Source organism: Stappia sp. P2PMeth1 (genome assembly GCF_900185735.1).
In the GTDB taxonomy this organism is placed as follows: Bacteria; Pseudomonadota; Alphaproteobacteria; order Rhizobiales; family Stappiaceae; genus Stappia.
Window position 1 is genome coordinate 506013 of sequence record NZ_FYAW01000022.1, and the last position, 56557, is coordinate 562569.

The following is a 56557-nucleotide window of genomic DNA, read 5'->3' on the forward strand; positions in this document are numbered from 1 at the left end:
CGGCCAGAAGGTCCAGCGGGCGGTGTCGTGGACAAAGCTGCCGAGCTCGTCGCGCGAGCCGCCGTGATAGAGACGGGAATAGCGGTGGGCGCTGGCCGAGCGCACGGCGAAATAGACGAAATGGGCGAGCGCCGGCGTCTTGGAGGCGGCGAAATAGATCGCCACCTGCTGCGGGCTCTCCCACAGGCTGACCATGACCACATCGGCGCTGGTGATCAGTTGGAAGAAACCCTCGACCAGCAGGATCGGCAGCGAGAGGCGCAGCCAGTCGCGATAGGTCCAGTCGCCGCGCGCCGGGCGGGCGCCGGGCTCGCGCGGCAGGGCGCGGGACAGCACCAGCATCTGGGCGAGCGTTACTCCCCAGGTGGCGAGGATGGTGACGATGCAGGCATTGGTCGCGGTCGCCGGGATGCCGGCGAAGGCGGCGGCGGCGAGGCCGACGAGGATAGCCAGCGGCCGCCAGATGAAGGTCGGCAGCATTGCCAGCAGCGGCCAGTCATGGGCGCGGGCGATGCCGTCCTGGATGCTGCCGATGGTGAACAGCGGCAGGCAGACGGCGCCGAGCGCCAGCGGCAGCACGTAATGCGAGGCGATCAGGTCGCCGGCCAGCCACACCGCAAGGATGCCGGCAAGGGCGATGCCGGTGGCGGCGAGCCCGCCGGCGAGCCGGCTGCCGACCAGCAGGGCGCTGAGCCGGCCGTGCCGGCCCTGTGCCCGGTATTCGGGGATAAGCCGCAGCACGGAGGACGAGAAGCCGAGCGGGGCGAAGACGCCGAGCACCACCACCAGCGTCCAGACCACGACATAGATGCCGTATTCGTATCCCCCCATCAGCCGGGCCAGGATCACCTGCATGGCATAGGCGAGAACGGCGCCGAGAACGCGGATCGCGAACACGGTGAGCGCCATGCGCTGGGCGCGGGAGGCGTCCGGTTCGCCCTTCAGGATCTCCTCGCAACGGGCGAGCAGCGGCTGCGCGCGCGAAAACAGGGCGGCGGGCAAGATCCTTTCGGCCCATGTCACTGGCGACAGGCGCAACGCCGGGAACTCCTCTGCGGTCGACCGGGAAACCCTACCCGGTGAGGCTTAATATTCCGTACGGGTTGTTGCGGGGACAGCCAGGGGCCGGCCACGCGTCCGGGGCCGGTCGATCGGGAGGGGAGAAGATCAGAAGCTGGTGATCCCGACAGGATTCGAACCTGTGACCCTCAGATTAGGAATCTGATGCTCTATCCTGCTGAGCTACGGGACCATGCTTGCCGGTGCGGCGGGGAAAACCACGTTTCCCGCCGCGCTTGATAGCAAACTGACGTCAAAAATCAATTTGATTGCGCGCCGGGGACAGGACGAGGGCACAGGAGCGCGCGGCCGCGGAACGCCGGGAAGCCGCAGGGGGACCCGGCGGGGACAAGCGGTTGCGGGATTTTGCGCGAATTTGCGCGGAATTTTGCGAAATTCCGTCTCAATCTCGCAAAATTTTGATTTTTCCGTCTCAATTCCGGCGCTCGCCGCGCGCCCGCTGCATGGGGATACGCGCGTTCCGGCGCTCAGGCGCCGACCGGGGACAAGCTCCGCCGCGCGCTCGGCGAGTGACCGAAGCGCTGCTTGTAGTCGCGCGAGAAGCGCCCGAGATGGGAGAATCCGCAGGAGAAGGCCGCCTCGGTGACGCTGGGCGCGTCGCGATGGGCGATGAGCTGGTAATGGGCGGTGTCGAGGCGGGCATTGCGCAGCACCTGCATGGGGGACAGGCCGAAGACCCGCTGGAAGCCCTTCTGCAGGGTGCGGACATTGATGCCGGCGGCGCGGGCGATGTCGGCGAGCGTGATCGGCTCGGCGAGATTGGCATGGATGTAGTCGAGCGCCAGGCGGATCGCGCGGGGGCGCGCCTGGCCGTCGGCGCGCTCGATGATATGGCTGATGTTGCTGCGCTGGAGCGTCAAGAGCGCATGGGCGAGGTCGTGCTCGGCGCGCAGGTCGCGGCCGCCGAGCGGGCGCTGGAACAGATGGCCTCCCTCCGCCGCCTCGAGGCAGGCGGCGACGACGCGGTGCAACTGGCGACCTTGCGGCGAGGCGAGGTCGACCGTCATGTCGAACCGCACCGGGCCGGGCAGCGGCGCCCCGACAAGGTCGCGCGCCACCTCCTCCAGATGCGCCCGGTCGATCTGCACCAGGATCTTGCTGGTGTCCTCGCCCCAGTGCAGCCGGGCGGGGCGGTCGGGATTGAGAACCGCCGCCGCCACCGCCGGCGTCGCCGTCATGTCCTCGCCGCGATGCTGGATGCGGGTGCGGCCCGACAGCGGGATGTGCAGGAGGTAGAAGGACTCCAGCAGGCCCGGCTCGACGGTGACCTCGGTGCCATAGGACAGATAGTTGAGCGACAGGTTGCGCCCCTGCACCGCGTTGTGGCGCACGCTGAGGCTGGCGCGGCGGTCGCCGAGCTCCAGCCGATGGTCGCAAAGCTTCTGGCTGACGCGGTGGCGCGCCTCGTCGAGGTCGCTGGTGCGCAGCAGCGGATGGCGCGCGAAATACTCCCGCGCCGGAAAAATGCGTTCGGCAGTCATGGTGTCCCCCGGGGGATCAGGGTCCCGACCGGGTGATGAACGCAAGTTCCCGGCGATATTTCAAGTCTAAAAGAGTTGCCGCAAGAGAGGTTCGTTTTCTGGATAAGGGTTTTTGCGGTTCCGGTGCAGGCTCGGCTGAACAAAACGCAAAAAACCCCTGTCCAGACGGAGCCTCGACAATGCAACCTGGCGTGACAAAGGCCGATACCGGCCTCAACGGACATTCCTGGACCGTGGTCGGGCACACTTATGTGCCCAAGCTGAAGAGCGAAGACGCCTTCATCTGGCATGCGACGATCCCGGACGGGACCTTCGTGCCGCCGCATATCCACCCGACCCAGGACGAATGGATCTACCTGATCGAGGGCAATCTGGAGGTCGAGTTCGGCGCGGAGGTGGTGCGGGCCGGGCCGGGCGACACGGTGCGCATGCCGATGGGCGTCGCCCACGGCATCTTCAACCGCTCGGGCAAGACGGCGCGCTGCGTCTTCGGCGTGTCGCCGACGCGCAAGCTCTACGAGTTGTTCATCGTGCTGGATGGGGTCACCGATCCGGCCGAGCTGGTGCGCCTGTCGGCTCTGCACGAGGTCGACTTCCTGCCGCCGCCGGAGGCCGCCTGACCACAGGCCCAACCGCTGGCGCGCCGGGCGAGAGAGCGGGCGGCGTGCTGCGCCACCTGATCGCCCGCCTGAAAGCCCGGCTTATCCGCCCGTCGGCGGGACGCCTGATCGGCCCGTCGCAGGCGGAGCCGCCGCGCCCGCCGCAGTGTTCCCCCGAGATCCAAGACCCGAGACCGATGCCCCTGCTGCCCCCCGCCCGAGACTGGGACGACGCCTTCGCCAACATGGCCCATGTGGCAAACTCGCACGAACTGCCCGGCTTCTGGTCGGGGCGTGCGGCCGAGTACCGCGCCGCCCTGCAGGCGGCCGGCCACCGGCTCGACCTCGATATTGCCTATGGCGCGCATTCGCGCGAGGCCCATGGCGCGCATCCGCGCGAGGTCTATGACATCGTCTGGCCGCAAGGGACGCCGCGCGGCCTCGCCGTCTTCGTGCATGGCGGCTACTGGATGCGGCTCGACAAGTCCTACTGGACCGACTTTGCCGAAGGGGCGCGGGCGCGCGGCTGGGCGGTGTGCCTGCCGAGCTATACCTTGACCCCCGAGGCGCGCATCTCGCAGATCACCGGCCAGATCGCCCTCGCCATCGCCCATGCGGCGGCGCGGGTGGAGGGGCCGATCCGCCTGTCGGGCCATTCGGCCGGCGGCCATCTGGTGACCCGCATGATCTGCGCCGACAGCCCGCTGGAGGCGGGGGTGCGCAACCGCATCGAACACACGCTGTCGATCAGCGGCCTGCACGACCTGCGGCCGCTGCTGCACACGGGGATGAACGACACGCTGCATCTCGACCTTGCCGAGGCGCGGGCCGAAAGCGCCGTGCTCGCCGAGCCGGGCCTTGCCGCTCCCCTGACCTGCTGGGTCGGCGGCGGCGAGCGGCCCGAATTCATCCGCCAGGCGAAGCTGCTCGCCGATATCTGGGGCGGGCTCGACGTGCCGACGCGCGCCCATGTCGATGGCGACCACAATCATTTCACGGTGCTGGAGGGGCTCAAGGACCCGGCCTCGCCGATCACCGACGCCTTTGTCGGCTCCCCGGCGGGAGCAGCAAGCGCGCGCCAGACAGAACGGAGAACGAGTGCGATGGAGCCCGGTATCGTCAAGTCCCGCGAGAGCCTGGACCAGATCCGCTGGAACATCCTGGGCCAGACCTATGTGCCCAAGCAGATGACCGAGGAGTGCTTCTCCTGGCACGCGACGCTGCCGCCCGGCACTTTCGTGCCGCCGCATATCCACCCGGACCAGGACGAGTTCCTCTATATCCTGGAAGGGCGCTTCACCTTCCTGCTGGACGGCAAGGAGGTGATCGGCGAGCCGGGCGACCTGGTCAAGCTGCCGCGCGGTATCCCGCACGGGATCTTCAACAAGTCGGACAGCACCATCAAGACGCTGTTCTGGGTGACGCCGACCCTGCAGCTCTACGACCTGTTCTGGGCGCTGCACACGATGGGCGAGGGCGCGGATCCGGCCGAGATCGTCGCGGTCTCCGCCGCCCATGCCATCGACTTCCTGCCGCCGGAAGACAGCGGAGCGGGACAATGACCGTCCTCATCGCGGGCGCCGGCATCGGCGGGCTGACCACCGCGTTGATGCTGCATCAGCGCGGCATCAAGGTGCAGGTGGTGGAACAGGCGCCGCAGGTGCGCGAGGTCGGCGTCGGTATCAACACGCTGCCGCATTCGATCGAGGAGCTGGCCGGGCTGGACCTGCTGGACCGGCTGGACGAGGTGGGCCTCAGGACCCGCGAGCTGCGCTACCTGACCCGGCAGGGGCAGGAAGTGTGGCGCGAATTGCGCGGCCTGCATGCCGGCCACAAGTTCCCGCAATTCTCGATCCATCGCGGCCGGCTGCAGAAGGTGCTCTACGACGCGGCGCGCGAGCGGATGGGCGAGGGCGCGGTGCTGACCGGGCTGCGGCTCTCCGGCTTCGTGCAGGACGAGGCCGGCGTCACGGCGCATTTCACCGATGCGGCGGAGGGCCTCGCCTCGCGCACCCTGCGCGGCGAGGTGCTGATCTGCGCCGACGGCATCCACAGCGTCGGGCGCAAGCGGTTCTACCCCAACGAGGGGCCGCCGAGCTGGGCCGGCGTCGTGATGTGGCGCGGGGCGGCCGAATGGCCCGTCTGGGAAGACGGCGAGACCATGGCGATCGCCGGCGGGCTCGGGGCCAAGCTGGTGCTCTACCCGATCGCCCCGGCGAGCGATGGCCGGCAGTTGATGAACTGGGTGGTCAATGTGCGCGTTGCCGACGGCTCGGTGTCGCCGCCGCCGCCCGAGAGCTGGTCGCGCCAGGCGCCGCTGTCGCGGGTGCTGCCCTATGCGCGGCGCTTCACGGTCCCCGGTTTCGACGTGGAGGCCCTGGTGCGGGCCAGCGGCACGGTCTTCGAATATCCGATGGCGGACCGCGACCCGCTGCCGCGCTGGACCCATGGCCGGGTGACGCTGCTCGGCGATGCGGCGCACCCGATGTATCCGGTCGGCTCCAACGGGGCGGCGCAGGCGATCCTCGATGCCAGGTGCCTGGCCGACCACATGGCGGCGGCCGAGCATCCGCGCGAGGCGCTGTACCGCTACGAAGAGGAGCGGCTGCCGAAAACGGCGGAGGTGGTGCGCACCAACCGGCGCGGCGGGCCGGAGCGGGTGATCGACGAGGTGGAGCGGCTGAGCCCGCGCCGCTTCGACCATATCGACGATGTGCTGTCCTACGAGGACCGCAAGGCGATCGTCGAGGGCTACGCCAGGATGGCGGGCTTTGCCGCGCGCAAGGCCGGCTGAGGGCCGCGGCGCAGAACAACAAGACCGGTGGACGGGAGACCGGCAGGACTGTCGGCGGGCAAGGGCGCTGCGCGCCCTGAGGCCGCCAGAGGCACATCGACCCCGACACGGGGCGAGAAGAGGGGAATGATCATGACTTGCACGTGGACACGCAAACTGACCGGACTTGCCGCCGGCGTCGCGCTGGGCGCCTTGATGTCCTCGGCGGCCTGGGCGCAGGACATCAAGATCGGCATGGTGGTGACGCTGTCGGGCCCGCCGGCCGCGCTCGGCCAGCAGATCGTCGACGGTTTCCGGCTGGCGCTGGAGCAGAACGGCGGCCAGCTCGGCGGCCAGCCGGTCAACCTGATCGTCGAGGACGACGAGCTGAAGCCGGACGTGGCGCTGCTCAAGGCACGCTCGCTGCTGGAGCGCGAGAAGGTCGACTTCGTCGTCGGCACCGTGTTCTCCAACATGCTGCAGGCGATCTTCAAGCCGGTGGTGGAGGCGCAGACCTTCCTGATCAGCCCGAATGCCGGTCCCTCGACCTTTGCCGGGCGCAACTGCAACCCGTATTTCTTCGTCACCTCCTACCAGAACAACCAGCCGGCCGAAGTCAGCGGCATGATCGCCGTCGAGGAGGGGTTCCAGAACGTCTTCGCCATGGTGCCGAACTACCAGGCCGGCAAGGACAATGTCGAAGGCTTCAAGCAGGGCTTTTCCGGCACGCTGGCGGACGAGGTCTATACCCCGCTCGGCCATCAGGACTTTTCGGCCGAGATCGCCCGCATTTCCACATCGGGCGCCGACGCGCTGTTCGCCTTCATGCCGGGCGGCATGGGCGTGCGGCTGGTCAAGCAGTTCGACGCAGCCGGTCTTTCGGACAAGATGAAGTTCCTGTCGGTCTTCACCACGGACGAGTCCACGCTGCCGGGCCAGCAGGACGCCGCGGTCGGCTTCCTGTCGGCCGGATCCTGGGCGCCGGATCTCGACAACGAGACCAACACGGCGTTCGTCGCCGCCTTCGAGGAGAAATACGGCTATGTGCCGGGCTCTTACGCTGCCCAGTCCTATGACGCGGCGCTGCTGATCGCCAGCGCGCTGGAGAAGACCGGCGGCAAGACGGACGACAAGGCGGCGATGCGCGCGGCGCTGGAGGCGGCGGAGTTTTCCTCGGTGCGCGGCAAGTTCTCCTTCAACACCAACCACTATCCGATCCAGGACTTCCACATGCTGACGGTGGTGAAGCGGGACGACGGCAAATACGCCACGTCCTTCGTGCGCAAGGTGGTGGAGGACTACAAGGACAGCCTGGCCCAGGACTGCAAGATGTAAGCAGCGTCCGCCGGCCCTTCCGGCGGGGATGGCGACTGGCGCGCGCAGGCTGGCAGTCATCCGAATCTGAAGTTCGTCACCTTTCGCGGCATGCGCCGTACGAACTTCAGATTCGATAAGATGACTGGCAAGCATGTGTTTCCAGTGTGGTTTTCGAATTTGACATACGCTCTGTGGGTGCTGCCTGACTGAGGCGCCCGACTGAGGCGTATGTCAAATTCACCACACTGGGGTTCGCGCGCGTTTTTTGGGGGGCACCGCCGCCCGAGCGGCGCAGTCTCAATCCAAGACGACCGGACAACGGACGAGGAGCCAGTCCCTCGACAGGCGTCGCTGATCGAGGGCGCGCTTCAGCCGGTCGCTGATGAAGAAGTCATCTACAATGAGTTTGTCCCACCACAGATCGGGGCCTCCGAGCGCGGCTCTTGAGAAAACAGCCAGGGGTTTGTCGCGACGTGCCCTTGGCACTCGCCAGCGACCCAACGCAACTTGATCCAGGTTCGCGCTCTTCTCCAGCAGGAGGGCGTCCTTCTTGTTGCCCTGGCTGAGATAAAAGAACTCACCCGGCATGGGCGTCTTGCCGTCCGGATGCCACAGGCGCACGGGATAGAGCGCGCCCTTGCCCATGTCGAAGCTCCGCACCACCTCGGCGCTTTCGCCCGCCAGGAAGATAAAGCCGTTGGAAAAGATCTGCGGCACGCGTTGTTTGTGCGCCGACGGATGGCTGTTCGGGAGCGGATAATTGTCCGTGGGAAACCGGTCCTGCGGCAGGAACCAGCCGATCTTGGTCTGTCCCATCGCTTCCAGGATCGGCTCCGGCGTTCTTCCGCCATTCTCGAATTCTTCGCGCGGTACCCAACCACGCGAGTTCAATATGCCGTGGCCTTGCACCAACCAGATGCAGGGCTCATGTGGGTGTCCGCCGTCCGCGCCCAATGGGTCTCTCCCCTTACCGTTGTCCGCTAGATTTCCCGTCTTCATATACGAGGGGGTGTCGGTGCAACCAGCCGGAATTTTCCCGGTCGGGGTACATCGGCCCTCGTGACACGGTAGCGATCGCCGGCGCCATCCTGCCGCCGGCCGCGTGAGGGGCGGGAACTGCCGAAAGACCAAAGGGATAGGGCGGCGCACGGAAGGGGCGGGCTGCGAAAAACATGCCCCGCCCCCTGACGAATCCCGAGCGTGTCATATATGATGTGCGGTGCCACCTGGGGGGCGGCGAGAATCAGGACGCCGATGGACGTATATCTCATCGCTCCATTGCCGGATTTCGGCAGTGAGGCGCTCGTGGCCGACAAGGTGCTGAACATCGACGAGCGCTATGCCCTGCTGGCCTCGGCGGGGATCACCACCGTCGCGGCGCTGCTGGACGGCGATTTCAACATCCGGCTGTGCGACGAGATGATCGAGGAGGTCGATTTCGACGACCCGTCCGACGTCGTCGCCATCAGCATGAACGTCTCCCAGGCCGCCCGCGGCATCGAGATCGCCCGCCGGTTCCGCGCCATGGGGCGGCGCGTGATCATGGGCGGCCCGCATGTGTCGCTGGCGCCCGGCGAGTTCGACGGCGAGGCGGACAGCCTGATCATCGGCGAGTTCGAGACCGTCGCGAGCGAGGTGAGCCGCGACCTTCTCGCCGGCGCCCTGAAGCCGCGTTACCTGTGCGGCCAGGCCGATCTCGGACGCTCGCCGGTGCCGCGCTGGGATCTCTACCGCAACGACCGGGCGATCAGCGGCGTGATCCAGACCAGCCGCGGCTGCCCGTTCGAATGCAGCTTCTGCGACGTGATCCAGTATCTCGGCCGGGTGCAGCGGCACAAGCCGATCGCGAACGTGCTTGCCGAAGCGCAGGTGCTCTACGATCTCGGCTATCGCAGCATCAACCTGTCGGACGACAATTTCACGGTCAACCGCAAGAAATCCCGCGTCCTGCTGGAAGGGCTTGCCGGCTGGAACGGGCGCGACGGCCGCCAGCCGGTCCAGTTCGCCACCCAGGCCTCGATCGACCTGTCGCGCGATGCGGAACTGATCGAGCTGTGCAACATGGCCGGGCTGCGCGACATCTTCGTCGGCATCGAGACCAGCAACGAGGAGGCGCTGAAGGAGGTCAAGAAGCGCCAGAACCTGCGCCGGGACCTCGTCGCCGAGATCAGCCGCATCGTCGCCGGCGGGCTGACGGTGACCGGCGGCATGATGGTCGGCTTCGACCACGACGACCTGGGGTGCTTCGAGCGGCAGTTCGAATTCGGCATGGCCCTGCCGGTCGTCAACCTGCGGGTGTCGGTGCTGGTCGCCCCGATCGCCACGCCGCTCTACGAGAAGATGGCGGCCGAAGGCCGGCTCTTCCGCGACAACACCAATTTTCCAGGCGGCGACCTGTGGACCAATATCGAGCCGCGGCAGATGACCCGCCGCCAACTGGCCGAGGGCGCCATCTGGCTGGTCGAGGCGCTGCACGAGCCGGACAACGCGATCAAGCGCTTCGAGCACCTTTCCGCGATCCTTGCCCCGCCGCCGGAGCATCTGCGCGCGAGCGATCACATCGTGACGCCCGGCAAGGGCGCCTCCGGCGTGCTGCGGCTGTTGCGGCAGGCGGCCAGGGACCCGCGGGCGCGCCGCGTCATCGATGCCGTCAACGACCTGTCGCACCAGCGCCCCGAGATTGCGCGCGACCTGTCGTCCGCGCTTGCCATCTTCCTCAATTCCTTCACCTCGCTGCACCGGCTGTCGCAGCAGGACAGCCGGCGGATCCGGCTGGACCGCGAAGCGCCGCTCGCGCAGCCGGCCTGACCCCCACGACCAGATCAAGCAATCCGATGGACAGGCGCGTGAGCGAAACAGGCCTTCAACGCGAGATCGCGGCGGTGCTCGAGCAGCGCCACGACGCGCCGCTGGTCACGGTGCTGGGACGGCGCGGCCGGCACTGCACGCTGAGCGGGGCGGCGCTGGCGGCGCGCGCCGTGGAGATGCAGGCGCTCTGGGATCGCTGCCTCGGCGCGGGGCCGCATGTGCTGATGGTGGCACTGCCGGCCGGCGAGGAGTTTCTGGTCGCGCTGGTGGCGACGCTGCTCGGCGGCGGCACCCTGGTGCCGGTCGCCCCGCCGCGCGCCGCCGACCCGCCGGGCAGGCTGGCGCGCATGGCGCGGACCTGCGGCGCGAGGGCGGTGCTGTGCACCACCAACAACCGCGCCATGGTGGAACAGCAACTGGCCGGCGGATCAGCAGAACGGAGCGGGGAGCCGGCCTGTCCGGTGCTGGCCGTCGACGATCCCGTCCCGGTCCGGGAGGCTTTTGCTGCCGGGGAGCCTTGCGCCTTCCCGGTGATCCAGCACACCTCCGGCTCGACCCGCTTTCCCAAGGCGGTGCCGGTGACGGCCGACCAGATCCGCCACAATTGCGGGCTGATCCGCTCGCTCTGGGGGATGAATGCCGACAGCGTCATGGTCAACTGGCTGCCGCACTATCACGACATGGGGCTGATGGGCTGCATCCTCTATCCGCTGCTGTCGGGCGCACATTCGGTGCAGATGAGCCCGTTCGACATGATCCGCCGCCCGGCCGCCTGGCTGGAGGCGATCTCCCACTGGCGCGGCACGATCAGTGGCGGCCCGACCTTCGCCTTTCTCGAATGCCTCAACCGGATCTCCGAGGAGGAGGCACACGGGCTCGACCTCAGCTCATGGGAGCGGGCGTTCTGCGGGGCCGAGCCGGTGCCGAGCGGCTTGCTGGCAAGGTTCCACCGGCGCTTTGCGGGGAACGGCCTTGCCCGGGAGGCGGTGTTCGCCTGCTACGGGATGGCGGAATGCACCCTGTTCGCGGCCGGCGAGGCGGGCCCCGTGCGCGGCCGGGACACGGTTCCCGAGCCTTGGGCGGGCTTCGAGGGCTGCCTGCTGTCCGGCGAGACGCGCGGGCATATCCGGATCGCCGATCCGCAGACGGGCCGGGCGCTGCCCGACGGGGCGACCGGCGAGATCTGGCTGACAGGACCCTCGGTCTGCGAGCGGTATCTTGGCCGCGACGCCGGGGAGACCGAGGATTTCGCCACGGACCCCGACGGCACAAGGTGGCTGAGGACGGGTGACCTTGGCGGCATTTCCGGCGCCTATCTCCACATCACCGGGCGCGCCAAGGACGTCATCATCGTCAACGGCCGCAATGTCGCCTCGGCGGAAGTCGAATGGCTTGCCGCGCGCGAACACGGCGACCTCAGCCCGTCCGGGGCGGCGGCCTTCGCCGGGGCCGGCTCCAAGCCCGGCCATGCCGAACTGCTGATCGAATTGCGGGCCGGCGCCGCGCCGATGGACGAGCCTGCATCGCTCGCCGCGCGCATCCGCAAGTCGGTTGCGGCGAGCTGCGGCGTCCGGCTGGATCGCATCGCCCTGCTTCCCCGCGGCACGCTGCCGCGCACCAGCAGCGGCAAGATCCGGCGCCAGCAGGTGGCGCGCGATCTGGCCTCCCTGCATGGCGCGGCCATCTGCCTCGACACGGCGGGCGTTGCGGAGGCCGTATCATGACCCGGCATGTCTGGTCCGATCCCGACAGTTTCGTGAAGACGCCGGCGATGGCCGTCGCGGTGCTGCGCGACCTGGAACTGCCGCGCATCGACCGCTATCTCGACCAGATCGCCGAGCGCGGCGGCGTCGACCTCGATGCCTTGCGCCGGCTGTCGGCCAACACGCTGGTGGCGATGAGCGGCGAGGCCCATCTCAAGGTGCGCCGGGTCATCGCCCCGTTCTTCAGCCAGTCGGGCCTGGCGCCGTGGCGGCCCTTGATGAAAGAGGCGTGCCACAGCGTCTGCGAGGAGCTCAAGACCGCGCGCGACCCGGACCTTGTCCGGGATGCGACGATCCCCCTGTTTCTCAAGGTCATGCCGCGGATCCTCGGCCTCGAGATGCCGCCGACGCGGGAGCATTTTCAAGCCGCCGAAACCGCGCAGCGGCTGACGGAACCCTATCTGTCGCTGCCGACGCTCAAGGCCCTGAACCTTGCGGCGCGCCTGCTGGTCTCGACCTGCCCGCAGACCGGGGACAGCGAGGGCGCGGGTCCCGAAAGCCTGCTGGCCTATCTGCGCCGCCGCAAGGGCGACCTGCCGGACGGGCTGGAGCCGGACTATTTCGTCATCGGCCTGCTGGTCGGCTCCAACTCGGCAACGCAATCGCTGGCTTTCGCGCTTTACGGATTGCTCAGCGGCCCGGCGCAGCTTTGGGCCGATGCGGGAGGGCCCGGCTGGGGAGCGCAGGAGACCCAGAGGCTGCTCGGCCTTTACCAGTCCACTCGCACCCTGGTCCGGGTGGCGACCGAGGCGAGGGACGTCGCCGGTTGCCCGTATCACCAGGGGCAGTCCGCCGTCGTCGACATCGTGGCGGCAAATGCCTGCCTGCGCGCGGACAGCCTGCGCGCGGACAGGGGGACGCGCCAGGGCCATATGAGCTTCGGCAGCGGCGCGCACAGATGCCCCGGGGTGTTCCTCAGCGAGATGCTGATCGAGACGGCGATCCCGATCCTGGCGCGGACCTTTCCCGACATCACCCTCAAGACCGACGAAGGCCGCTTCGTGGTGACGCCGATGATGCAGGCCCCCACGGCGCTGCCGTGCTCCATCGGCAAGACCTCGCAGCGGGTGAGCGCGCGCCTTTGCGACATCCGCGACATGGGCAGCGCCCACCGGATCCTGAAAGACAACGACGCCTTCGCGCCGCCGCCGATGGAAAGCCATCTGACGCTGCTGTCGCAGGCGAGCGGCGAGGACCTGGGCGAGGCGACACGGATCGCGCGAAACGCCCTGTTCTTCATGGACGGTGCGCGGCACGAGGCGCTCAAGCAGGTCCTGATGCGCTTCCTGGGCGCGGCGCAGCTTGCGCCGTGGCGCGGCGTCGTCGATGCGGCCCTGGACACGGCGCTGCAGGCGCTTTCGGCGACGACGCGGCCGGACCTGGTGTCGGGCTATTCCGATCCGCTCCGCAGGAGCATCATGACGCGCATTCTCGGGATCTCCTGCCGCGATCAGACAAGGTTCGATGCCATCGCGCCGCATCTGCAGGACGTGCTGGAGCCCTGGCTTTCGATGCGCAAGCTGCGGCGCGTGCAGGCGGTCTTCACCGAGGCGCTGTCCCTGATGCAGGTGCCTGCCGCATCCGACGGGCCGCCGTCGCTGCTGGAGCATCTGGTTGCCGACGCGCCGGCGGGCTTCGACGAGGCGGATCTCAAGGCGGTGGTGCTGGTGCTGTATGGGGCCAGCTTCAACCTGTCGCACACGCTGTCGAATGCCCTGCTGTCGATCCTGTCGCAGCCCGCCGAGGAACGCAGTGCGGCAAGCGGGGAGGCATGGGTCGAGGCGCATATCGACGAGCTGGTCGCGCGTTGCAGCGGCCCGAAGTTCATCTACCGCGTCGCCCGCACCGACCTGTCCGTTGGGGATCTGGCGATGAAGGCGGGCGACACGGCGCGGCTGAACGTGCATGTGTTGAACCGGCAGGCTCCCGCCGGCAAGGGACATGTTTCCTTCGGCAAGGGTCTGCACCGCTGTGTCGGCGCAACGCTCTCCATGATGGTCCTCAAGCAGGCGATTCCCGCAATTTTCCGCCGCTTCCCGAACCTTGCGCTCGACGTCCAGGCGCACCGCTATCACCCCATGTCGGAAACCGTCGCCCTCAGCACGCTTCCATGCATCTTCAGCAGAACAGAGCCCAATCATGACTGACACCAGCGAATCGCGCCTGTTTTCCTTCCTTCGCGAACAGGTTGCCCAGCGGACCAAGACCTCGGCCGACCAGATCCGGATGGACATGTCCCTGTCGGATCTCGGCCTGCAATCGATCGATGCCGTTCTGGTGTGCGGCGAGGTCGAGGATCGTTTCGACGTGGAGGTCGATCCCGCCGAGATCTTCCAGCACGACACGCTCGGCGACTTCGCGCGGTCGATAGCGGACCGCATGGCAGCCTGATGGCGCTGTTTCACCTCGGGCTTTCCACCTCCGGGCACGACCCGGCGCTGGCGATCGTTACTGCCGGCGGGGAGCTCGTCTTCGCCGAGGCGAGCGAGCGCTTCCTGCAGGACAAGCGGGCCTGGGGCATTGCGCCTGACCATGTGCCGCATCTTGCCTCCGCCTTGAGCCAGATCGGGTTCGACTTCGGCGCCGACACGCTGGCGGTGGCGACCTCGTGGAAGAAGGCCAAGGCGGAGCTGCCGGTCGAGCTGATGGGCGACCTGCTGCCCGTGACCGATGCCCTGTGGCTGCGGGAGCTGCAGGCCGGGATCAACACGCACGCGGGCGCCTCGCTGCTGCGGCTGGGCCTCGCGCAGCAGATGCCGGAGGTCCGCCGCTACGACCATCACCTGTGCCATGCGGTGACGGCCTGCGCCTTCGCCCCCGTCGACACCGCCTCCTGCCTCGTCATCGACGGGGAGGGCGAGGCCGGGGCCGTGTCGATGTTCGACCTGCGCGAGCGGGTGCTCAAGCGCCGCTGGCGCTCGTGGGGGCCCGGCAGCCTTGGAACGCTCTATGCCTGGCTGACGCAGCTCTGCGGCTTCGACTGGCGGCTCGGCGAAGAGTGGAAGGTGATGGGGCTTGCCGCCTATGGGACGGTCCGGCCGGAGATCCGCGATGCGCTGACGTCGCTGCTGGAGGTGGACCGGGGCCGCCTGCGCTTCGTCGAGCGGGAGGCGCTGCTGCCCCTTGCGGCCAGGATCAGGACCTTCGCCCGCGCGGCGGGCGAGCCCTTGATGAGCGCGGCGGACCTTGCGGCGAGCGGGCAGGCCGCCTATGCGATCCTCGCCGACCGGATCCTGTCGCAAAGTGCGGACGGGTCGGACGGAAACCTGATCCTTGGCGGCGGCTGCGCGCTCAACTCCTCCTATAATGGCACGATCGCCGGGCGCATGGGCTATGACCGGCTGTTCGTGCCGCCCGCGCCCGCCGACGACGGCAATGCGGTCGGCGCGGCGCTGCTGAGCTGGATGGAAACGACGAAGACACCCTGCGTGCCGGTGCTGCCGGCAACGCCCTATCTGGGGTCGGTCGCCGCCACGGCCGCGCTGTCGCGGCTGGACGCTCTCGGCGGCATCGCGCGGGTGAGCGATATCTCGGCGACGGGCGAGGACCGGGTCGCCGAGCTGCTGGCCGAGGGAAAGATCGTCGGCGTCATGCGCGGGCGGGCGGAGTTCGGTCCGCGTGCGCTCGGCAACCGCTCGATCCTGGCCGATCCGCGCCCGACCGACATGAAGGACCGGATCAACCGGCTGGTAAAGGGGCGCGAGCCCTACCGGCCCTTCGCGCCGGTGGTCTGCGAGGAGGATGTCGCGGACTGGTTCGACAACCCGCAGCTCGCGCCCTACATGTCGGTCACGCTGCGCTGGCGCGAGGACAGGCGGACCCTGGTCCCGGCGGTCGTTCATGCCGACGGCACCGGGCGGCTGCAGACCGTCTCGCCGGACAATGCGCCGTGGATGCATGGGGTGGTGCGCCGCTTCGGCGAGCGGACCGGCGTTCCGGTCGTCCTCAACACCAGCTTCAACATCATGGGCAAGCCGATCGTCCATTCGCCCGAGGATGCGCTGGCGGTGTTCATGACCTCCGGGATCGACGCGGTGGTGATCGAGACCACCTTGATTGAGAAGTCGGCAGCGGCCTGAGCCGCTGCAGCCAAGGCAAGAAGTCGCTCAATGTCAGACACGCCAGATGCCGCAAGGTGCGAGCCCGACGACCCGGCGGCGGTTGCAAGGCAGGGGAATGTGCTGCGGCAGGGCCGGCGCGTCGACGAGAGCATCCGCCTCTTGCGCGAGGGGATGCGGCGGCATCCCGCCAGCCTTTTGATCAAGCACGAACTGGCGGTGTCGCTGCACTGGAACGGCGAGCACGCCGACAGCCTGGCGCTGACCGAGGAGGTCCTGGCGGCCGAGCCGATGCACAAGCCGGCGCTCTATTTGAGGGTCGAACTCCTGACGCGGATGAAGGACTTCGCCGCGGCCGCCGCCGCCGGGGCCGTGCTTTCGCGGCGGCATCCGAACGAGTGGCAGGCGCAGTTGCGCCATGCGGTGGCGCTGCGCCGTGCCGGCGACCCATCGGGGGCGCGGGACATCATCGAGCGGGTGCTGGGACAGTGGGAGGCTCTTCAGCCGCAGGCGCGGGCGAGCTTGCAGGTGGAGGCGTCGCGCTGTCTCGCTGATGCCGGCGAGATACGGGCCGCGCTCGACGCCGTGCGGGCGGCCTTGCGGGAGGCGCCCGACAGCCGCGAGGCCGTGATGCAGGCGATCGGGCTGGAGCGGTTCGCCCTCGACCATACGGCGGCCTTGCTGCTGTGCGACGAAGCTCTGGCCCGCTGGCCGGACGACGAGGGATTCGTGCGGCAAAAGGCGGTGACGCTGACGCAGGCGGGCGACATGAGCGGTGCGGAGGCGCTGCTGTCCGCTTCGCGCCACCGACACGCCGACCTGTGGATCGGGCTGGACCTCGACCTGCGCCGCTTCGACCGCGCGCGGGGCCGGTTCGACGCGCAGATCGCGCAAGGGGAGGCACTCACTCCGGCGCTGCAGCGGCTTGAGATCCGCCTGCTGCGAAACGAGGGCCGGGCTGACGAGGCCCATGCGCGGATGCTCGCCTATTGGCACCAGGACACCGGCTCCCCGGAAGCCGCGGCGCTGGTCCTGAACGGGCTTGTCACCGCCGAGCGTATCGAGGAAGCGGAAGCCTTTGCCGCCGGGCTTTCGGACGCCTTGAGAGACCACACCGCGGTCAGGCGGGCGCTGGCCCATCTGCTGCTGATGCTGGGGGATATCGAGAGGTTCACGGACCTCCTGATCGAGGATGCAAGGCACGCCCCCTCGATCCTCGACCATGTGACGCGGCTGGTGTCGGCCGCGGGGCGGTGGGGCTTCGGGACGGCGCCCTCGCGGGCAATCATGGCAAGGCTCGAGCACCTGCTGGCCGGGGCCGGGAGCCGGTTTCCCGAGTTCACGCTCAACGTGCTGCGGGCGCAGGTCGCCAGGGGCACGAGCGCATGGGCGGAGCTGGCGGAGCGCACCAGGCGCGCCTGCGTCCAGTCGCCCCGCGATGTGCTGCTGTCGGTGTTGAAGGCGCGGGCGGAGTTCGAGACGGGCCTGTTCGACAGCGCGCTTGCGACGCTCGAGACTGTCTTGGCGCATCACCCTGTCCATGGCGAGGCACTCAAACTGCGTCACGAACTGTTCTTCGTGGTCGGCGATGCCGAGGGCGGAGCGGCGTTTCTCGTCGAGCAGGTCTGCTCCGGCGCGCTGCCCTTCGATCAGTGGATCTGGATGGTGCGCTACCTTCGGATCCTGGATTCTTCGCCCGGGCTTGCCCGGTTGATCGCAGCCCACGCGGCAGGTCGCGATCCGAACCTGTCCAACGCCACGCGGCTGGCGCAGTTTTTCCTGCAATATGAGGATGACCCGACCGCGCGAGCCCCTTCGCCCTATCCGCGATATCGTCCGCTCAGCGGCGAGGATCTGCACGACCTGTTTGCAGCAGCGGAACAGGGGCAGGCCGAACCGGGCCCGCCCTCGGCCGCCGGGCTGATTGCATGGCAGCTTCAGGGTGAGACCGGTGCCGTCGGGCAAGCGTGGCTGGCACGCGCGCAGCACGCGACCTACCTCCACCGGGTCATCGGCCCGCGCAATGTGCGCCCCGACATCGATCTGCGGTTCGAGTGGAGCGAGGCCTCTGCCGAGCTGGAAGAGCGGATGCGGTCGCGCGTTCCCACGCTGATCGTTGGAACGCATCTGGGAATAGGCAACCTGATTTTTCGCGAGAGCTATTTCCGGAACACCGCGTTCCTGGTGAGCTCGGCGACCCGCCACGAGGAGCTGAACAGCCGCTACGAGATCATTCAAACGACAGACCGGCTGGCGGCGGCGCGGATCGTCAAATGCCTGAAAGGTGGGATGAGCGTCTTCTCCACCCCGGATTTTCCCGCGGAGACCAACGCCAGGGCCGGCTTTCGCAGCGATGCGGTCGGCAGCCTGTTCGGCGCGCGCTGCACGCTGCTCGACACGGTGCCGAGGGTCGCCCAGGCGCTGGGGGTGCCGATCTACTGGCTGCAGGCCCTGCGGTCGGGCACGGATATCCGGGTCGATGTACGGCGCATGGCGGACGCAGTGCCGAACGAGGACACCGCAACCTGGGCCGCGCGCTGGGCACAGGACTATCTCGACCTGCTGGCCGGCGTCATGACGTCGGGTGCGGACAATCAGAATTTCTCCTCGGTCATGTATCGCTATCTGATGCTGAAAAGGGGCGATCTGCGCGTCGCCCGACGCGAACCGGAGTGATCGCCCACGGTTAGCGGCGACACGGCCACCTTGCAGCGAATCGCCTGGGCGAGGGCCTCGGAAAGGGTGGTCTCGGGGAGCAGCAGGACGAATTCGTTGCCGCCGAGGCGCGTGACCAGATCGCCCGGCCTTGCCTGCCTGCCGTTTGCTGCACAGGTCATCATGCCCGCGCGGCGACCTTGCAGGTCAGCGCGAAGGGCCCTGGCCGGCGCTTCCGGTGCGTGATTTCAACGGAAGGGAAAATTGGTGGAGCCGAGGGGAATCGAACCCCTGACCTCTGCAGTGCGATTGCAGCGCTCTCCCATCTGAGCTACGGCCCCGCTCGTCGAGCGTGAGCGGCATTTAGGGGAGGGCGGGCGGTCCTGTCAAGCGTTTCCCCCACCGGCCGGGACGGCCGCCAACAGACAACCGGGACGGCCGCCAACAGACTGCCGGGACGGCCGCCAACAGACTGCCGGGACGGCCGCCAACAGACTGCCAGGAGGGCTGGAGGCCTGCCCCGACAGCCCCCCGAGGCGCGCGGGAGCGTTTCCGAGAGAGCCTTGGGGACTGTCTCGGGGAGCATCTCGGGGAGCATCTCGGGAAGCGTCTCGGGAAGCGTCTCGGGGAGCGCTCTCGACGCGCCGGCGAGGCGGCTGGCCCGAGGTTGGCGGGAGGTTGGCGCGAGTGGGGGGCGGCTGGCGGGAGGCTGGCAAAGCGGAGGACGAAAGCCTGGCGATCTCCCCTGCGCGGCGCCCGGACGCGTGGGCCTGGAGCCTTGCGGCCGGCGCGCGTGGCGGCTACATGAGGGGAAACAGCCCTTTCGCTCCAGCCGGAGACCCGTTCCCGATGCGCGCCATCCTCGATGTCATCTTCCTCATCCTCAATCTCTACACATGGGTGATCATCGCCAGCGCGATCTTCTCCTGGCTCTATGCCTTCAACGTCATCAACTCGCGCAACCAGTTCGTCGCGATGATCGGACAGGTGCTCTACAACCTGACCGAACCCCTGCTGCGGCCGATCCGCCGCTATGTGCCGTCGATGGGCGGGCTCGACCTGTCGCCGATCGTGCTGCTGCTCGGCATCTTCCTGCTGCAGCGGCTGCTGGCCTATTACGTCTATCCCAACGTGTTCTGAGGCCGGCCGGGCCAGCCGCGATGACCGGCGACGCCGGGACGGCCTGGAGCGTGACGAAGGACGGGGTGCGCCTTGCGGTGCGGGCAACGCCGCGCGCCGCGCGCGACGGCATCGACGGGCTGACGCGGCTGTCCGACGGACGCGCCGTGCTCTGCGTGCGGGTGCGCGCCGTCGCCGACAAGGGCGCGGCCAATGCGGCCGTCGCCAGCGTGCTCGCCGCCGAACTCGGCCTTGCCAAGGGCGATGTGCGGCTCGTTGCCGGGTCGACGGCCCGGCTCAAGACATTCGTGCTTGCCGCCCGCGATGACGCGGATGCGCAAGCGATTGCCGCTCGCCTTGCCGACATCGCCGGCGGCGGGCAGCTAAAGTAACCCGACTTTGCCTAAATTTGCCCGACTTTGACGGTGTCCCGGAGGTTTCATGACTGCAAAGCTGATCGACGGCAAGGCGCGGGCGGCGCGCCTGCGCGCCGACGTGCGCGAGGCGGTGTCCGCGCTGAAGGCCGGCCCCGGCGTGAGGCCCGGCCTTGCGGTGGTGCTGGTCGGCGAGGACCCGGCGAGCCAGGTCTATGTCGCCAACAAGGTGCGCCAGACCGAGGAGTGCGGCATGCGCTCGATCGAGCACCGGTTGCCGGCGGAGACGCCAGAGGCGGAGCTGCTCGCCCTGGTGGCGCGGCTCAATGCCGACCCGGAGATCGACGGCATATTGGTGCAGATGCCGCTGCCGGCGCAGATCGACACGGACAAGGTGGTGCTGGCGATCGACCCGGCCAAGGATGTCGACGGGCTGCATCCGACCAATGCCGGGCGGATCGTGCTCGGCCGGCCGGGCCTGGTGCCCTGCACGCCGAAGGGCTGCGTGATGCTGGCGAGCGAGGCGCATGGCGGGGATCTCTCCGGCCTCGACGCGGTGGTGCTCGGCCGCTCGATCCTGGTCGGCAAGCCGGTCGCGCTGCTGCTGCAGAACGCCAATTGCACGGTGACCATGGCGCATTCGCGCAGCCGCGACATCGCCGGGCTGTGCCGGCGCGCCGACATCCTGGTGGCAGCGGTCGGCCGGCCGCAGATGGTGCGCGGCGACTGGGTGAAGCCGGGGGCGACGGTGATCGATGTCGGCATCAACCGGGTGCCGGCGCCCGAACGCGGCGAGGGCAAGACGCGGCTGGTCGGCGACGTCGCCTTCGACGAGGCGGTGAAGGTCGCCGGCGCGATCACGCCGGTGCCGGGCGGCGTCGGGCCGATGACCATCACCTGCCTGCTCGCCAACACGGTGCAGGCGGCCTGCGCCCGCCGCGGCCTGCCGGCGCCGGCGCTGTAGGAGGCGCAGGAGAGGGGGCTGCGCAGGCGGGGGAGCGCTCCGGGGGGCAGAAGCCCATCGGATGCGCGCCCCGACGTCCCCACGACCGCTTGTGGCTCGCCGGTTCCGGCTCGCGCTTCGCTTGGCCGGAATGACGCGGGGAGAGGCAGGAGCGAGGGGGCGGCGCGGCGGGCAGCGCACGCACCATCGCGCGGCTGCCGAGGGTGCCAATGGTTCCCGGTTCTGCGCTGCGCTTGACCGGGATGACATCCTGAGAGAGAGGCGCGGCCTTGCCCCCTTCTCGGCCGTCACCCCGGCCGCAGGCGAAGCCGGAGAGCCGGGGACCATTCATTTCCAGAGCGCTTGCCGCTCCTCTCCGGAGACGAAAAAGCGCGCCGGAGGGCGCGCTTTTGTGTCTCGAGGGTTTCGCTGCGGATCAGGCGCGGTTGGCGCGCTCGCTGACGGCGGCCGGCACCAGCACGGCGAGCAGCAGCCGGTAGGGCACCAGCAGGGCGGCGGCGACCAGCAGCTTCACCGTCAGGTCGCCGGCGGCCCAGGACAGCCAGCGCGGCAGCTCCAGGGAAAAGACGCCGAGGAACGGGGCGGCGGCGGTGGCGAACTCGTCGCCATGACCGAGCAGCGGGGTGGCCGCGAGCGAGAAGGCGAGGCCGAAGAACAGCACCGTGTCGAGCACCGAGGCCAGCGCCGAAGAGACGGCCGGGGCCAGCCACCAGGCGAAGCGGCGCAGCCGGTCGAAGACGGCAATGTCGAGCAGATGCGCCAGCAGGAAGGCGGAACCGGAGGCGACCGCGATGCGCGGGGTCGCCAGCCACACCGACAGCAGCACGGCCAGCGCGAAGCCGACCAGCACGACCTTGCGCGCAGCTACCGGGCCGAAGCGGCGGTTGGTGAGGTCGGTGACCAGGAAGGCGGCCGGATAGGTGAAGGCGCCCCAGGTCAGCAGGTCGGCAAGGTCGAGCCCGCCGAGGGTCGCGGCGACCGGATATTGCACGAGAATGTTGGAGGCGACGATGACCGCCGCCATGGCGATGACCGCCTGCACGGCCTGGCCGGCGGTGAAGGAGGCCGGCGTGAAGCGGGAGGGGGCTTGCGTCATGGCGAAAAGGTCCCGGTCTGGTGGCGTTCGGAACCGGCCGCGCCGATGCCGGAACGCGAAAAGAGGCGCGATGGCGCCTCTTGCAAGCTTGGTCGTCGGTGATCGCACCAGGCCCGGCAGGCGAGCCTGCCAGACGTGCGGATCCGGCGTGCGGATCAGGCCGCGGCAGCGGCCGAAGCGGCGAGGCGGCGCTTGATCTCGGTGCGCAGGATGCGGGCCTTCGGCGACAGGTCGCTCTCGGCGGCCTTCAGCAGGAAGGCGTCGAGGCCGCCGCGATGCTCGACCGAGCGCAGGGCATGGGCGGAGATGCGCAGCTTGTAGGTCTCGCCGAGCGCGTCGGAGATCAGCGACACGTTGCACAGGTTCGGCAGGAACCGGCGGCGCGTCTTGTTGTTGGCGTGGCTGACGTTGTTGCCGGTCATCACGTCCTTGCCGGTGAGTTCGCAACGGCGTGCCATGGGACACCTTTTTCTTTGTTTTCGGGACAGGCCCGATCGTTTCAAGGGTCTCGGGGCGAGCCCCGATCGTTTCAAGACGGGGCGGATGCCCCTTTCGGAGATTGCCGGGGCGTTCGCGGACCGCACGGCCCGGCGCCCATTGACCGGCAATGGTTGAAAAGTCGGCCTGTGCTATACGGGGCGCGCGCCGCGCCGTCAAGGCATCTTGCACGGGAAAGCACGAAAGCCGCCGGGCGCGGCGGTCCCATGCTCGCCCCGCCGTGGCGGCGCGGCAACGCGGGCGCGAAACGGTGGGCGATGCCGGCCGTGTCATTTGCACTGCGTTAACCATGCGGTTACCCTGTCTGGCGAGAATGCAGGCAGGAGCGGCGCGCCGTCCCGCATGGCAAGGTCCGGTTGTCCGGGCAGGCCGTCCGGTCCGTGCGGGGCTGGTCTTCGTTGTTCCGGCCAGGTCCGGCCTGTGTCTCGACGGGGCAAGGGGCAGGTTCGGCAGGGTCGAGGTGTGTCAGGCCGGCCGTGGCCGCGCGGTGTCATGAGGTTCCGATGTCCAGGCTCTCTGTTTCCCTTGCAAGGTCCCGTCGCCTGCTTCCCGCAGGGCTGGCCGCTGCCGCCCTGTTCGCCGCCTCCCCGGCGCTGGCGGAAACCGCGCGGCTCGGCGGTGTCTACGACATCTCCGTTTCCGGCTTCAAGATCGCCCGCGGCTCGCTGTCGCTGGTGCTGCAGGCCAACGCCTATTCGGCCAAGGTCGGCATGGAGCCGGCGGGCATCGGCACGCTGTTCTCCGCCGGCAAGGGCGGGGCCGAGGCCTCCGGCTGGGTGTCCGGCAAGAAGGTGGTGCCGTCCAGCTACAAGATGGCCTCGCGTGCCGCCGACCGCGATTTCTTCGTCGATCTGGCGCAGGGCTCGGGCGCGGTGCGCTCGATGCAGGTGACGCCGAAATTCAAGCCCAATCCGGAGCGGATCGAGGTCACCAAGCAGCACATTCGCGACGTGGTCGACCCGCTCAGCGCCATCCTGATGCCGGTGAAGGCCACCAAGGGCCAGCCCGACGCCTCGGTCTGCGACCGCCGCATCCCGGTGTTCGACGGCTGGACCCGCTTCGACATCCAGCTCGGCTACAAGGAGGTCCGCGAGGTCTCCGGCAAGGGCTATGACGGCAAGGTGGTGGTGTGCTCGGCCCGCTGGATCCCGGTCGCCGGCCATCGTCCCTCCACCCAGTCGGTGCAATACATGGCCGAGAACCGCCAGATGGAAGCCTGGCTGGCGCCGCTCGGCTCGGGCCGCGTCTTCGTGCCCTACCGGATCGAGATGGGCACCAAGAGCGGCACGCTGGTGGTGGAGCCGCGCCAGCTCGACTTCAAGCCCGGCAACGATCAGGCCGCCCGCTGAGACAAAACAGCTCCGAACTGACCTCCGATTTCGCAAGCGCCGGCGCGGACCATTCCCGCCGGCGCTTGCATTTTCGGCGCCGCGAGCCCATGTCGACGCGGCGGGCAACTTGACAGCGGCAGCCTCCCTCGCCAGTGTCGCGCCGCAACTGACCCGGCGCCGGCATGAGGCCGCGCCTCCGACTTTCTGGACCGGTATCCGATGCACAGCTTTCTCGAGTTCGAAAAACCCGTCGCCGACCTGCAGGGCAAGATCCACGAGTTGCGGTCGGTCGCGGGATCGGGCGAGACGGTGGAGGTATCGGGCGAGATCGAGCGGCTGGAGGCGAAGGCCGAGCAGACCCTGCGCGACCTCTATTCGCGGCTGACGCCCTGGCAGAAGACCCTGGTGGCGCGCCATCCGGACCGGCCGCACGCGGCCGACTACATCACCGGCCTGGTCGATGAGTTCACGCCGCTGGCCGGCGACCGCGGCTATGCCGAGGACGCGGCGATCATCGCCGGCATCGGCCGGTTCCGCGGCCGCTCGGTGGCGATCCTCGGCCAGGAGAAGGGCGCCGACACCCAGTCGCGGCTCAAGCACAATTTCGGCATGGCGCGGCCCGAGGGCTACCGCAAGTCGGTGCGCATCATGCAGATGGCCGAGCGCTTCGGCCTGCCGGTGGTCTCCTTCGTCGACACCGCCGGCGCCTATCCGGGCATCGGCGCCGAGGAGCGCGGCCAGGCCGAGGCGATTGCCCGCTCGACCGATGCGTGCCTCGCACTGGGAACCGCCAACATCGCCCTGATCATCGGCGAGGGCGGCTCGGGCGGGGCGATCGCCATCGCCACGGCAAACCACGTCGCGATGCTGGAGCATGCGATCTACAGCGTCATCTCGCCGGAGGCCGGCGCCTCGATCCTGTGGCGCGACAGCGCCAGGGCGCAGGATGCGGCCACCAACATGAAGATCACCGCGCAGGACCTGATCCAGCTCAAGGTGATCGACGAGATCGTCGAGGAGCCGCTCGGCGGCGCGCACCGGGCCAAGGCCATCGTCATCGACCGCGCCGGCTCGGTGCTCGACGCGGCGCTTGCCCGCTTCGACGGCATGAGCGCCGGGGAGATCCGCGCCCATCGCCGCGACAAGTTTCTCGCCATCGGCCGCTCGCTGTAAGGCCGGCGGCACCGCCCGTCGCTCCTCGCCGCGAAAACGCCGGAATCTTGCGTCAGCAAGGCGATACGGGGCGGGGGCCGTGCCTCAGGACCAGCAGCCGGGGCCGATGATCGGGCGCGGGCAGGTCGGTGGGGCTTCCGGCACTAACTCCCAAGTGATTGGCCTTGCGGGTCGGGGTGGCGCATATTTGCTGCAAGACGCGCAGGCTGGCGGTTTTGGGCGTGCGTTTTCGGACGGGTAGATTCGGGCGGGTAGATTCGTACGCGTAGTTTCGGACGGGCAGCTTCGAACGGGCAGAGACGATGGCGCTGGGTATCGCGCGGTTTGGCAGGAACACTCGCAGGGTGCTGATGACGCTGGCGCTGGCCGGCGCGCTCGCCGGCTGTCAGGCCGACGAGATGATGGGCACCGGCCCGAAGCACCTGCGGGACGTCAGGGCCAGCATCAAGACCAAGATGTCGGGGCTGGACATGACCATGTCGAGCCCGATCATGCTGCGCATCTTCAAGGAAGACTCGACGCTGGAAGTGTGGAAGCAGACCCGCTCGGGCCGCTACGCGCTGTTGCAGACGTTCGAGATCTGCAAGTGGTCGGGCGAACTCGGTCCCAAGGTCAAGGAGGGCGACCGGCAGGCGCCGGAGGGTTTCTACGAGATCACTCCGGCCCTGATGAACCCGAATTCCAGCTATCATCTTGCCTTCAATCTCGGATTTCCCAACCAGTTCGACCGCTCCCACAACCGCACCGGCTCGCATCTGATGGTGCATGGCGCCTGCTCCTCGCGCGGCTGCTACGCGATGACCGACGAGCAGGTGCAGGACATCTACGCGCTGGCACGCGAGAGCTTCAAGGGCGGCCAGCGCTCGTTCCAGGTGCAGGCCTTCCCCTTCCGCATGACCGCGGAAAACATGGCCAAGCACCGCAAGTCGGAGCATTACGACTTCTGGCAGATGCTGAAGCGCGGCTACGACCATTTCGAGGTGACCAAGCAGCCGCCGAAGATCGACGTCTGCGAGAAGCGCTATGTCTTCGACGCGGTGCCGCTGGTGGAGGGCGTGCCCTTCCGCGCCACCGCGAAATGCCCGGAATTCAGCGTGCCGCCGACCGTCGAGATGGCGGTGGCGCAGAAGCAGCGCAAGGACGAGCAGAAGATCATCGAGATCGCCGAGGCGGAGGAGCGGGCCGAGCGGCGCCGCGCCCAGATCGCGGCGATCTTCGGCGGCGGCAGCAAGACCGAGAGCGCGCCGGACGGCGACACGCCGGCCGCCGAGCCGGCGAGCCCGCCGGTGGCGGTCGCCGCGACCGCGCCCGCCGCATCGCCGGCGGCGGTCACGCCCGCCGCGAGTGCCGCCACGGCGACGACCACGGTCGCCACCGGCCCGGCGGCCGATGCCGCCACGGCGCAGAAGTCGGCCTTTGCCCCGACCGAGGAGCCGTCTTCGGGCGGCTTCTTCAGCCGGCTGTTCTCCGGCGGCGGCTCGAAGACGGCGGAAGCGGCCGAAGGCACGCCGGCGCCGGATGCACCGGTTCCCGCCGCCAAGCCGTGATCGCCAAGCCCTGATCGCCAAGCCTGATCATTGGGGTCGTTGTGGGTTCTACGCCCAGATCGCCATGCGAAGGCCCCTTGCGTCGCGCTCCGGCGCGCCCGGGAACGGCGTGGCGCGCCCCTGCGCGATGCGCTCGGCGATCACCGCGTTGACGCAGGCGTCGATCAGATCGTCGCGGCCGGCCCCTCTAGGCGGGCGCTGGCGCAGGAAGGCCTCATCATAGCCGTAACGGCCCAGCAGGGCGATGCGTTCCTCGATGCCGGGCATGCTGGCCGCGCTTTTCACCTTCTTCGGCAGGCTCATCGCCCGTTCGCCGTTGAGCCGCCAGAAGGCAAGCTCCGGGTGAACCTCATGGACGCGCGCCTCCAGCGCCGGGGTCATCACCGCGTCGATCTCGCGGATCTTCGGGAAGAGGTGGAAGGCCTGGCGCGAGACCTTGCGCGGCGGATCGGAGGTGGCGAGCGCGGTGGCGCAGGCTTCGCCATAGTCCTCGCAGAAGACGGCGGCGCGCGCCGGCACGGAAAAGACCGAGGACTGGCGCTCGCCGAGCAGCGGACGCACGCAGCGCTCCGGCCCGCGTCCGCCAGGGCCGGCGCGCTCCGGCAGGCCGATGGGCATGTCGACGGCAAGGACGGAAATGCCGGGATCGGCGAGAAGCTCGGCGAAACGCGGGAGCTGCAGCAAGGTGTGGCGCGGCGGGGCATCCTGCGCCGTATATTCGCGCAGGACCGCGATCCACCCCAAGCGGCAGCCGTCGATGCCGGCGACCCGCAGCATCGCTCCCCCGCGTCCCGGCCGCTCAGGCGCGCAGCGGCGCGTCGAGCACGCGGCGGCAGGAGACCAGCGCCATCGGGTTGACCAGCGAGGACTGTTCGTCGGCCAGCAGCAGGTCGCGGGCCCGCCGCTTGACCGAGCGGGCGACCATCTCGAACACGGTGGCGGCGGAGCGCATCAAGGCGCTCTCGTCGTCGAGCCCGGCCAGCAGCGCGGCGGTGAAGGCGGCGGCCATCAGGTCGCCGGTGCCGTGCGGCGCGTTGGGCACCAGTCCGTGCTCGGCGGCGATGGTGGCGCGCGGCGTCACCAGCAGGTTGCAGGTGGCGTTGCGGCGCAGGGCCGGGGCGGAGGTGACCAGCACCCGCTGCGGCCCGAGCGCGCGGGCGGCAGCGATGGCCTCGGCCTCGCTCTCGATCCGGCGCCCGCTCATCCATTGCAGCTCGAAGAGGTTGGGCGTCGCCACATCGGCGAGCGGCAGCAGCGTGTCGCGCACCGCCGCGGCGGTTTCCGGCGGCACATAGAGATCGCCGTTGTCGCCGCTGATCGGATCGCAGAGATAGAGCGCGCGCGGATTGGCCCTGCGTACCGCCGCGACGAGGCGGGCGACGGCGGCGGCCTGTGCCGGACTGCCGAGATAGCCGGAGACGACGGCGCCGATGCGCGGCAGCAGATCCGCCGTGATCAGGTTCTCGGCGAGGGCATCGAAGCCCGCATCGTCCTGGACATGGCGGTGGCCGCGCCCCTCGTCGGGATTCCAGGGCAGCAGGATGGTGGGCAGGAACCAGACCCGGTGGCCGAGCCGCTCCAGCGCGAAGACGGTGACGCGGCCGCCGACGGATCCGCGCACCACCTGGGAATTGACGACGAGGATGTCGCGCGCGTCCGTCGCGGCGGGGGTGAGCGTGCTCATTCGGCGGCGGACCGTTCGGAGCCGAAGCGGGTGCGGATATAGTCGTCGACCATGGTCTTGAAATCCTCGGCGATGTTTGGCCCGCGCAGGGTCGCGACCTTCCTGCCGTCGACGAAGACGGGGGCGGAGGGCGCCTCGCCGGTGCCGGGCAGCGAGATGCCGATATCGGCGAACTTGCTCTCGCCGGGGCCGTTGACGATGCAGCCCATCACCGCGACGTTGAGCGCCTCGACGCCGGGATATTTCTCCCGCCACACCGGCATGGAGCGGCGGATGTCGTCCTGGATGTCGCGGGCGAGCTCCTGGAACACGGTGGAGGTGGTGCGGCCGCAGCCGGGGCAGGCGGCAACGACGGGAATGAAGGCGCGGAAGCCCATCACCTGGAGCAGCTCCTGCGCCACCTGCACCTCGCGGGTGCGGTCGCCGCCGGGCTCGGGCGTCAGCGACACGCGGATCGTATCGCCGATGCCCTGCTGCAGCAGGATGCCCATGGAGGCGGCGGAGGCGACGATGCCCTTGGTGCCCATGCCGGCCTCGGTGAGGCCGAGATGCAGGGCATAGTCGCAGCGCGCGGCGAGATCCGCATAGACGGCGATCAGGTCCTGCACCTGGCTGACCTTGGCCGACAGGATGATCTTGTCGCGGCCCATGCCGAGCTCCTCGGCCCTGGCGGCGGAGAGCAAGCCGGAGCGGACGATCGCCTCGCGCATCACCGCGCCGGCGGAAACGGGGGCGGGGCTGGCGGCGTTCTCGTCCATCAGATGGGTGAGCAGTTCCTGGTCGAGCGAGCCCCAGTTGACGCCGATGCGCACCGGCTTGTCGTGCTTGAGCGCGATCTCGACGATCTCGGAGAACTGCCGGTCGCGCTTGTCGCGAAAGCCGACATTGCCCGGATTGATGCGGTATTTCTCCAGCGCCTCGGCGCAGGCCGGATGGTCGGTCAGCAGCTTGTGGCCGATATAGTGGAAGTCGCCGACCAGCGGCACATGGACGCCGATCCGCTCCAGCCGCTCGCGGATGCGCGGCACGGCGGCGGCGCTCTCGTCGCGGTCGACGGTGATGCGGACGATTTCCGAGCCGGCGCGGGCCAGCGCCGAGACCTGCGCGACGGTGGCGTCGATATCGGCGGTGTCGGTGTTGGTCATCGACTGGACGACGACCGGGGCGCCGCCGCCGACCGTGACCGAGCCGACCCTGACCGGCACCGAGACGCGCCTTGCGGCCGGTCCGGCCTGCGTTTCGCGGATGGGGCTGTTGCTCTGCATGTCGCCGACCTGTCCCGATCTTGCGGCAGACCGCGCCGCCGCCTCGCAAGGATACCGCCGATTGAATAGGGCGCGCCACGGTGTTTCGCAAGGCCGCCGCCGCCTCGCTTGACGCGGGCGGCGCGAGACCGCATCTGAAAGGGGCCGCTCGCGGGGACCGGCAACGGGGGGAGCCCGACCATGCTGCTACTGATGCTCAGCCGGACGCTCGATCTCGCCCGCGACCGGCTGGGCGCGCTGTTCGCCGCCGGCTGGGGCTACATGCTGCTGCTGTTGCTCCTGAACCTTGCGATCAGCCGCCAGATGATGCCGGAAACCGGCTTCTCCACCGGCTCCTACATGCTGGAGCCGCTGCCGGGCGAGGCCGCCGCGGCGGCGCGCGAACGGGCGCTGCGGACGCTGGTGGTGCTGGCCAATGTCGCCACCGGCTTTTCCATCGCCGTCGCCTATCTGCGGCGGGTGCTGCTGGGCGAGCGGGCGTTTCCGCTCGCCTTCGGCCGTCGCCATTTCAAGGTGGCGTGGAAGCTGCTGCTGCTCGGCGTCCTGTTCGTCGCGTTCTTCCTGCCCTTGCTGCTGCTCGGGGCGATGCTGGCGCCGGTGACGGGTCCGCTCGGGGCGCTGCTGCTGCTGGCGAGCCCCTTCATCGCGCTGATGCTGGTGCAGCGCCTGTCGCTGGTGCTGCCGGCGGCGGCGCTCGACGACACCATGTCGCTGAAGGACTCCTGGCACCTGACCGCCGGGATCGGCTGGGCGCTGGCCTTTGCCGCGCTGGCAGTCTCCCTGCTCGCCGGGCTGGCGGCCGGGTTGTGGGTCGGCCTGGTGTCGCTGATCGGCGATGCCTTCGTGCCGGCCACCGGCATGGTCGCGCAACTGCGCTCGGCGCTGGTGCCGATGGGGGTGATGGTGATCGTCGCCTGGCTGTTCGGCTCGCTGCACGCCACCGCCTATGCGCTGACGCGCGAGCGCTTCGTGGAAAAGGTCGGCCTCAGTCTCGCGGATGCCGAACGGGCGGCACAGCGGCGGGCCGAGGCGGAGCGGGCGCGGGCCCGCGCGGCGGTGCGTTCGGTGCTCGGCGACCGCTCCGGACGGGAGTGAGATCCCGCGCAGGACGCCCGCCCTGCGATCATGACTTGCCTGAGGCACCCGCCTGTCGCAGAACTGGACAGTCTTTTTGAAGGGGGCTCCATGTTTGCAAGGACAACCGGCCGGCTGTTTACCGGCACGTTCAAGGCGCTGTTCGGCGATTTCGACGGCTTCGTGCGCATCGTCTGGGCCTGGTATGCGCTGGTGGCCGTGCTTGCCGCGCTCGGCCAGCTTGTCGGCGGCGAGTCCCCCGTCGTCGCCGCGGTGGTGACGCTGGTGTGGCTGTGCTCCTCCGCCTCCATTGCGGTTGCCTGGCACCGCAACCTGCTGCTGGGCGAGCGGCCGGCGGCGTTCAACCTGACCTTCGGACGGCGGGAGATCGCCTATCTGCTGAAGACGCTGCTGATCGCCCTGATCGTGGCGGTGCCGGCCCTCGTGCTGATAACCCTTGCCAGCGCCCTCGTCACGGTGGGGGTCGTGGCGCTGAGCGCGTTGGTGGTGCTGGCGGTGTTCCTCGTGTTGCCGCCGATCATGCGGCTGTGCCTGGTGCTGCCGGCCACCGCGCTGGACGAGCCGCTCGGCTTCGGCGAGGCGTTTTCCCGCAGCGCCGGCCTCGGTGTGCCGATGGCGCTGGCCGGCGTCGCCACCGGCCTGTGCGTCGGCGCGCTGGATCTCGGGCTGGCGCAGCTCGCCGGCCTGCTCGGCGGCGGGGCGGCCTTCGGCGCGATCGCCGTGTTCATCCTGTCGCTCGGGCTGCAGATCGCCATGACGGCGCTGCAGATCGGCATCCTGACCGGCGGCTATTACATCCTGCGCGAGCGCCAGATGGCGCCGCCGGCGCACACGCCCCCCGACTGAGGACGGGCCGTGAGCCGCCCGCGTGCGGCCGCGTTTCGGCCGGGGCTTGTTGCAGCGCAGCGTGATCTCATGTTCTATGTGGCGGCCTGCCGCCGGACGCTTTCCTGAGGCGGGCGCACCGCCACGCGCCGGCGGCACCGATTTTCGGACCGTTTCCAGCGTCCGCCAGGACAGGAGATCCCTTCGCATGCTCACCAACAAGTCCGCCCTCGTCACCGGCTCCACCTCGGGCATCGGCCTTGCCATCGCCCGCATCTATGCGGCGAACGGTGCCAATGTGACGATCAACGGGTTCGGCGATGCCGAGGCGATCGAGAAGGAGCGCGCCGGCATCGAGAGCGAGTTCGGCGTCAAGTGCCGGTACTCTGCCGCCGACATGACCAAGCCGGCCGAGATCGCCGCGATGGTGGCGGAGGCCGAGGCGGCATTCGGTTCGCTCGACATCCTCGTCAACAATGCCGGCATCCAGCACGTCTCGCCGGTCGAGGAGTTTCCCATCGAGAAGTGGGACGCGATCCTCGCGATCAACCTGTCCTCCGCCTTCCACACGATCCGCGCCGCGGTGCCGGGCATGAAGACGCGCGGCTGGGGCCGGATCATCAACACCGGCTCGGCGCATGCGCTGGTCGCCTCGCCGTTCAAGAGCGCTTATGTGGCGGCCAAGCACGGCATCGCCGGCCTCACCAAGACCATCGCGCTGGAAGTCGCCCAGTGCGGCATCACCGTCAACGCGATCTGCCCGGGCTATGTCTGGACGCCGCTGGTCGAGCGGCAGATCCCCGACACGATGAAGGCGCGCGGGCTGACCGAGGAACAGGTGAAGCGCGACGTGCTGCTGGCCGCGCAGCCGACCAAGGAATTCGTCACCGTCGAGCAGGTCGCCTCGCTGGCGCTGTATCTGGCCGGCGACCAGGCGGCCTCGATCACCGGCACCATGCTGCAGATGGATGGCGGCTGGGTCGCCCAATAGGCCTTTCAGGACAGTCAGCGGCTGCGGATCGCCCGGCACAGCGCCGGGCGAGGACGCCCGCGACATATCCCCGACCGATCCAACGAGAGACCCGAGGTAACCGATGAGCAAAGGCCCCAAGCCGATCAACCTCGCCCTGCAGGGCGGCGGCGCGCATGGCGCCTTCACCTGGGGCGTGCTCGACTGGATGCTGGAAAGCAACCGTTTCGTCATCGAGGGGATCAGCGGCACCTCGGCCGGGGCGATGAATGCGGTGGTGCTGGCCGACGGCTTCCACAAGGGCGGCGAGGAGGGGGCGCGCGAGGCGCTGGAAAAGTTCTGGAAGGCGGTCAGCGACCAGGCCTGGCTGAGCCCGCTGCGGCGCTCGCCGATCGACATCATCATGGGGCAATGGAGCCTCGACATGTCGCCGAGCTATCTCGCCTTTGACATCGCCTCGCGCTTCGCCTCGCCTTACGAGTTCAACCCGCTCAACATCAACCCGCTGCGCGACGTGGTGGCGAAGGCGGTGGATTTCGAGGCGGTGCGCGCCTGCGACCGGATCAAGGTCTTCGTCAGCGCCACCAATGTGCAGTCGGGCAAGATCAAGGTGTTTTCCGACGGCGAGATCACGCTCGACGCGGTGATGGCCTCGGCCTGCCTGCCGCATCTGTTCCAGGCGGTGGAGATCGACGGCGTGCCCTATTGGGACGGCGGCTACATGGGCAACCCGCCGCTGTTCCCGCTGTTCGGCACGACCGGCACCAGCGACACGGTGCTGGTGCAGATCAACCCGGTGGAGCGCAAGGAGACGCCGCGCACGGCGCGCGAGATCCTCAACCGGCTCAACGAGATCACCTTCAACTCGACGCTGCTGCGCGAGATGCGCGCGATCGAGTTCGTCACCCGGCTGATCGAGGACGGCAAGCTCGACCTGAAGCACTATCAGAAGGTCCATATGCACCGGATCTCGGCGGTGGAGCTGAACCCGCTGCAGGCCTCGTCCAAGGTCAACGCGGAATGGCGCTTCCTGACGCATCTGCGCGACATCGGCCGCAAGGCGGCGCAGGACTGGGCGGATGAGAATTACGAGGCGGTCGGCACGCGCTCCAGCGTCGATCTGCGCACCGAATTCCTGTGAGGCACCGTCCCGGGTGATTCGCCGGACGGGGGACGAGCCGCGACCCGGCCGGCATTTTCCGCGCTTCGTTAACCGGTCTTAACCGGCTTCGCGCTTCGCCTCGCGGAATGCGTCGCAGGATCGGTTAGCGACCCGTTAACGGGGGCGATATCTTGGGCTCGGGAAGGGTGCGCGCACCAGATCTGCGAAAACCAGCGTGCCAACGATTTGGCAAGGGTTTTGCTCCATCATTGGCACGCTGATAGTCAGGTTGTGCGTCGTCAGCGATTGGCGGACGAGGGAAGGCGGCAAATGCGACCCCGCTGTCTTCCTTCGTCCCGCCAGCATCCGTCCCGCCAGCATCTCATCCGGACACATGAGCTTCATGCTCCGGATTGCGACTGCCGAGATCTGCGCAAGGCGCCGTGACGGCTGCAACGTCCGATGATTATTCCCCAAGTCCAGTCGCTTGCGCAACCGGCCCGGCCGGCCATCGCCGGTAAAGGTTACCGCGTGATGACGATTCGCGCATTCTGTTTGCCGGTCTCCAGGATCAGTTCGAACAGGCGGCGGGCATTGTCGGGATGCAGGCGGACGCAGCCGTGGGAGGCGGGGCGGCCGAGATTGCGGATCTCGGTGGTGCCGTGGATGGCATAGCCGCCGTGAAAGAAGATCGCATGCGGCATCGGCGAGCCGTGATACCTGCTGGAGAAATAGCGGCGATACATGCGGCCGGGACGGAAACTGCCGACCGGCGTGCGGTAGCCGCGCCGGGCGGTGGACACCGGCCAGTCGTGGATCTCGACGCCGTTCCTGTAGACGCGCATGCGCTGGTCGGACAGATCGATGCGGGCGGTGATGTCGGCCGCCGCGGCCGGCGGCGTCAAGGCCAGGGAGGTGGCCAGGAAGAGCATGAGGAAGAGCAGCAGAGAGCGTGCTCGAAAGACGGCCGGCACAGCGGCGCGCAGGGCCTCTGCCCCAGGCCGCCGGGCGCTCGTCGGCGAAGTCTTGCCGGCAAGTTGCCTCATGTCTTCCTCAAGGTTCGGCTGCGACATTCCGGCCCATCCATCCCCAGGATATTAACAGCGAAATATCGGAAGATGCCCTTAAATTGCCGGCCGAATGGCCTTACCTGTCAGGAACGGGAGAGGCGCCGGGCCGACGGGAGAGGTTCGAGATGACAAGATCAAGTGGCGGACTGCAATGCGCGCTCGCCTTCGCCGCGCTGATGGCCGCCGGCCAGGCGCTGGCGGAGACCGATGTGGAGCGGCTGAAGCGCAGCGGCGAATGCGCCGGCTGCGACCTGCGCCTGTCGGAACTGCGCGGCCTTGCCATCGACAGCGCGATGCTGGAGCGAACCAACCTGCGCGAGGCGGACCTCAAGGAATCCGTGCTGACCGGCGCCAATCTCAAGGGCGCGGACCTGCGCCGGACGGAGATGGAGCGGGCCAACCTGGCCGGTGCCGACCTGACGGGCGGATCGATGCGCGGCGTCGACCTGGAAAAGGCGGTGCTGACGGGTGCAAGGCTCGACGGCGCGGATCTGCGCAATGCCGACCTGATCGAGGTCAACCTGGAGGGCGCGAGCCTGGTCGGGGTGGACCTGCGTCAGGCGCTGCTCATCCGCATCTCGGCCGAGGGCGCCGATTTCAGCAAGGCGAAGATGGACAGCGCCAATCTGGAGCGCGCCAACCTGACCGGAGCCAACCTTGCCGGGGTCCGGGTGTCCTATGGCGATTTCGACCGGGTCAGCGCGGTGGGCGCCAATTTCCAGGGCGCCGACCTGAGCGGCGCGCATTTTTCCAGCGCCGATCTCACCGGCGCCAATCTCTCCGGCGCCAATCTCGATGGTGCCCTGATGCGCCGGACCCGGCTGGTCGGCGCCGACCTGACGGGCGCGCGCGGCCTCGACGGGGCGCGCATGGTCGGGGCCTGCGGCGATGCGACGACGAAGCTGCCCGCCGGCATCGCGCTCAAGACCTGCAGCGACATGGATGACAAGGACCGCTGAGGCGGTCCTTTGGGATGACAAGGACCGCTGAGGCGGTCCTTTGGGACGACGAGGACCGCTAAGGCGTGGGGTGTGCGCCGGTGTGCCTTCGCCGCCGCTCTGGCAACCAATAGGCCCCGGGTCGCGCTGCGCTTGCCCGGGGTGACCTCGGAGAGGATGCGAGGCGATTCCTCCCTCTCGGAGGTCAATCCCGGCCGCGCGCAAGCGCAGAGCCGGGAGCCATTGGCAACCTCGGCAGATATTGTCTCTGCTCCACCCTCTCGATGCGTCATTCCGGGCGAGCATCGCGCGACCCGTGACCGGGGAGGCACTGCGGTCGTGGGGTGGTTCCGGAGCGTTGCCGCAATCGCCCCCGGCTCTCCGGTCCCGGATCTTCGGCCTTGCGGCCTCGTCCGGGAGGACGCCGGGAGAGGGCGATGCGTGGGCGAGGCGGACGCGCGCCTTCGCGGGAAGATTGACGCGGCGGCTGCGATCGCCAACAAGATCACGCCATGAGCCGACCCGTCCTGCGCTTCGCCCCCTCGCCCAACGGCCGCCTGCATCTCGGCCATGCCCTGTCCGCGCTGCTCAATGCGCGGATGGCGAGGGCGCTCGGCGGCCGGCTCTTGGTCCGCATCGAGGACATCGACGCTGCCCGCTGCACGCCGGAGCTCGAAGCCGGGGTGCTGGAGGATCTCGCCTGGCTCGGGCTCGACTGGGAACGGCCGGTGCGCCGGCAGTCGGAGCATTTTTCCGACTATCGGGCAGCGCTCGACCGGCTGTCGGCCATGGGGCTGTTGCGCAAGACCTTTCTCACCCGCGGCGAGATCGCCCGCGCGGTGGCGCGGCTGGAAGAGGAGCGCGGCGCGCCCTGGCCCTGCGATCCCGACGGGGCGCCGCTCTATCCGGGCGACGAGGCGGTGCTGAGCCCGGCCGAGATCGCCGCACGCGCGGCGCAAGGGGCGCCCTTCGCGCTGCGGCTCGACATGCGGGCGGCGCTCGGCCGCTGCAAGGCGCCGCTCACCTGGCAGGAACTGCCGGACGACGAGGCGCGGGGGGCACCAAGCCGGCTCGCCGCCGATCCGGCGCGCTGGGGCGACGTGGTGCTGGCCCGCAAGGACACGCCGACCAGCTATCACCTGTCGGTGGTGGTCGATGACGCGCGGCAGGGGGTGACCCATGTGGTGCGCGGGCGCGACCTTTATGAGGCAACCGCGGTGCACCGGCTGCTGCAGGTGCTGCTCGGCCTGCCCGAGCCGCTCTACCGTCACCACCGGCTGATCCTGGACGCGGACGGGCGCAAGCTGTCGAAGTCGCAGGGCGACACCGCGCTCGCCGAGTTGCGGGCGCGCGGCGCGACGCCCGACGACATCCGGCGACGGATCGGGCTCGATCCCGACGCCTGACGCCTCAAAGCCCGAGGAAGGCCATCCACAGCACGGTGGAGACGACGGCGAGGCCGGTCGTCAGGGTGATCGAATTCGCCGACATGGCATGGCCGGTGCCATAGCGGTTGGCGAAGAGGAAGGCGTTGATGCCGGTCGGGCAGGCGGCGGTGAGCGTTGCCACCGAAACCCAGAGCGGCGGCAGATGCACCACATGGGCGGCCATCAGATAGACCACCGCCGGCATCACGCCGATCTTCAGCAGGCTGAGCAGCAGGCCGGGGGCGAGATTGCCGCGAATGCCATAGGCGACCATGCTCATGCCGAGCGAGAACAGGGCGACGGGGATGGCGGCGCTGGCGATGCGCGACAGCACGTCGGCGAAGACGCCCGAGACCGGCAGGCCGGTCATCCGCCAGAGGCCGCCGGCGACAATGCCGATGACGATCGGATTGGTGGCAAGGTTGCGGGCGATGCCGGCCAGCAGTTCGCCGAGCGGCTTCGCCGCCTGGGTGCCGTCGAGCACCGCCGCGCGTTCCATCAGCACGGCACAGACCACGGTCAGCACCGGCAGGTGCACCGAGATCAGCACGAAGAGCGGCACCAGCCCCTCGTCGCCATGGATCGCGGTGATCAGCGGGATGCCGACCAGCACCGTGTTGGCGAAGGCGGCGCTGATGCCGGCGATGACGCCGGCGCGCGCCTCGCGCCCGAACAGGCGGCGGACGATCAGCGTGCCGAGCGTCCAGGTCACGGCGACGCCGGTGAAATAGGAGATCCAGAAGCCCCAGGGCGAGACGCCGTCGAGCGAGCTCGTCGCCAGCGTGCGGAAGATCAGCACCGGGATCGCGATGACATAGATGAACTGGCCGAGCGCGTCGCCCACCTTGGCCTCGAGGATGCCGAAGCGGGCGGCGGCATATCCGACGCCGATCAGCGCGAAGACCGGCAGCACGATGGAAAGGATCTGGTCGACCATGACGGCTGTTTCGCACGCCAAAGGTGCGTCGACAAGTCGCTGTCAAGCATGCCCGCCATGTTCGCTTGATTTGCCCGGCAGGTCGGGCACCATGGGCCGCGTGCGAAGGCGAGGAAAGGCGGCGCCATGGTCGGAACGAGCGCAGCGGGACCCGGAGGGGAGGACGAGGGCGTCGACCGGCTGGCGGTGCTGCTGCACGACCTGCGCACGCCGCTGTCGGCGATGCGCACGGCCGCCGAACTGATCGGCGCCGATCCCACCACCCAGCGCCAGGCCTCGGCGCTGAGGACCCTGGAAATGGCGATCGACGCGCTGCTGTCGATGACGACGCAGGGCCTTGCCGGCGCCGATCCGGGCGGCGCGGGGGCGCGGGATGCCGCCTCGGACATCGCCTCGGTCTGCGACCTGTTTTCCGCCGACGCCAAGATGCGCGGCCTTACTGAGCGCCACGAGATCGCCGCCGAGCTGTCGCGCTACCGGGTCGCCGATCCGCTGGCACTGCGCCGCATCCTCTCCGTGCTCTATGACAATGCGCTGAAATACACGGCGGTGGGCGGGATCTCGCTCACCGCGTGCGTGGCGGGCGAGGACGGGGCGGCGGAACTGGAGCTGAGCCTTGCCGACACCGGCATCGGCATCGTCGACGAGGAACGGGATCTGCTGTTCCGCGCCCGCCGGCGCGGCGCGCGGGCGCGCGACACGGCGACGGGCAGCGGCCTCGGCCTGTGGAGCGCCAGCCGGCTGGCGGTCGCCCAGGGCGGCCGGCTGGAGCTGGCCGAGAGCTCGCCGAAGGGCAGCCGGTTCCGCCTGCGCCTGCCGCTGCTGCCCTTCGACGGCGGCGCCGCGCGGCAGAGCGTGGGCGACAATACCAGGGAGGGCGCGAGGGATGGCCTGGACGGAAAGGCGAGTGGGGGGGCGATGCGGCGCGAGGCGCCCAACATCCGCTGCCTGGTGCGCCGGCGGCTGCTGGTGGTCGACGACAACGAGGCCAATCGGAAAATGATGGAGGCGATGCTCGGCGCCTTCGGCTGCGACACGCTGCTGGCGTCCGGCGGACAGGAGGCGCTGGACCTGCTCGCCCGCGAGCCGGTCGACGCGGTGCTGCTCGACATCAATATGCCGGTGATGGACGGGGTCGAGACGCTGGCGGCGATCCGGGCGCAGGCACGCTTTGCCGGGCTGCCGGTGCTCGGCATCACCGCCGCCAGCCTGACGGACCGGGACCGGGAGCGGTTTTCCGGCTTCGACCTGCTGCTGGAAAAGCCGGTGCTGCCGGCGGCGCTGTTCTCCGCCCTCGACCGGGCGATCGCGGGGCGGGCGGGATAGGTCGTGGACTCATAATTGTCCCGGAAACCGCGTCCGTTCGGGCAATGATCCGCCGGGGCATAGTTCTGCTAGTTGCGCACGTATAATCTAGGATTTTAATCTCGTGGTTTCGTCACGTCGATTTCGGGATACCTTACGGAGCCAACTTGCGACTGAATGGATTGGTCGAATTTGATGAATTTATCTGGCGTTATATTTGTCTCATGATATCTATAGCGAACGCCAAAAAATTCATCATACATGTACCAGACGGTACAATGGAGCCTTGCACCATCCTTATGCATAGCAGCGGGGCAAGTCGAATAGATCGGGTTTGAATTTGAACTATGAACAACGGGATCTGTTCTATAAAGGGCTATAGATCTATTTCCTTCTCCCACCCCATAACACGCAGTGATGCCTTTCATTAATTTCTTGTTCGAGGGGTATTTTCTGCAGAGGCGCTCGAATCCTCTGGCCGTTGAGTTGTAAAGCATTAATATCCCCGGGGAATCCGATAATATTACTATATAGTCACCAAATTCCCGGCTCTTAATTCGTAAATTGATTAGCTTCACGTAAAACGGGTTATCTTTACATCCGGGGGGGGCAAGGTTATTCGCTTGAATCTCCGCCGGCTCCACAATCTCTTGTTTGAAAATCGATATGCGATCTAGAGGAACTGCGAACGCTCGCCCACTACGAAGCCGAACGAATACGTATCCGTTGTCACCATCAGAACATTTGCTAAGTATGTAACTCAAATCCAATCTCGGATTTACTTCTTTTTCCTCGTTTAGAAATTGCAACTTAAATTCAACATTATCCGCAGCCAAGGCGCTTGCCGTTGCAAAGCATGAATGAAAAGCCAAGAAACATGCAAACAACTTCGATTTGAAGGCAGCCCGTTCGAAGATTACAATCATTCTTCACACCTGGGAGATGTAATTTCGGCGGCTTTGGCTATAATTCTCCATTCCCGCCCCCTGCACGAAAGAAGTCTACCGCAGCCGATGATAGCTGTTTGTATAGTGCGCAGACTCCGGGTCTCAACTCAACCTTAGGAGGAGCGCGAGGGGCCGTCGGGCTTCGACCTGCTGCTGGAAAAGCCGGTGCTGCCGGCGGCGCTGTTCTCCGCCCTCGACCGGGCGATCGCCGCGCGCGCCGGCTGAGCCGGGCGCCGTCCCGGCGCGAAACCCGTCAGATCACCACGATGCCGGTGTGCTTGGCCTTGTGCTCGGGCTCGACATGGATGGTCGTGCGCGCGCCCGGCACGTCGCGGGAGATCGCTTCCTCGATCCGGTCGCAGATGTCATGGGCGCGCTCGACGGTCATGTCGGCCGGCACCACCAGGTGGAAATCGACGAAGATGACATGGCCGGCGGAGCGGGTGCGCAGGTCATGCGCCTCCAGGGCGCCGTCGCCGGAGGTGGAAATGACCTCGCGGATGCGCTCCTGCAGCGCCGGGGCGACGGCCTCGTCCATCAACCCGCCGAGCGATTCCTTCATCAAGCCCCAGCCCGACCACAGGATGTTGAGCGCCACCAGCGCGGCGAGCAGCGAATCGAGCTCGCGAATGCCGGTCAGCATCACCAGCACCACGCCGGCCAGCACGCCGAGGGAGGACCACACGTCGGTGTAAAGATGCTTGCCGTCGGCGACCAGCGCCATGGAGCGATGGCTGCGGCCGATGCGCACCAGCACGGTGGCCCAGAGGCCGTTGAGCACGGTGGCGAGCGCGTTGACGCCGAGGCCTTCCGGCGTGAACTCGACCGGCTGCGGGTCGAGATAGCTCTTCCAGGCCTCGTGGCCGATCGACAGGGCGGCGAGCACGATCAGCACGCCGACCAGCACGGCCGCCATGTATTCCGCCTTGTGGTGGCCATAGGGGTGGTTGCTGTCGGCCGGCTTTGCCGCGAACCAGACGGCGAGGAAGGCGGCGATCGCCGAGGCGACATTGACCACCGATTCGAGCGCGTCGGAATAGAGCGCCACCGACCCGGTCCAGCGATAGGCCAGGTATTTCAGCCCGAGGACGGCGATGCCGACGAAGATGCTGGCGAGCGCGACACGCAGGCGAAGGGTCATGGCAGGGCAGCCTCGCGGGTAAAACGGGGTCGGGACCCCGATTGCGGGCAAAGCCCTAACCCGTTTTTTCCGCCAAGACAAACCTCGGTTGCGCGCCGCTCAGTTGATCGCCGCGCCGAGGATCGCGCCCGGCCGGCCGGCCTCCTCGACCTGCACCAGCACGGCGCATTGACCGGCCTTGGCCTTGCGCATCTCGCTGGCGGGCAGGCGGAAGACGGCAGGTCCCCCCTCCCACATGCCGACGGCGCGGATGTCGCGCACCACCTGGTGATAGGTGATCTGCCGGCCGACATTCTCGCCGCGGTCGATCTCCACCTCGATCGGGCGGGAGATGAAGACGAAATAGACCGTCGCCATCTTCGCATCCGCCGGCAAGGCGCCGTCGACACGCACCTCGACCAGATCGCCCGACCGGGTCAGGTCGACGGTGACGGGCAGCGGCGCCTGGCGCTCGAGCTCGCGGTCGATCGCCTCCCGGTCGCTGCCGACCACATGTCTGGCGCCGTTGATGACGACCTGCGGGGTGTAGACGGCACGGTCGCCGCGCGCCTCCGCATAGGCGCGCTGACGGGCGCTGTGGCCGGGCGAGGCCAGCGTGTCGCGCCAGCCGAGATAATCCCAGTAATCCACCGGATAGGTGAGGGCGACGAGGTCGCCGCGCCGGCTGAGCTCGCCCATCAGCTTGTCGGCCGGCGGGCAGGAGGAGCAGCCCTGGCTGGTGAACAGCTCGACGACGGCGCGCTGCTCGCCGGCCTGCGCGCCCGGGCCGGCGGCCGCCAGGAGCAGGAGCAGGGACAGAAGAACGTGTCGTGGCGCCCGCATCGGGGATCTGGTCATGTCGCGAAAGGCCCAAGGGTTGGGGAACACCCGCCGCGGGTGCCGCAGCCTGTGAGCCGAACAATAGGGGCGCGCGCCGGCGAAGGCCACTCACGAGGGCTTGAGATCACGCAATCGGGAACGGACATGCGGCTTGCGGCTCAGCCGCCCGGGCTCGCCAGCACCTGTTCGAGCTGCGGCAGGAACACCTCGCGGTAGCTCTGCGGCGACAGCGGGCCGATGAACTTGTAGCGGATGGTGCCGGTGGCATCGACGATGAAGGTCTCGGGCACGCCATAGACGCCCCAGTCGATCGCGGCGCGGCCGTTGTCGTCGGCGCCGACGCGCGCGTAAGGATTGCCGAGCGTGCCGAGGAAGCGGCGGGCGTTTTCCGGCTTGTCCTTGTAGTTGATGCCGATCATCTGCGCCTTGCCGGAGCGGGCGAGATCCTCCAGCAGCGGGTGTTCCTGGCGGCAGGGCACGCACCAGGAGGCGAAGACATTGACGACGCTGACCGTGCCGAGAAGATCGGCGCGGGCAACGCCGGGCACCGGCTGGCCGCCATCGGTGAGATCGGGCACCGGCGGCAGGTCGAACTCCGGCGCCGGCTTGTCGATCAGCGCGGAGGGAACCTGCGAGGCATCCTTGCCGCTGAGCAACTGCACCAGGAAGAGCGCCGACAGCAGGCCGAACACCACCAGCGGCAGCAAGGCCAGCAAGGGCACGCGGCGACGCGGGGCGGGATCGCCCTCCGTCCGCTCGCCGCCCGCTCCGCTTCCGGTGGCGCTCATGTCGGCTCTCCGGCCGAACCGCCTCGCGACGAGCGGCGGCGCACCCCCTCCGCCTCCAGCTTGGCCAGGGCGCTGGTCAGCCGCGACCGGTCGGCGGCGAGCCAGGCGAACAGGCCGCCGATGGTCGCCAGCGTGATCGCGTAGCAGGTGAGAATGAAGCCCGCATGGGGCCCGAGGTCGAGAAGTTCGGTCATTCGGCGGCCTGCGGTGCGGCAGTGGCGACACGGGCGCTGGCGGTTCCGAGCTGCAGCGTGCGCAGGCGGCGGCGCAGGATCTCGTTGCGCATCGCCAGCAGGTGCAGGATCACGAACAGCAGGGTGAAGGCGAGCGCCATGGTCAGCAACGGCCAGAGGATGGTCGGATGGATGGTCGGGCCATCCAGGCGGATGACGCTGGCCGGCTGGTGCAGCGTGTTCCACCAGTCGACGGAAAACTTGATGATCGGCAGGTTAACCGCGCCGACGAGCGTCAGGATCGCGGCCGCCTTGCCGGCGCGGATCGGGTCGTCCATCGTCCGCCAGAGGGCGATCAGCCCGAGATACATGACGAAGAGCACCAGCACCGAGGTCAGCCGCGCGTCCCAGACCCAGTAAGTGCCCCACATCGGCTTGCCCCACAGCGAGCCGGTGACCAGCGACAGGAAGGTGAAGGCGGCGCCGATCGGGGCGGCGGCCCGGGCCGAGACGTCGGCGAGCGGGTGCTTCCACACCAGGGTGCCGAGCGAGGACACCGCCATGATCGAGTAGCACATCATGGCGAGCCAGGCGGCCGGCACATGCAGGAACATGATCTTGACCGTGGCGCCCTGCTGGTAATCGTCCGGCGCGACGAAGAAGGTCATGTAGAGGCCGGCGGCGAAGGCGAGCGCGCAGGTCGCGCCCAGCCACGGCAGCAGCCGGGCGGAGAACGCCATGAAGCGCGTCGGGTTGGCAAGATCCATCAGTCCCATGGAACTGTTCTAGTGTGGCCGCGTCCCGCTTTCAATCGGGGAGAATGCGACACCTTGGTCTTCGCTCAGTCGGAGGAGAAGCGCAGCGCTGCCGCAGCGGCAAACGGTCCGACCACGGCGGTGATCAGGGTCATTGCGCACAGGTAGAGGAACGGCGCCAGGAACGGGGCCGGCTCGCTCACCGCCGCACCGGCCGCGCTGACGCCGAAAATCAGCACGGGGATCGAGAACGGCACGACCAGCACGGCCAGCAGCAGCCCGCCGCGGCGCAGGCTGACGGTCAGCGCCGCCCCGACCGCGCCGATCAGGGTCAGCGCCGGGGTGCCGACGGCCAGCGTCAGCGTCACCGCGCCGATCGCCAGCGGCTCCAGGTTGAGGAAGATCGCCAGCACCGGGACCGCGGCGACCAGCGGCAGGCCGGTGCCGGTCCAATGGGCGAGGCACTTGACGAGGACGACGATCTCCAGCGGTCGCCCGGCCATCAGCACCAGGTCGAGCGAGCCGTCGTCGCGGTCGGCCTGGAACAGCCGGTCGAGGCCGAGCAGGGTGGCGAGCAGGGCACCGATCCACAGCACCGCCGGGCCGATGCGGGCGAGCAGGTTGAGATCCGGGCCGACGCCGAAGGGAATGACCGTGACCACGGCGAGGAAGAACAGCACGCCGATCAGCGCGCCGCCGCCCGAGCGCAGCGACAGGCGCAGTTCGCGGGCGAAGAGGGCGGCGAGCCAGCCGCGCGGCGTGTCCTGGCCGCTCATTCGGGAGCCTCCAGGCGCAGCTTCAGCAGCCCGTCGAGGGCGAGCGGCTGGTGGGTGGCGGCGAGGATCATGCCGCCGCCGGCGCGGTGTTCGTTCATCAGGTCGCAGAGCATCGCCTCGGAGGCGGCGTCGAGCGCGGCGGTCGGCTCGTCGAGCAGCCAGACCGGGCGCGGGATGGTCAGCAGCCGGGCCAGTGCCAGCCGGCGGCGCTGGCCGGCGGAGAGATAGGCGGCCGGAAGATCGGCGGTGTGGCCGATGCCGAGCAGGTCGAGGGCTGCTTGCGGAGACCGCGGGGGAAGTCCGCCGAGCGCCGGCAGGCCGGCCAGGAAGTCGCGCCAGAAGGCAAGGTTCTCGGTCACCGACAGGCCCGGCTTCACCGCGTCGAGATGGCCGGCATAGTGGCAGTGCTCGTGCGGCTCGGCCTCGCCGTCGCCGTTCTCCACCCGCACCGCGCCCTCCGCCGGCGGCACGAGGCCGGCGAGCAGGCGCAGCAGGCTCGACTTGCCGACCCCGTTCGGTCCGGTGATCGCCATGGCCTCGCCGCTGGCAACGGCAAGCGAAAGGCCGGCGAAAACCCTGCGGCCGCCACGGTCGCAGGCGAGCTGTTCGGCAAGAAGACGCATCGGCCCCCGGATCTGCTGCCCCGGATCTGCTGCATGTGCCGGGCCGCGGGCTGCCGGCGGCGGCGGTTTTCTCGGCCGGACGGATGGTCCGCCCGGCAGGACGAGGCATGGCATGCAGGCCGGCGGCGATCAAGCGGCAATCCGTCGCTGCCGGCTGACGGGACGGCGCTTGACCTCGCCATAATGACGAGACAGATCGCGCCGCTAACCGCTGGCCCCGCGCGCGGAAATTCGCTATACGGGCGCCAACCCGCACGCGGACACGCTCAAGTGCCCGCAGACGCGAGACGGCAAACCCGGCCGGCGGCGTATCCCAAGACGACGCTTTCCGCCGGGGATGCGCATTCGTTGGGTGTGACGCGGCCATGGGGCCGCTGCCGCCCGAGGACAACAAGGGGACCGCCAGCCGTGACCAAATCACTCGACAGCTTCAAGGCCAGGAAGACGCTCCAGGTCGGTGACAAGACCTACACCTATTTCTCCCTTCCCGAGGCGGAGAAGAACGGACTGGAGGGCGTGTCCAGGCTCCCCTATTCGCTCAAGGTGGTGCTGGAGAACCTGCTGCGCTTCGAGGACAACCGCACGGTGACCGCGGACGACATCCGCGCCGTCGCCAAGTGGCTGGTGACCCGCACCTCCGAGCACGAGATCTCCTACCGTCCGGCGCGCGTGTTGATGCAGGACTTCACCGGCGTGCCGGCGGTCGTCGACCTTGCGGCGATGCGCGACGCGGCCGTCAAGCTCGGCGGCGACCCGAAGAAGATCAACCCGCTGGTCCCGGTCGACCTGGTCATCGACCACTCGGTGATGATCGACTATTTCGGCACCCAGGACGCCTTCACCAAGAATGTCGAGCTGGAATACGAGCGCAACGGCGAGCGCTACGAGTTCCTGCGCTGGGGCCAGTCGGCCTTCGACAATTTCCGCGCCGTGCCGCCGGGAACCGGCATCTGCCACCAGGTCAACCTGGAATATCTCGGCCAGACCGTGTGGACCAAGGACGAGGACGGCGAGACCCTCGCCTATCCGGACACGCTGGTGGGCACCGATAGCCACACGACGATGGTCAACGGCCTCGCCGTTCTGGGCTGGGGCGTCGGCGGCATCGAGGCCGAGGCGGCGATGCTCGGCCAGCCGATCTCCATGCTGATCCCCGAGGTCATCGGCTTCAAGCTGACCGGCAAGCTGAGCGAGGGCATCACCGCCACCGACCTGGTGCTGCGCGTCGTCGAGATGCTGCGCAAGAAGGGCGTGGTCGGCAAGTTCGTCGAGTTCTACGGCCCCGGCCTCGACAATCTCAGCCTCGAGGACGCGGCGACCATCGCCAACATGGCGCCGGAATACGGCGCGACCTGCGGCTTCTTCCCCGTTGACGAGGACACGCTGGAATATCTGCGCTCGACAGGCCGCGACCCCGAGCGCGTCGCCCTGGTCGAGGCCTATGCCAAGGCGCAGGGCATGTTCCGCACCTCCGATGCTGCCGAGCCGGTGTTCACCGACACGCTGGAACTCGACATCTCCACCGTCGTGCCCTCGCTCGCCGGCCCGAAGCGCCCGCAGGACCGCGTCGCGCTCGACGAGGCGGCCGAGAAGTTCGCCGTTGCCCTCGACGAGATCAAGGGCGGCAGCAAGGACCCCTCGACCCTGCCCGAATCGCGCGGCGAATCGCGCTATGTCGATGAAGGCGCCACCGGCGTCACCGGACGGGCGCGCCAGCGTTACGACGTCAACGGCAAGAGCCATGGCCTCGCCGATGGCGACGTGGTGATCGCGGCGATCACCTCCTGCACCAACACCTCCAATCCGTCGGTGCTGATCGGCGCCGGCCTCGTCGCCCGCAACGCGCTGAAGAAGGGCCTCAAGGTCAAGCCGTGGGTGAAGACCTCGCTCGCCCCCGGCTCGCAGGTGGTCACCGACTATCTGAAGAAGGCCGGCGTGCAGGCCGATCTCGACGCGCTCGGCTTCAACTTGGCCGGCTATGGCTGTACCACCTGCATCGGCAATTCCGGTCCGCTCGACCCGGCGATCTCCGAGGCCGTCAACGAGAACGACCTGGTGGTCTGTTCGGTGCTGTCGGGCAACCGCAACTTCGAGGGCCGCGTCAATCCGGACGTGCGGGCGAACTACCTCGCCTCGCCGCCGCTGGTCGTCGCCTATGCGATCGCCGGCTCCCTGTTCGTCAACGTGGCGGAGGATCCGCTCGGCGAGGACCAGGACGGCAACCCGGTCTACCTGAAGGACATCTGGCCGACCAACCAGGAGATCACCGACCTGATCCGCTCCTCGATCACCGAGGAGATGTTCCGCGAGCGCTATTCCGACGTCTTCAAGGGCGACGAGCACTGGCAGGCGATCAAGGTCGAGGGCGGCATGACCTACAAGTGGCCGATGAACTCGACCTATGTGGCCAACCCGCCCTATTTCGAAGACATGACCATGGAGCCGAAGCCGCTCGAGGACATCGAGAGCGCGGCGGTGCTGGGCCTGTTCCTGGACTCCATCACCACCGACCACATCTCGCCGGCCGGCTCGATCAAGGCGGAGGCGCCGGCCGGCGTCTACCTGCTGGAGCACCAGGTCGCCAAGAAGGACTTCAACTCCTACGGCGCCCGTCGCGGCAACCACCAGGTGATGATGCGCGGCACCTTCGCCAACATTCGCATCAAGAACCAGATGGTGCCGGGCGTCGAAGGCGGCGTCACCATGAAGGATGGCGAGCAGAAGTGGATCTACGACGCGGCGATGGACTACAAGGAGGCGGGCACGCCGCTCGTCATCTTCGCCGGCAAGGAATACGGCACCGGCTCGTCGCGTGACTGGGCCGCCAAGGGCACCCGCCTGCTCGGCGTGCGCGCCGTGATCGCCCAGTCCTTCGAGCGTATCCACCGCTCCAACCTGGTCGGCATGGGCGTGCTGCCCTTCACCTTCAAGGAAGGCGAGAGCTGGCAGTCGCACGGCATCACCGGCACCGAGCGGGTGACGATCAAGGGCGTTGCCGATCTCAAGCCGCGCCAGATGGTCGACATCCTGGTGGAGTATGCCGACGGCACCAGCAAGACCATCGAGGTGCTGTGCCGCATCGATACGGTGGACGAGCTGGAATATGTCCGCGCCGGCGGCATCCTGCACTACGTGCTGCGCAACCTCGTCACGTCGTGATCCGCAGGAACGCGGTCTGACGGCCGTCTGGCGCGGTTTTCCGGACGCCACGCAAAAGAACAGAAGGGCCGGCATTCGCCGGCCCTTTGCTTTTGGGGAGGTTGATGCCTTTCCTCGCGTCCTCCCCGGCCGCGCTTCGCTTGCCCGGGAAGACGCGGGGAGAGGGCTGTGCTTGCGGGATAACGTGGAGAGGTGTGTGCGCCGTGAGGGAGGCGCGAGGCGGGAAGGCCTTTGCCACCTCCTCCGCCGTCACGCCTGCGGAGGCAGGCGTCCAGTATCCGCTGGGTCGGATGGTGGCACGAAGGCGGCAACCTCCGGCCTTGCGGCGGCAACTTTACGACCTGAGCCGAACCGTTCGGGGTTACTGGTTCCCGGTCTTCGGCTGCGCCGAAACCGGGACGACACTCTGTGGGTGGGGCGGACGAAGTGCTTTCCTTGGCGACTTGCCAGAGATCGTCGCCCTCTTCAATGCCGGACTGGGAGACCAGCTCAACACTGTGAGTTGATGACGCAGTGGAAGGGGGCGGGCGGTGCCGAAGGACTTCAGGACGCCAGCAGCGCGTCCAGCAGGTCGGCATAGATCGCCTCGACGCGGGCGGCGGCCTGCGCGCCCATGCGGTGGAAATAGGCAAGGCCGGGGGCGGCGTTGACCTCCAGCACCACCGGCGGCGAAGCGGGCTCCACGAGCAGATCGACGCCGGCAAAGCGCAGGCCGAGCGCGGCGGCGGCGCGGATCGCGGCGTCCGCCGCGGCGGGCGCGAGCGTGTCGGTGATGTCGCTGGCGCTGCCGCCGGTGGAGAGGTTCGCGTTGGCGAGCAGGGCGACGGTCCTGCCTGCCGCGGGGACGCTGTCCGGCGTCAGGCCGCAGGCCGCGAGTTCGCCGAGGATGCGGGGGTCGTCGCCGGCGATGCGCGCGCCCTTGCCGCCGCTGGCGAAGTCCGCAAGGCGGGCGGCGATCAGCGTGGAGAGCGGGCTGACGCCGTCGCCGGTGACGGAAAGAGGGCGCCGGGCAAAGGCGGCCTTGACCTTTCCGTCGAGTACGACGATGCGCAGGTCCTCGCCGGGGACCGCCTGCTGCACCAGCACCCGGTCATGCAGCGCCAGCAGCGCGTCGAGGGCAAGGTCGAGGCCGGCGGCATCGCCGACGCGGGTGACCCCGTCGCCTTCCGAGCCCTCGTTCGGCTTGACGAAAACCGGATAGCCGACCTCGTCGGCGAAGGCGCGGGCCGCCGTGCGGTCCGGCAGGCGCTGCGCGACCGACGGGTTCTTCAGGGCGAGCTGGGCCGTGCGGCGCGCCCCGTGCAGCAGAAGCCCACGCGGGGTGGCGAGGCCGGCGGCGGCCAGGAAGCGGGCGGCATAGTCCTTGTCGCGGGCAAGGGCGGCGGCGCCCGCCCGGTTGATGTCGAAATGGGTGCCCTTGAAGAGATGCCGGCGGCCGGCGGCGTCGATCACCACGCCGGCATAGCCGTAGAGCGGCTCGGTCTCGATGCGCGCGCCGCGCTGCGCGGCGAGGCGCTCGAGGATCTCGACGAAGACCGGCCGTCGCGCCGTCGCCTCGGCTGTGTTCACGCGAAAAGCGCCTGTCGAACGCGCGCCCCGCCTTACTTGCCGCGGCGCTGCATGGTGTTGGCGTTGTAGTCGATGGTGAACAGCGTCGGGTTGGTCGGCCCGTTCACCGTGGTGTTGTAGATCGCCACGGAGGTGTCGTAGCCCTGCGCGTCGGTCACCGTCCACTGCTTCAGCTCGGTGGTCGAGGCATCGAAGATCAGCGTCAGCTTGCCGGTGCCGAAGGTGGAACTGTCGGCCAGCACGACGGTGACCAGATCCGGCTCGACCGAGACGCTGGCGACCTGCGCATCGGCCTCCAGGTTGATCCGGTCGGCGAGCAGGAAGCGCAGCGGCGTCTCCTTCAGCGGCCAGATGTCCTGGGTGGCGAGCTTGCGGTCCTTGACCGAGACCGACTTGCCGTCGGCGACGATGTCCACCTTGGCCGGCGGGTTGTAGTAGAAGCGGATCTTGCCCGGCCGGGCGAGGTAGAACTTGCCTTCCGCCCGCTCGCCATTGGGCCCGAACTGGATGAAGTCGCCATGCATGGTCTTCACCGAGTTGAAGTAGGAATTCACCTCGGCGAGCTTGGTCTTCTGCTGCGAATCGAGCGCGGCCGCAGCCGGCGCGAGACCGGCAAGGGCCAGCGCGCCGGCGGCGGCAAGGGCAAGCAGGGTGCGGCGGGCGATGCTGGTCATCGAAACGGCTCCGTCGGCTCGGTCTGGCGGGGCGCGGTGCGCCGCCATCATTGTCAGAATGCGCTTTGTCAGGATGCGCTAGCAGGCGGCTGTGGCAAAGTTGCGACGGACCGCATCCACCTGCTCCGCGACGTCAATAATCGTCCTCGACGCCGTTCTGCACCAGGATCTCGCGCTTGCCGGCATGGTTGGCGGCACCGACCAGCCCCTCGCGCTCCATCCGCTCGATGATCGAGGCGGCGCGGTTGTAGCCGATCGACAGGCGCCGCTGGATGTAGGAGGTCGAGGCCTTCTTGTCGCGCAGCACCACGGCGACCGCCTTGTCGTAAAGGTCGTTGCCGTCGTCGTCGCCGCCACCGCCGCCGGCGAGCGCGTCATAGGGGCCCTCGCCCCCCTCGTCCTCTTCCGTCACCGCCTCGAGATATTGCGGCGTGCCCTGGCGCTTCAGGTGGCTGACGATGTCCTCCACCTCCTCGTCGGAGACGAAGGGGCCGTGGACGCGCTGGATGCGGCCGCCGCCGGCCATGTAGAGCATGTCGCCCTGGCCGAGAAGCTGCTCGGCGCCCTGCTCGCCGAGAATGGTGCGGCTGTCGATCTTCGAGGTCACCTGGAAGGAGATGCGGGTCGGGAAGTTGGCCTTGATCGTGCCGGTGATGACGTCCACCGACGGGCGCTGGGTCGCCATGATCAGGTGGATGCCGGCGGCACGGGCCATCTGCGCCAGGCGCTGGATGGCGCCCTCGATGTCCTTGCCGGCGACCATCATCAGGTCGGCCATCTCGTCGACGATGACGACGATATAGGGCATCGTCTCCAGCGGCAGTTCCTCGTTCTCGAAGATCGGCTCGCCGGTGTTGCGGTCGAAGCCGGTCTGCACCGTGCGATTGAAGACCTCGCCCTTTTCCAGCGCCTGGGCGACGCGGGTGTTGTAGCCGTCGATGTTGCGCACGCCCATCTTCGACATCTTCTTGTAGCGCTCCTCCATCTCGCGGACGGTCCACTTGAGCGCGACGACGGCCTTCTTCGGGTCGGTGACGACCGGCGTCAGAAGATGCGGGATGCCGTCATAGATCGACAGTTCCAGCATCTTGGGATCGATCATGATCAGCTTGCACTGCGACGGCTCCAGCCGGTAGAGCAGCGACAGGATCATGGTGTTGATGGCGACCGACTTGCCCGAGCCGGTGGTGCCGGCAACGAGCAGGTGCGGCATGCGCGCAAGGTCGGCGATCACCGGCTCGCCGCCGATGGTCTTGCCGAGCGTCAAGGCCAGCTTGGCCTTGGTCTTCTCGTAGTCGGTGGCGGCCAGCAACTCGCGCAGGAACACCATCTCGCGGCGCTGGTTCGGCAGCTCGATGCCGATGGCGTTCTTGCCCGGGATCACCGCGACGCGGGCGGAGATGGCGCTCATCGAGCGGGCGATGTCGTCGGCAAGGCCGATGACGCGGCTCGACTTGATGCCGGGCGCCGGCTCCAGCTCGTAAAGGGTGACGACCGGGCCGGGACGGACCTCGATGATCTCGCCGCGCACGCCGAAATCCTCCAGCACCCCTTCCAGAATGCGGGCATTCTGCTCCAGCGCGTCGGTGTTGACGGCGGCCTGCTTGCCGGCGGTCTTCGGCTCGGCGAGCAGGTGCAGCGGCGGCAATTCATAGACGGCCGGGTTGCGCAAGAAGGAGGGCTGCGCCTCCTCGGTGGCGCGGCGGCCGGGCTTGGGACGGCCGGCCGGCGGCACCACGCGGCTGGCGATCTGCGCGGCCGGTCCGCGGCTGACTGGGCCAGCAATGGCGCGCGGCAGCGGCGTCGACAATTCGTCGAGCGGCCCGTCCTCGTCGAGGTCCGGCAGATCGTCGATGGTGACGTCGTCGTCCTCCGCGTCCTCGTCCGGGTCGTGGAACATGCGCGGGTCGGCGTCATAGCCATCGTCGTAGGCCGGTTCGGCCGGGGCGTTGCCGTCGTAGAAGGCATCGAGCCCGTCGTCTTCCCTGGGCAGCAGCTTGCTGGCAAGGCGGCGGCGCAGGGCGGAGAAGCCGCCGCGGCGGCCGACCGGATCCTCGTCCTCCTCCGCGCCCTCAGCCTCGGTCCAGTCCTCGCCGTCCTCGTCGATGAAGGCATCGTCATAGGGGTCGGAGGTCCGGCGCGGGGCGGCGCGTCGGCCGAGCAGGCGGCGGGCATTGGCGCGGGCCAGCAGGCCCCAATGGGTCACGGCGCCTCGCAAGGCGCCGAAGCGGCTCTCGCCCGCGTCCTCGTCGTCGTCCTCGTCGCCGAAATCCGGCACCGCGCCGACCGAGCGGGCATGGTGCGAAGGCTCGGGCAGCGGCGCGCGCACCGGCTCGGGGTCGCGGCCGAGCCAGCCGGCGGCGCGCAGCATGAAGATCGCCGCCGGAACGCCGAGGCCGAGCGTGCCGGCGATCATCGCCATGCCGTCGGTCAGATCATGGGTCAACAGTGCAGGCAGGCGGTGGACGAAATCGCCGAGGAAGCCGCCAAGGCCGGTCGGCAGCGGCCAGCTCGCGGGGACGGGCAGGGCGGCGAGCGCCCCGGCGGCCAGCAGCGTGCCGAGGCCCCAGAAGACGATGCGGCGGATGGCGATGCGGGTGGCGCGGGCGGCGACCAGGCGCCAGCCCCACAGCACCACGGGGATCAGGAACACGGCGGAGGCGAGGCCGATCGCCTGCATGAACATATCGGCGATGATTGCGCCGGGCTGGCCGAGCGCGTTGCGCACCGGCGCGGAGGTGGCGTGGCTGAGGCTCGGGTCGCCGGTCGACCAGGTGGCGAGCGCGGCGGCGAGCGCGGCGCAGAGCGCGATCAGCGCGAGGCCGGCGGCACCGATCAGGTTGCGCTTGACGAAGCGCTTGAGCGGCGCCTCGGTGTCCTCGAGGCCGAGCGCGGCGGCGCGGCCGCTTCTCAACGGTGTGGCGCGACGCATCCTCTAGTCTCCCAGTACCGCAACCACGCGGGCCAGGGCCCGCTCGATGGTCGTCACGTCGTCGACGAGGGCGATGCGGATGTAATCCGCGCCCGGATTGCTGGAGGCCCCGTCCAGCGCCAGATAGGCGCCCGGCAGCACCTTGACGCCGGCCTCGGCCCACAGACGGCGGGTCACCGCGACGCCGCCGCCCCAGCGGGCGACGTCGAGCCACAGGAAGAAGCCGGCTGGCGGTACGACGGCGCCGAACAGCGGCGCCAGCAGGCGCTGCGCCACGTCGAATTTCGCGTTGTAGAGCCGGCGGTTCTCGATCACATGCGCCTCGTCGGCGAAGGCTTCGGCCGCCACCGCCTGCAGCGGCATGGAGACCTGCGGCGCCGCCAGCCCGCGAAAGCGCGCCCAGGCGTCCAGGAACGCCGCATCGCCGGCGGCAAAGCCGACGCGCAGGCCGGCAAGGTTCGAGCGCTTCGACAGCGAATTGATGCTGACGACGTTGGCGAAGCCCTCGCCCAGGGCATGGGCGGCCTCCAGCACGCCGGCGGGCGGCGCGTCGCGGTAGATCTCCGAATAGCACTCGTCGGCGATCACCAGGAAACGATGGCGGCGGGCGAGGCGAATCACCTCTTTCCAGGTTTCCAGATCGGCGGCGACGCCCTGCGGGTTGGCCGGCGAGGCGTAGTAGAAGGCGATGGTGCGGTCGAGCAGGTCCGGCGACAGGGTCTCGAGGTCGGGCAGGAAGCCGGTACCGGCGCTCGCGTCGAGCGCCACCAGCTCGGCCCCCGCGACATGGGCGCCGGCGGCATAGGTCTGGTAGAACGGGTTGGGCATCAGCACCGCCGGGGGGGCAGCGACTTTTGCCAGATAATCGCGGGCGCCGAGCGCGGCGAAGGTCAGCCCCTCACGCGAGCCGTTCAGCGGCAGGATGCCGCGCCCGACATCCAGCGTGCCGCCGAGGCGGTAGCGGCGGTCGAGCCAGGCGCCGACCGCGGCGCGAAAGGCGTCGGTGCCGCGAATATTGGGATAGCGGCTGAAGTCGCCGATCGACCGGGCCAGGATCGGAGCGACGAAATCGGGCACGGCATGGCGCGGCTCGCCGATGGTCATCACGACGGGATCCATGCCCGGCGTGAGGTCGGCGATCAGCTCCGCCAGCCGCTCGAACGGATTCGCGGAAGGCAGGGACGAAGACCTTGCGGCCTTGGGGGCGGCGTCAGAAGACATTCGGCTCGAACCATTCACCGGGACGCCGCCGGCCCTGCGGCGGCCTTCCCGGCCTGTTGACGTCAGGCCGACCGTGCCGCGGCCCGTCAGGGCGCGGCGGACGGAGGACCGGCTGCGTCGCCAAGCCTATGCGCCGATGGTAAATCCCTCATTAACCAAGCCGGAAACAGCCGCGCCGCCGACGTTTTGCACCGCAGTCAGAAATCGCAGGCAATGCCCTTGATCTCCCAGTCCTCGTAGCGGGTCGGCTCCAGCCCGCCGCGCCCGTCGATCTCGCGCGGCAGGGTCTCGCCCTTGGCGTCGATCTCGCGGCGGCGCGCCTCGGCCTCCTGCAGCGCCCGCTGGGCGGCCGGCGGCAGATCCTCGAAGCGGCGGGCCGGCGGCGCCGCGTCATCGTTTGCGGCGCCCTGCGGCGCGGTCATGGCGGTGTCTTTGGTCTCGGTCATTGTCGTCGTGCTCCGGTCCGGGCCGGCCGTTTCGGCCGCCGTCCTGCGGTGGGCTCGCGTTGCTCTCTTGCAGAATGCCGCGCCGCGCCAACATATAGGAGCGAAGCGGCCGTTGTCGCCCTCCCGGCGCCTCAGGCAGGTACGACAAGACGGGTATTACCAGACAGGCATCACCAGATAGGCAGGTGAGATGAACTACTTCCGCACCGCACTGCTTCTTGCCGCGATGACGGCGCTGTTCATGGGCGTCGGCTTCCTGATCGGCGGCGAAAGCGGCATGATGATCGCGCTGGTCGTCGCCGCGGCGATGAACCTGTTCAGCTACTGGAATTCCGACAAGATGGTGCTGCGCATGCACCACGCGGTGGAAGCCAACGAGCGCCAGGCGCCGGAGCTGTTCCATATGGTGCGCGAGCTCGCCGCACGCGCCGACCTGCCGATGCCCAAGGTCTATATCATCAACAATCCGCAGCCCAATGCCTTCGCCACCGGGCGCAATCCGCAGAACGCCGCCGTTGCCGCGACCACCGGCCTGCTGGAAAGCCTGAGCAAGGAAGAGGTGGCCGGCGTGATGGCGCATGAGCTTGCGCATGTGAAGAACCACGACACCTTGATCATGACGCTGACGGCGACGATTGCCGGCGCGATCTCGATGCTCGCCAATTTTGCCTTCTTCTTCGGCGGCAACCGGGAGAACAACAATCCGCTCGGCTTTATCGGCGTGATCGTTGCGATGATCGTCGCCCCGCTCGCCGCCATGCTGGTGCAGATGGCGATCAGCCGCACGCGCGAATATGCCGCCGACCGCATGGGCGCGGAGATCTGCGGCAACCCGATCTGGCTCGCCTCGGCGCTGGGCAAGATCGCCGGCGGCGCGGCGCGCATCCACAATCCGGACGCGGAGCGCAATCCGGCGACCGCGCATATGTTCATCATCAACCCGCTGTCGGGCGAGCGGATGGACAATCTCTTCTCCACCCATCCCAACACCGAGAACCGCATCCGCGCACTGCAGGAGATGGCCGGCTCGATGGGCGGTGGGGGCGGGTATTCCAGCGCTGGCGCGGCCTATGGCGGCCGCGGCCCTGCCAGCGAGGGACCGGTGCGCCGCGATCCTCCGGGTCCCTGGGGGCGCACGCGCCGCCGCGACGACACGGGCAGTGGCGGCGGAAGCTCGGGCCGGAGCGGCCCCTGGGGCTGAAGCGGGTCCCGATCGCCTCGACCGTGCTTTAGGGCTTGTGATCGCCTGCAGTTTGCGGGCATACCGGCTATCCTTCCGA

48 protein-coding genes, 2 tRNA genes and 1 pseudogene (1 of these 51 running past the window's edge) are annotated in these 56557 nt (G+C 68.6%); 26 read left to right on the forward strand and 25 right to left on the reverse strand.

Going from position 1 to position 56557, the window contains the following annotated elements; translation table 11 throughout:
* The 3 genes from P2PM1_RS17920 to P2PM1_RS17930 all read right to left on the reverse strand — a co-directional run.
* A protein-coding gene (locus tag P2PM1_RS17920) for a lipopolysaccharide biosynthesis protein (protein ID WP_208985320.1) crosses the window boundary here: on the reverse strand, positions 1-1002 show its 5' portion. Its footprint begins 378 nt before the window's first position; 1002 of the gene's 1380 nt are visible here — the first part of the coding sequence; its start codon is at positions 1000-1002; its stop codon lies beyond the left edge, outside the window.
* A gap of 173 nt (positions 1003-1175) precedes the next feature.
* A tRNA-Arg gene (locus P2PM1_RS17925) sits at positions 1176-1252 on the reverse strand.
* Between the two features lie 295 nt (positions 1253-1547).
* Positions 1548-2561 carry an AraC family transcriptional regulator gene (locus tag P2PM1_RS17930; protein WP_186399971.1) on the reverse strand — a complete coding sequence of 338 codons (1014 nt, stop codon included), beginning with the start codon at positions 2559-2561 and terminating at the stop codon, positions 1548-1550.
* A gap of 179 nt (positions 2562-2740) precedes the next feature.
* Here P2PM1_RS17930 and P2PM1_RS17935 point away from each other — a divergent pair, with 179 nt between their 5' ends.
* The 5 genes and pseudogenes from P2PM1_RS17935 (at position 2741) to P2PM1_RS17955 (ending at position 7268) form a co-directional block, all read left to right on the forward strand.
* On the forward strand, positions 2741-3181 hold the full coding sequence (locus P2PM1_RS17935) for a cupin domain-containing protein (RefSeq protein ID WP_186399972.1): 441 nt from the start codon (positions 2741-2743) through the stop codon (positions 3179-3181).
* Positions 3182-3357: 176 nt separating this feature from the next.
* Positions 3358-4212, forward strand: a pseudogene (locus tag P2PM1_RS17940) (alpha/beta hydrolase); the annotation flags it as partial.
* 51 nt (positions 4213-4263) lie between these two features.
* Positions 4264-4722 (forward strand): cupin domain-containing protein, encoded by a 459-nt coding sequence (locus P2PM1_RS17945; protein WP_186400076.1) that lies wholly within the window; start codon positions 4264-4266, stop codon positions 4720-4722.
* Complete coding sequence (locus P2PM1_RS17950; RefSeq protein WP_186399973.1) at positions 4719-5954, forward strand: flavin-dependent oxidoreductase; 1236 nt, start codon at positions 4719-4721, stop codon at positions 5952-5954. Before P2PM1_RS17945 ends, P2PM1_RS17950 begins: the two co-directional genes overlap by 4 nt.
* Positions 5955-6080: 126 nt before the next feature.
* On the forward strand, positions 6081-7268 hold the full coding sequence (locus tag P2PM1_RS17955; RefSeq protein ID WP_244301551.1) for an ABC transporter substrate-binding protein: 1188 nt from the start codon (positions 6081-6083) through the stop codon (positions 7266-7268).
* Between the two features lie 279 nt (positions 7269-7547).
* Here P2PM1_RS17955 and P2PM1_RS17960 read toward each other — a convergent pair whose 3' ends face one another.
* Entirely contained in the window at positions 7548-8204 is a 657-nt protein-coding gene (locus P2PM1_RS17960) for a hypothetical protein (RefSeq protein WP_186399974.1), read from the reverse strand.
* Between the two features lie 300 nt (positions 8205-8504).
* Here P2PM1_RS17960 and P2PM1_RS17965 point away from each other — a divergent pair, with 300 nt between their 5' ends.
* From P2PM1_RS17965 to P2PM1_RS17990, 6 genes are read left to right on the forward strand one after another with little or no spacing between them, the layout of a single operon-like run.
* On the forward strand, positions 8505-10058 hold the full coding sequence (locus P2PM1_RS17965; RefSeq protein ID WP_186399975.1) for a radical SAM protein: 1554 nt from the start codon (positions 8505-8507) through the stop codon (positions 10056-10058).
* Positions 10059-10096: 38 nt separating this feature from the next.
* A complete protein-coding gene (locus P2PM1_RS17970) occupies positions 10097-11782 on the forward strand; it encodes an AMP-binding protein (protein ID WP_186399976.1) in 1686 nt (561 codons plus the stop codon).
* Positions 11779-13968: a cytochrome P450 gene (locus tag P2PM1_RS17975; RefSeq protein ID WP_186399977.1), complete on the forward strand. Its 2190-nt coding sequence runs from the start codon at positions 11779-11781 to the stop codon at positions 13966-13968. The genes P2PM1_RS17970 and P2PM1_RS17975 overlap by 4 nt, the downstream gene beginning before the upstream one ends.
* Positions 13961-14212: an acyl carrier protein gene (locus P2PM1_RS17980; RefSeq protein WP_186399978.1), complete on the forward strand. Its 252-nt coding sequence runs from the start codon at positions 13961-13963 to the stop codon at positions 14210-14212. Before P2PM1_RS17975 ends, P2PM1_RS17980 begins: the two co-directional genes overlap by 8 nt.
* The gene (locus P2PM1_RS17985; RefSeq protein WP_186399979.1) at positions 14212-15900 is read left to right on the forward strand and encodes a carbamoyltransferase C-terminal domain-containing protein; all 1689 of its coding nucleotides are present in this window, start codon (positions 14212-14214) and stop codon (positions 15898-15900) included. The genes P2PM1_RS17980 and P2PM1_RS17985 overlap by 1 nt, the downstream gene beginning before the upstream one ends.
* Before the next feature lie 30 nt (positions 15901-15930).
* The gene (locus P2PM1_RS17990; protein WP_186399980.1) at positions 15931-18555 is read left to right on the forward strand and encodes a tetratricopeptide repeat protein; all 2625 of its coding nucleotides are present in this window, start codon (positions 15931-15933) and stop codon (positions 18553-18555) included.
* Here P2PM1_RS17990 and P2PM1_RS25720 read toward each other — a convergent pair.
* Together P2PM1_RS25720 and P2PM1_RS18000 are read right to left on the reverse strand one after the other, a co-directional pair.
* Positions 18501-18719 (reverse strand): diguanylate cyclase domain-containing protein, encoded by a 219-nt coding sequence (locus tag P2PM1_RS25720; protein WP_208985321.1) that lies wholly within the window; start codon positions 18717-18719, stop codon positions 18501-18503. The genes P2PM1_RS17990 and P2PM1_RS25720 overlap by 55 nt on opposite strands.
* Before the next feature lie 80 nt (positions 18720-18799).
* Positions 18800-18875, reverse strand: a tRNA-Ala gene (locus P2PM1_RS18000).
* Positions 18876-19383: 508 nt separating this feature from the next.
* On the opposite strand from P2PM1_RS18000, the gene P2PM1_RS18005 reads away from it, so the two are divergent.
* From P2PM1_RS18005 to folD, 3 genes are read left to right on the forward strand one after another with little or no spacing between them, the layout of a single operon-like run.
* Complete coding sequence (locus tag P2PM1_RS18005) at positions 19384-19674, forward strand: YggT family protein (RefSeq protein WP_186387519.1); 291 nt, start codon at positions 19384-19386, stop codon at positions 19672-19674.
* Positions 19675-19694: 20 nt separating this feature from the next.
* A complete protein-coding gene (locus P2PM1_RS18010; protein WP_186399981.1) occupies positions 19695-20045 on the forward strand; it encodes a DUF167 family protein in 351 nt (116 codons plus the stop codon).
* 49 nt (positions 20046-20094) lie between these two features.
* Positions 20095-20991, forward strand: coding sequence for a bifunctional methylenetetrahydrofolate dehydrogenase/methenyltetrahydrofolate cyclohydrolase FolD (gene folD, locus P2PM1_RS18015; protein ID WP_186399982.1), 897 nt, complete (start codon positions 20095-20097; stop codon positions 20989-20991).
* A gap of 415 nt (positions 20992-21406) precedes the next feature.
* Here the strand turns inward: folD and P2PM1_RS18020 are convergent, their stop codons facing one another.
* Together P2PM1_RS18020 and rpmB are read right to left on the reverse strand one after the other, a co-directional pair.
* Positions 21407-22015, reverse strand: coding sequence for a VUT family protein (locus tag P2PM1_RS18020; RefSeq protein WP_208985334.1), 609 nt, complete (start codon positions 22013-22015; stop codon positions 21407-21409).
* A gap of 227 nt (positions 22016-22242) precedes the next feature.
* Complete coding sequence (gene rpmB / locus P2PM1_RS18025) at positions 22243-22545, reverse strand: 50S ribosomal protein L28 (protein ID WP_186387515.1); 303 nt, start codon at positions 22543-22545, stop codon at positions 22243-22245.
* 543 nt (positions 22546-23088) lie between these two features.
* Between rpmB and P2PM1_RS18030 the strand changes: the two genes are divergently transcribed.
* From P2PM1_RS18030 to P2PM1_RS18040, 3 genes are all read left to right on the forward strand, one after another.
* Positions 23089-23934 (forward strand): DUF3108 domain-containing protein, encoded by an 846-nt coding sequence (locus P2PM1_RS18030; protein WP_186399984.1) that lies wholly within the window; start codon positions 23089-23091, stop codon positions 23932-23934.
* A gap of 201 nt (positions 23935-24135) precedes the next feature.
* Entirely contained in the window at positions 24136-25089 is a 954-nt protein-coding gene (locus P2PM1_RS18035; RefSeq protein WP_186387513.1) for an acetyl-CoA carboxylase carboxyltransferase subunit alpha, read from the forward strand.
* A 302-nt stretch (positions 25090-25391) separates the two neighbouring features.
* Complete coding sequence (locus P2PM1_RS18040; RefSeq protein WP_186399985.1) at positions 25392-26636, forward strand: murein L,D-transpeptidase family protein; 1245 nt, start codon at positions 25392-25394, stop codon at positions 26634-26636.
* Between the two features lie 48 nt (positions 26637-26684).
* Here P2PM1_RS18040 and P2PM1_RS18045 read toward each other — a convergent pair whose 3' ends face one another.
* From P2PM1_RS18045 to ispG, 3 genes are read right to left on the reverse strand one after another with little or no spacing between them, the layout of a single operon-like run.
* Entirely contained in the window at positions 26685-27413 is a 729-nt protein-coding gene (locus P2PM1_RS18045) for a DUF429 domain-containing protein (RefSeq protein ID WP_186399986.1), read from the reverse strand.
* Between the two features lie 22 nt (positions 27414-27435).
* The gene (gene pdxY, locus P2PM1_RS18050; RefSeq protein ID WP_186399987.1) at positions 27436-28320 is read right to left on the reverse strand and encodes a pyridoxal kinase; all 885 of its coding nucleotides are present in this window, start codon (positions 28318-28320) and stop codon (positions 27436-27438) included.
* Positions 28317-29585 carry a flavodoxin-dependent (E)-4-hydroxy-3-methylbut-2-enyl-diphosphate synthase gene (gene ispG / locus P2PM1_RS18055; protein WP_186385977.1) on the reverse strand — a complete coding sequence of 423 codons (1269 nt, stop codon included), beginning with the start codon at positions 29583-29585 and terminating at the stop codon, positions 28317-28319. The genes pdxY and ispG overlap by 4 nt, the downstream gene beginning before the upstream one ends.
* A gap of 180 nt (positions 29586-29765) precedes the next feature.
* Between ispG and P2PM1_RS18060 the strand changes: the two genes are divergently transcribed.
* The 4 genes from P2PM1_RS18060 (at position 29766) to P2PM1_RS18075 (ending at position 33616) form a co-directional block, all read left to right on the forward strand.
* Positions 29766-30680, forward strand: coding sequence for a 4-hydroxy-3-methylbut-2-en-1-yl diphosphate synthase (locus P2PM1_RS18060; protein WP_186399988.1), 915 nt, complete (start codon positions 29766-29768; stop codon positions 30678-30680).
* 90 nt (positions 30681-30770) lie between these two features.
* Positions 30771-31526 (forward strand): hypothetical protein, encoded by a 756-nt coding sequence (locus P2PM1_RS18065; protein WP_186399989.1) that lies wholly within the window; start codon positions 30771-30773, stop codon positions 31524-31526.
* A gap of 187 nt (positions 31527-31713) precedes the next feature.
* Entirely contained in the window at positions 31714-32496 is a 783-nt protein-coding gene (locus P2PM1_RS18070) for a 3-hydroxybutyrate dehydrogenase (protein ID WP_186385974.1), read from the forward strand.
* Between the two features lie 103 nt (positions 32497-32599).
* Positions 32600-33616, forward strand: coding sequence for a patatin-like phospholipase family protein (locus P2PM1_RS18075; protein WP_186385973.1), 1017 nt, complete (start codon positions 32600-32602; stop codon positions 33614-33616).
* A gap of 485 nt (positions 33617-34101) precedes the next feature.
* On the opposite strand, the gene P2PM1_RS18080 is transcribed toward P2PM1_RS18075, so the two are convergent.
* The gene (locus P2PM1_RS18080; protein WP_244301552.1) at positions 34102-34650 is read right to left on the reverse strand and encodes a L,D-transpeptidase; all 549 of its coding nucleotides are present in this window, start codon (positions 34648-34650) and stop codon (positions 34102-34104) included.
* Between the two features lie 122 nt (positions 34651-34772).
* On the opposite strand from P2PM1_RS18080, the gene P2PM1_RS18085 reads away from it, so the two are divergent.
* Complete coding sequence (locus P2PM1_RS18085) at positions 34773-35606, forward strand: pentapeptide repeat-containing protein (protein ID WP_186399990.1); 834 nt, start codon at positions 34773-34775, stop codon at positions 35604-35606.
* A 491-nt stretch (positions 35607-36097) separates the two neighbouring features.
* Complete coding sequence (gene gluQRS, locus P2PM1_RS18090; RefSeq protein ID WP_186399991.1) at positions 36098-36991, forward strand: tRNA glutamyl-Q(34) synthetase GluQRS; 894 nt, start codon at positions 36098-36100, stop codon at positions 36989-36991.
* Between the two features lie 4 nt (positions 36992-36995).
* Here gluQRS and P2PM1_RS18095 read toward each other — a convergent pair whose 3' ends face one another.
* Positions 36996-37949, reverse strand: coding sequence for an AEC family transporter (locus tag P2PM1_RS18095; RefSeq protein WP_186399992.1), 954 nt, complete (start codon positions 37947-37949; stop codon positions 36996-36998).
* A 126-nt stretch (positions 37950-38075) separates the two neighbouring features.
* Between P2PM1_RS18095 and P2PM1_RS18100 the strand changes: the two genes are divergently transcribed.
* Positions 38076-39275, forward strand: coding sequence for a response regulator (locus P2PM1_RS18100; RefSeq protein WP_186399993.1), 1200 nt, complete (start codon positions 38076-38078; stop codon positions 39273-39275).
* Between the two features lie 1179 nt (positions 39276-40454).
* Here the strand turns inward: P2PM1_RS18100 and P2PM1_RS18105 are convergent.
* The 7 genes from P2PM1_RS18105 to ccmA all read right to left on the reverse strand — a co-directional run bounded on the left by P2PM1_RS18105 (position 40455) and on the right by ccmA (position 45276).
* Positions 40455-41342: a cation diffusion facilitator family transporter gene (locus P2PM1_RS18105; protein ID WP_186385968.1), complete on the reverse strand. Its 888-nt coding sequence runs from the start codon at positions 41340-41342 to the stop codon at positions 40455-40457.
* 99 nt (positions 41343-41441) lie between these two features.
* Entirely contained in the window at positions 41442-42179 is a 738-nt protein-coding gene (locus P2PM1_RS18110; protein ID WP_208985322.1) for a thioredoxin family protein, read from the reverse strand.
* 140 nt (positions 42180-42319) lie between these two features.
* Positions 42320-42949, reverse strand: a complete 630-nt coding sequence (locus P2PM1_RS18115; protein ID WP_186399994.1) for a DsbE family thiol:disulfide interchange protein — start codon at positions 42947-42949, stop codon at positions 42320-42322.
* A complete protein-coding gene (gene ccmD, locus P2PM1_RS18120; RefSeq protein WP_186399995.1) occupies positions 42946-43143 on the reverse strand; it encodes a heme exporter protein CcmD in 198 nt (65 codons plus the stop codon). The genes P2PM1_RS18115 and ccmD overlap by 4 nt, the downstream gene beginning before the upstream one ends.
* Positions 43140-43898, reverse strand: a complete 759-nt coding sequence (locus tag P2PM1_RS18125) for a heme ABC transporter permease (protein ID WP_186399996.1) — start codon at positions 43896-43898, stop codon at positions 43140-43142. Before P2PM1_RS18125 ends, ccmD begins: the two co-directional genes overlap by 4 nt.
* Before the next feature lie 65 nt (positions 43899-43963).
* On the reverse strand, positions 43964-44653 hold the full coding sequence (ccmB, locus tag P2PM1_RS18130) for a heme exporter protein CcmB (protein WP_186399997.1): 690 nt from the start codon (positions 44651-44653) through the stop codon (positions 43964-43966).
* Positions 44650-45276, reverse strand: a complete 627-nt coding sequence (gene ccmA / locus P2PM1_RS18135; protein ID WP_186399998.1) for a heme ABC exporter ATP-binding protein CcmA — start codon at positions 45274-45276, stop codon at positions 44650-44652. Before ccmA ends, ccmB begins: the two co-directional genes overlap by 4 nt.
* A gap of 408 nt (positions 45277-45684) precedes the next feature.
* On the opposite strand from ccmA, the gene acnA reads away from it, so the two are divergent.
* Positions 45685-48435: an aconitate hydratase AcnA gene (gene acnA / locus P2PM1_RS18140; protein WP_186399999.1), complete on the forward strand. Its 2751-nt coding sequence runs from the start codon at positions 45685-45687 to the stop codon at positions 48433-48435.
* Between the two features lie 543 nt (positions 48436-48978).
* On the opposite strand, the gene P2PM1_RS18145 is transcribed toward acnA, so the two are convergent.
* The 5 genes from P2PM1_RS18145 to P2PM1_RS18165 all read right to left on the reverse strand — a co-directional run bounded on the left by P2PM1_RS18145 (position 48979) and on the right by P2PM1_RS18165 (position 55277).
* Positions 48979-50004: an ATP-dependent carboxylate-amine ligase gene (locus tag P2PM1_RS18145; protein ID WP_186400000.1), complete on the reverse strand. Its 1026-nt coding sequence runs from the start codon at positions 50002-50004 to the stop codon at positions 48979-48981.
* 32 nt (positions 50005-50036) lie between these two features.
* Positions 50037-50678 (reverse strand): outer-membrane lipoprotein carrier protein LolA, encoded by a 642-nt coding sequence (locus P2PM1_RS18150; protein ID WP_186400001.1) that lies wholly within the window; start codon positions 50676-50678, stop codon positions 50037-50039.
* A 133-nt stretch (positions 50679-50811) separates the two neighbouring features.
* Positions 50812-53610 (reverse strand): DNA translocase FtsK, encoded by a 2799-nt coding sequence (locus P2PM1_RS18155; protein WP_186400002.1) that lies wholly within the window; start codon positions 53608-53610, stop codon positions 50812-50814.
* A 3-nt stretch (positions 53611-53613) separates the two neighbouring features.
* Entirely contained in the window at positions 53614-54831 is a 1218-nt protein-coding gene (locus tag P2PM1_RS18160) for an aminotransferase class I/II-fold pyridoxal phosphate-dependent enzyme (RefSeq protein ID WP_186400003.1), read from the reverse strand.
* 197 nt (positions 54832-55028) lie between these two features.
* Positions 55029-55277, reverse strand: a complete 249-nt coding sequence (locus tag P2PM1_RS18165) for a DUF1674 domain-containing protein (protein ID WP_371328929.1) — start codon at positions 55275-55277, stop codon at positions 55029-55031.
* A gap of 190 nt (positions 55278-55467) precedes the next feature.
* Between P2PM1_RS18165 and htpX the strand changes: the two genes are divergently transcribed.
* Entirely contained in the window at positions 55468-56478 is a 1011-nt protein-coding gene (htpX, locus tag P2PM1_RS18170; RefSeq protein ID WP_186400004.1) for a zinc metalloprotease HtpX, read from the forward strand.
* Positions 56479-56557: the final 79 nt, after the last annotated feature.

Excerpts from the sequence above, each read along its gene's own strand:
- P2PM1_RS17930 (WP_186399971.1), bottom strand. The coding sequence starts at position 2,561 with ATGACTGCCGAACGCATTTTTCCGGCGCGGGAGTATTTCGCGCGCCAT.
- P2PM1_RS17935 (WP_186399972.1), top strand. The coding sequence starts at position 2,741 with ATGCAACCTGGCGTGACAAAGGCCGATACCGGCCTCAACGGACATTCC.
- P2PM1_RS17945 (WP_186400076.1), top strand. The coding sequence starts at position 4,264 with ATGGAGCCCGGTATCGTCAAGTCCCGCGAGAGCCTGGACCAGATCCGC.
- P2PM1_RS17950 (WP_186399973.1), top strand. The coding sequence starts at position 4,719 with ATGACCGTCCTCATCGCGGGCGCCGGCATCGGCGGGCTGACCACCGCG.
- P2PM1_RS17955 (WP_244301551.1), top strand. The coding sequence starts at position 6,081 with ATGATCATGACTTGCACGTGGACACGCAAACTGACCGGACTTGCCGCC.
- P2PM1_RS17965 (WP_186399975.1), top strand. The coding sequence starts at position 8,505 with ATGGACGTATATCTCATCGCTCCATTGCCGGATTTCGGCAGTGAGGCG.
- P2PM1_RS17975 (WP_186399977.1), top strand. The coding sequence starts at position 11,779 with ATGACCCGGCATGTCTGGTCCGATCCCGACAGTTTCGTGAAGACGCCG.
- P2PM1_RS17980 (WP_186399978.1), top strand. The coding sequence starts at position 13,961 with ATGACTGACACCAGCGAATCGCGCCTGTTTTCCTTCCTTCGCGAACAG.
- P2PM1_RS17985 (WP_186399979.1), top strand. The coding sequence starts at position 14,212 with ATGGCGCTGTTTCACCTCGGGCTTTCCACCTCCGGGCACGACCCGGCG.
- P2PM1_RS17990 (WP_186399980.1), top strand. The coding sequence starts at position 15,931 with ATGTCAGACACGCCAGATGCCGCAAGGTGCGAGCCCGACGACCCGGCG.
- P2PM1_RS25720 (WP_208985321.1), bottom strand. The coding sequence starts at position 18,719 with ATGATGACCTGTGCAGCAAACGGCAGGCAGGCAAGGCCGGGCGATCTG.
- P2PM1_RS18005 (WP_186387519.1), top strand. The coding sequence starts at position 19,384 with ATGCGCGCCATCCTCGATGTCATCTTCCTCATCCTCAATCTCTACACA.
- P2PM1_RS18010 (WP_186399981.1), top strand. The coding sequence starts at position 19,695 with ATGACCGGCGACGCCGGGACGGCCTGGAGCGTGACGAAGGACGGGGTG.
- folD (WP_186399982.1), top strand. The coding sequence starts at position 20,095 with ATGACTGCAAAGCTGATCGACGGCAAGGCGCGGGCGGCGCGCCTGCGC.
- P2PM1_RS18020 (WP_208985334.1), bottom strand. The coding sequence starts at position 22,015 with ATGGCGGCGGTCATCGTCGCCTCCAACATTCTCGTGCAATATCCGGTC.
- rpmB (WP_186387515.1), bottom strand. The coding sequence starts at position 22,545 with ATGGCACGCCGTTGCGAACTCACCGGCAAGGACGTGATGACCGGCAAC.
- P2PM1_RS18030 (WP_186399984.1), top strand. The coding sequence starts at position 23,089 with ATGTCCAGGCTCTCTGTTTCCCTTGCAAGGTCCCGTCGCCTGCTTCCC.
- P2PM1_RS18035 (WP_186387513.1), top strand. The coding sequence starts at position 24,136 with ATGCACAGCTTTCTCGAGTTCGAAAAACCCGTCGCCGACCTGCAGGGC.
- P2PM1_RS18040 (WP_186399985.1), top strand. The coding sequence starts at position 25,392 with ATGGCGCTGGGTATCGCGCGGTTTGGCAGGAACACTCGCAGGGTGCTG.
- P2PM1_RS18045 (WP_186399986.1), bottom strand. The coding sequence starts at position 27,413 with ATGCTGCGGGTCGCCGGCATCGACGGCTGCCGCTTGGGGTGGATCGCG.
- pdxY (WP_186399987.1), bottom strand. The coding sequence starts at position 28,320 with ATGAGCACGCTCACCCCCGCCGCGACGGACGCGCGCGACATCCTCGTC.
- ispG (WP_186385977.1), bottom strand. The coding sequence starts at position 29,585 with ATGCAGAGCAACAGCCCCATCCGCGAAACGCAGGCCGGACCGGCCGCA.
- P2PM1_RS18060 (WP_186399988.1), top strand. The coding sequence starts at position 29,766 with ATGCTGCTACTGATGCTCAGCCGGACGCTCGATCTCGCCCGCGACCGG.
- P2PM1_RS18065 (WP_186399989.1), top strand. The coding sequence starts at position 30,771 with ATGTTTGCAAGGACAACCGGCCGGCTGTTTACCGGCACGTTCAAGGCG.
- P2PM1_RS18070 (WP_186385974.1), top strand. The coding sequence starts at position 31,714 with ATGCTCACCAACAAGTCCGCCCTCGTCACCGGCTCCACCTCGGGCATC.
- P2PM1_RS18075 (WP_186385973.1), top strand. The coding sequence starts at position 32,600 with ATGAGCAAAGGCCCCAAGCCGATCAACCTCGCCCTGCAGGGCGGCGGC.
- P2PM1_RS18080 (WP_244301552.1), bottom strand. The coding sequence starts at position 34,650 with ATGTCGCAGCCGAACCTTGAGGAAGACATGAGGCAACTTGCCGGCAAG.
- P2PM1_RS18085 (WP_186399990.1), top strand. The coding sequence starts at position 34,773 with ATGACAAGATCAAGTGGCGGACTGCAATGCGCGCTCGCCTTCGCCGCG.
- gluQRS (WP_186399991.1), top strand. The coding sequence starts at position 36,098 with ATGAGCCGACCCGTCCTGCGCTTCGCCCCCTCGCCCAACGGCCGCCTG.
- P2PM1_RS18095 (WP_186399992.1), bottom strand. The coding sequence starts at position 37,949 with ATGGTCGACCAGATCCTTTCCATCGTGCTGCCGGTCTTCGCGCTGATC.
- P2PM1_RS18100 (WP_186399993.1), top strand. The coding sequence starts at position 38,076 with ATGGTCGGAACGAGCGCAGCGGGACCCGGAGGGGAGGACGAGGGCGTC.
- P2PM1_RS18105 (WP_186385968.1), bottom strand. The coding sequence starts at position 41,342 with ATGACCCTTCGCCTGCGTGTCGCGCTCGCCAGCATCTTCGTCGGCATC.
- P2PM1_RS18110 (WP_208985322.1), bottom strand. The coding sequence starts at position 42,179 with ATGACCAGATCCCCGATGCGGGCGCCACGACACGTTCTTCTGTCCCTG.
- P2PM1_RS18115 (WP_186399994.1), bottom strand. The coding sequence starts at position 42,949 with ATGAGCGCCACCGGAAGCGGAGCGGGCGGCGAGCGGACGGAGGGCGAT.
- ccmD (WP_186399995.1), bottom strand. The coding sequence starts at position 43,143 with ATGACCGAACTTCTCGACCTCGGGCCCCATGCGGGCTTCATTCTCACC.
- P2PM1_RS18125 (WP_186399996.1), bottom strand. The coding sequence starts at position 43,898 with ATGGGACTGATGGATCTTGCCAACCCGACGCGCTTCATGGCGTTCTCC.
- ccmB (WP_186399997.1), bottom strand. The coding sequence starts at position 44,653 with ATGAGCGGCCAGGACACGCCGCGCGGCTGGCTCGCCGCCCTCTTCGCC.
- ccmA (WP_186399998.1), bottom strand. The coding sequence starts at position 45,276 with ATGCGTCTTCTTGCCGAACAGCTCGCCTGCGACCGTGGCGGCCGCAGG.
- P2PM1_RS18150 (WP_186400001.1), bottom strand. The coding sequence starts at position 50,678 with ATGACCAGCATCGCCCGCCGCACCCTGCTTGCCCTTGCCGCCGCCGGC.
- P2PM1_RS18155 (WP_186400002.1), bottom strand. The coding sequence starts at position 53,610 with ATGCGTCGCGCCACACCGTTGAGAAGCGGCCGCGCCGCCGCGCTCGGC.
- P2PM1_RS18160 (WP_186400003.1), bottom strand. The coding sequence starts at position 54,831 with ATGTCTTCTGACGCCGCCCCCAAGGCCGCAAGGTCTTCGTCCCTGCCT.
- P2PM1_RS18165 (WP_371328929.1), bottom strand. The coding sequence starts at position 55,277 with ATGACCGAGACCAAAGACACCGCCATGACCGCGCCGCAGGGCGCCGCA.
- htpX (WP_186400004.1), top strand. The coding sequence starts at position 55,468 with ATGAACTACTTCCGCACCGCACTGCTTCTTGCCGCGATGACGGCGCTG.